Genomic DNA, 57,671 nt, shown 5'->3' with positions numbered 1-57,671 from the left:
TTGGCCACCGCAGTCGCCACGTTGGCGATGTCCCGCACCTGAGAGGTCAGGTTGCTGGCCATGGTGTTTACATTGTCAGCCAGGTCTTTCCAGATACCCGCTACGCGAGGCACATTTGCCTGGCCTCCTAATATACCTTCGGTTCCCACCTCACGCGCCACACGGGTTACTTCCGCGCCAAACACGTTCAGCTGGTCTACCATTTCATTTAAGATGTCTTTTAGCTGCGCAATCTCGCCTTTCACATCCACAGTGATCTTCTGGCTCAGATCGCCTTTCGCCACCGCAGTTGCTACGTTCGCAATATCGCGCATCTGGAAGGTAAGGTTGCTGGTCATGGTGTTCACGTTGTCCGTCAACTCCTTCCATACCCCGCCGACACGCGGCACGTTGGCCTGACCGCCCAGTTTACCTTCGGTACCTACTTCACGCGTCACGCGGGTTACCTCACCGGCAAACACGTTCAGCGACTCCACCATCTGGTTGATGATGTCCTTCAGGTCGGCTATCTCGCCCTTTACATTCACCGTTACCTTCTGGGTCAAATCGCCTTTGGCCACGGCAGTGGCTACATTGGCAATATCCCGTACCTGCGAGGTCAGGTTGCTGGCCATGGTGTTTACATTGTCGGTCAGGTCTTTCCAGGTTCCGCCTACGTTCGGCACTTTCGCCTGGCCGCCCAGCTTACCTTCGGTACCCACTTCACGGGCCACACGGGTTACCTCGTCAGCAAACACGTTGAGCGAGTCCACCATCTGGTTCACGTTGTCCTTCAGCTGGGCAAACTCCCCGCGCACATCCACCGACACCTTTTGCGTCAGGTTACCTTTTGCAACGGCGGTGGCCACGTTGGCTATATCCCGTACCTGTGCTGTCAGGTTCGAGGCCATTACATTTACATTATCAGTCAGATCTTTCCAGATACCCGCCACGTTCGGCACAGAAGCCTGGCCACCCAGCTTGCCCTCGGTACCCACTTCGAGCGCTACACGGGTTACTTCCCCTGCAAACAGGTTCAGGTTGTCGATGGTGCGGTTGATGGTTTCGGCCATCACCTTAAAGTCACCGGAAACCGGGATTTGGAATGTCTCGTCGAGGTTACCTCTGGAGATGTTTTTCAATACCTTGCCTACCTCCAGTACCGGCACCGCAATGGAATCTACCAGACCGTTGATGTTGTTAATCATGTCTTTCCAGAAACCGGAGGCGTTCTCGGCGGAGGCACGGGCCTTTAGGTTTCCTTCCACACCCGCAACCTTCGAGATACGCGACACTTCACCACCTACCCCACCTATCATCTCCACCATGGAGTTGTAGGCTTCGGCGATTTCGGCGAACAGGTCGTCGTTCTGCTTTGTCAGGCGAACAGAAATATCTCCTTTCTTAAATGCATCGAGGGCATAGAGCACATTGTTCAGCTGCTCGCTGATGTACTCCGGGTTATTCGCCAGTTTTGCCAGCTTAGCCTGCTGAGAACTATCTCCTTTTGCTTTTGCGCCGTTTTTATCGCCTTTGGTTCCATTAGGACTTGCACTGCCCGGCACTGTAGCCGTGGCAGGCTTGCCAGCTGCCTGTGCTTTGGCAGGGGCAGCGGCAGGTTTAGCCGGCGCATCTGGCGCTGGTTTGGCCAGTTTGCCGTTTTCTCCGCTTGCTTTTGGAGCAGGGTTCTTCTCTTCTCTGGCTTCCACATCACTGATGAGCTTTTCTTTGCTCAACTTCAAGTTTTTACCTAAGGCCATATTCGTTTGATTGGAATGGGTATCGTTTCACTCGTTCTGCATTAAGCCGGCCTCAGGCCTGTAGCTTGTGTTCTTCTAACGCAGAGGAATTTTGAATTGAAGTGCAATTTAACGAAAAAAGATGACGAATAAAATCAGGCATTTTTATTGATTCATGCATTATTCTTCCATGAATTCTGCTGCCAGTGCCTGATAGTCTTTTGCCCCGTTAGAGGATGCGTCATAACTCAGCACGCTCTTCCCGAAGGAGGGTGCCTCTGCCAGCTTCACATTTAACCGGATATGATTTTTGAAGATCTTCTCCTTTACATTCTCCTGCAGGTACTCCAGCACCTCCTGGCTTAGCTTGCGGCGCACATCAAACATCACCACTACGATGCCTCTTATGCTTAGTTTGGGGTTCAGCGTTTTTCTCACTTTCTCCACCGTATTCATTATCTGGTCGAGGCCCTGCAGCGTGAGCACCTCCATTTGCAAAGGAATGAGCACCTCCTGAGCCGCTGTGAGTGCGTTCAGTGTCAGCACGGAAAGTGACGGCGGGCAGTCTATCAGCACGTAATCAAAGCCCTTCACTTCTGCCAGTATGTTCTTCAGAAACTTCTCCCGCTCCGGCTGCGTCACAAGTGAGATCTCAATATCCACGAGTTCGTTAGAGCCCGGCACTATCCAGAGACCGTCCTTCTCCACGATAACTTCATTCACACTTTTGTTGCCAAGGAAAACTTCTGCGAGGGTAGCATCGGGGCTGGCAACCGCCAGTGAATAAGACAGGTTACTTTGCGGGTCGAGGTCAAGCAACAGCACTTTTTTGCCTGATTTGCTCAGCGCGCTGCCCAGGTTGATGGTTGTCGTTGTTTTGCCAGTGCCGCCTTTCTGGTTGATAACGGCCACTACCTTTGTTTTTGCCATAGTTATTTTCTTAGGGTATATGCAGCTATCGCAGCACATGCCATGCCCCTAAACTATCAAATTTCTCTATCACTCTGAAATAATAAAGGAAAAGCACAACTACAGCACCTGCTCCATGTTGTGGTTCAGCACTACGCCGGTGTGGAGGTGAACGTCCTCCCATTTCGCAAGAGGCAGGGCGACTGCCACTACATTAGAAGGCTCCAGGTAACTAACCTGCTGATTGGTAAGGTCACGAATCAGTTTTGTGATGCCAGGGTTGTGGCCCACCAGCAACACCTGCTTCACATGACCAGGCAGCTCACCTATACTTTTCAGCAGCTGTGACTCCCGCGCATTGTACAAATCCGGATTATAAGTGATATCTTCCTCGTCGAAGTATAAACGGGCGGCAATAGTACGTGCCGTAAGGCCGGCACGCGGGGCGGGGCTGGACAGCAGGCAGTCAATTTTCACGAAATTTTCGCGCAGCCATTTACCTGTCTGGTTCGCCTGGTGCAGGCCGTGCTGCGTAAGCTCCCGCTCAAAGTCTGGCTGCAGCGGATAAGGGTCATACGCCTCTGCATGGCGGCAAATGAGTAATGTTCGTTGCATATAAAATTGAAGTGACCGTATAGGCTAAAGATAACTGAATATAAATAAAATCGGGCTTTTTAGCTCCTTGTTAAACCTATGTTCTACGGATGAGGTTGTAATTGTTAAAAAAAAAGACTGAACTTTGGGCAAATCTGGATTTGCCCGCCTGTAAATATAAAGCATGACAAAAAACTTAGTTATAGTAGAGTCGCCTGCAAAGGCAAAGACAATCGAAGGATACCTGGGGAAGGATTTCACTGTAAAGTCGAGCTTCGGCCACGTACGGGACCTGCCAAAAGGAAATAATGCCATCGACATCGAGCACGGCTTTAAGCCGACCTATGTCGTATCCAGTGACAAAAAAGAGGTGGTGGCACAGCTGCGTAAGCTGGCAAAAGAAGCGGATATGGTTTGGCTGGCATCGGATGATGACCGCGAGGGGGAGGCTATTTCGTGGCACCTGACCGAGGCGCTGAACCTGAACGACGCCAAAACGCGCCGCATTGTGTTCCGCGAGATCACTAAAAGCGCTATCCTCAACGCTATCAGCACACCGCGTGGCATCGACATGGACCTGGTGAACGCGCAACAGGCACGCCGCATACTGGACCGCCTGGTAGGCTTTGAGCTCTCTCCTGTGCTTTGGAAGAAGATAAAAACAGGTCTTTCTGCTGGACGTGTGCAGTCGGTGGCAGTGCGTTTGGTGGTAGAGCGGGAGCGTGAGATTGAGCGCCACCAGGCGGAGGCATCTTTCCGTATCACCGCGAGCTTTGATGTGCAGGGCAAAACGCTGGAGGCGGAGCTTCCTACTAAGTTTAAAACAGAACAAGAAGCACAGGCCTTTCTGCAGCAATGCGTTGGAGCCGATTATACCATTGAGAACCTGGAGAAAAAGCCACTCAAGCGCAGCCCGGCTCCTCCATTTACCACCTCTACCCTGCAGCAGGAAGCCAGCCGCAAGCTGTACTTTTCGGTAGCGCAAACCATGACGGTGGCGCAGCGCCTCTACGAGGCCGGTAAAATCTCTTACATGCGTACTGACTCGCTGAACCTTTCGGAGGAGGCCATACAAGGCGCAACAAAGGAAATAAACCGTTCCTTCGGAGAGCAGTTTGTGAAAGTACGCCATTTTAAAACAAAATCTGCCGGGGCACAGGAGGCGCACGAAGCCATCCGCCCTACCGATTTCTCGCAGATGATAGCCAGCAGCGACCGCAACGAGCAGCGCCTGTACGAACTGATATGGAAGCGGGCCATTGCCTCTCAGATGGCGGATGCACAGATAGAGAAGACTACGGTAACAATTGGTGTTTCTACGCAGCCAAACCAGAAACTGCAGGCTACTGGCGAGGTGATCAAGTTTGAAGGCTTCCTGAAAGTATATATTGAATCGAAAGACGACGATGAGGAAGGTGCTGACGAGGATGTGAAAGGTATGCTGCCTCCGCTGAACATCGGGCAGGAAATAAGCCTGCGCCAGATGCTGGGCACACAGCGCTTCACCCGCCCTGCCGCACGTTATACAGAAGCCAGCCTTGTGAAGAAGCTGGAGGAAATGGGCATTGGCCGTCCGTCTACCTATGCACCTACCATTTCTACCATACAGAAGCGCGGCTATGTGGAAAAAGATACCCGTGAAGGCAAAGAGCGCAAATACCAGGTACTGACACTGAAAAGCGACAACATTACCACACAGACCAAAACGGAGATTACGGGCGCTGAGAAAGCAAAACTCTTCCCAACGGATACGGCCATGGTGGTGAATGACTTCCTGGTGGAGCACTTCCCGAACGTTATTGATTACTCGTTTACCGCACGTGTGGAGGCTGAGTTTGATGAAATTGCTCAGGGCCAGCAGCAGTGGGAAACCATGCTGGACCAGTTCTACCAGAAGTTCCACCAGCGCATTGAATCGAGTGAGAGCATCAACAGGGCAGATGTGTCCGGGGCAAGAGAACTGGGCACAGACCCTGCGACAGGCAAAACCATCCTGGCGAAGCTTGGTCGCTACGGCCCTTATGTGCAGTTAGGGGAGGAAAACGAAGAGACTGGTGAAAAACCGGTGTATGCCAGCCTGCGCAAAGGCCAGTTTGTAGAAAGCCTGACGCTGGAAGACGCGCTGGACCTATTCAAACTACCGCGCATTGTGGGCACCTTCGAGGACAAGGAAATGACAGCCGCCATTGGCCGCTTCGGACCGTACATTCGCCACGAGGGCAAATTCTACTCCTTGCCAAAAACGCTCGACCCGATGCTTGTGACGGCGGATGAAGCAATTGATCTGATACAGGCCAAACGCAAAGCCGATGCCGAAAAACTCATCAAGTCTTTTGACGAGAACCCGGATATTCAGGTGCTCAATGGCCGTTACGGCCCTTACATTGTAGCGGGCAAGAAGAACGTAAAAATCCCGAAAGGCAAAGAACCGAGCGAGCTGACCCTGCAGGAGTGCCTAGACTTAGCAGAAGCTACACCGGAGAAAAAAGGGCGCGGCGGCTTCAAGAAAAAAGCGGACTCGGAGGCACCAGCCAAAAAACCGGCTGCCAAAGCGAAAGCTGCCACTGCAAAAAAAGCTCCGGCGAAAAAAGCATCTACTAAAACAACGGCAGCCAAAGCAGCGGCAAAAAAGAAGCCAGTTAAGTAAGAGGTAACCACCATACAGAAAGCCACTCCCAGTCAGGAGTGGCTTTTTAGAGCATGTTTAAATTTCGTTTTTGCAAGCGAAAATTGTTCAGAAAGGGTTCTGGCGAAGTGTTTTTTGAGCAGCATAGCAGCGCTATGGTGCGAGAAAAAGGAGAAGCCAGGTTCCTTTATGGGCAATTTGCAGCGCAAAGTATGAATTTTAAACATGCTCTCATGTTTTGATGCGCAGCAAACCTTTCAAGGACGTGGTATATGGGCTGGATAAGAACTTCTTTTGCAGCATCCAGGGAGCTCTTTTCTCTTCCTCTACGTCTTTTTCGTTTTTATTTCCCTGTACCGCATATTTCAGCGCATGATGGCCAAAACGCTGGCGCAGGGTATCCAGGGTGCTCATCAGCTTTTTGTGCTTCTCCCCATCCTGGTTGCTAAACAAATCCAGCTGCACCTCCGATGCCGGCACAAGGTCATTTAAGATGATGCCTACCTTCACATAACGCTTGCCGGGCCGGAACATGTTTTTCAGCAGGTGCATGGCCCGCGACAGCAATTCGAGTTCACTGTTAGTGGGTCTGGGTAGCTGTATGGTGCGGCTGTTGCAGTATACATTTTCCGTAACGGCAAAGCGGTTGGTCATTAGAAATACTGTGACGCCGGTGGCGCAGCTGTTCTGCCTGCGCAGCTTGGTGGCGCACCTCACAGTGTGGGTGGAGAGCGCCTCTGCTATATCCTCCAGTTCGGTGAGCGGCCTTCCGAAAGAGCGCGAGGTGCAGATGTTTTTCCTGTCCGGCGTCTCGGGCTCCAGGTCCTGGCAAGGCTGGCCGCGCAGCTCCAGCAGCGTGCGCAGCCCAGTCACGGCCATGTTTTTCTTCACCCAGCCCTCCGGCATCCGGCTCAGGTCCCAGGCGGTCACCACGTTCAGTTGCTCCAGCCGCTTCGCATGTTGCCGTCCTATTCCCCATACGTCTTTTACAGAGCTTTCGCGTAGCGCCTCCTCTATCTCGGCCGGCGTATGCAGCGCCAGCACCTCCTTTGCCTTCGCACGTTTTTTTGCCAGCCGGTTGGCCAGCTTTGCCAGCGTTTTGGTGCACGCCACGCCCACCGATACTGGTATGCCCGTCCAGCGCTCCACGGTATGTCGTATCCTGTGCCCATATGCCTCCACCTCCTCTGGCCTCAGGTGGCTCAGGTCCAGAAAGCACTCGTCGATAGAGTAAATTTCCAGGTTGGGCGTAAACTGCGACAGCGTACTCACTACGCGCCGCGACATGTCGCCGTAAAGCTCATAGTTGGAGCTGAACACCTCCACCCGCTCCCGCTCCATCATGTCTTTCACCTGAAAATACGGCGTGCCCATTTTAATGCCCAGAGCTTTGGCCTCTTTAGAGCGGGCGATGACGCAGCCGTCGTTGTTGGAGAGCACCACCACGGGCACATCCTCCAGCTCCGGCCGGAAAACCCGCTCGCACGACACGTAAAAGCTGTTGCAGTCCACTAGGGCGAAGCGCGATGTTGTGGCCATATCCTATACTTTTTTAACGATGCCCACCACAACGCCCCAGATGCGGCCCATGTCGGCCTGTGTAATTCTGATGCTTTCGTACTTTGGGTTCTCCGGCTCCAGGTAGGCACCGTCCGGTTTCTGCATCAGGCGCTTAATGGTGAACTCCCCGGCTACAAAAGCCAGTACGATGCGGCCGCTCGTTGCCTGCAGCGAACGGTCAATGACCACCAGGTCGCCGGGCTCTATATGCGCCCCAATCATGGAGTCACCCTCCACACGCGCCAGAAAAGTGGCCGTTGGATTCTGCGTAATGTACGCGTTCAGGTCAATCGGCTCCGCATCATAATCTGCTGCGGGGCTTGGAAAACCCGCCTGCACGGCCGATGAAAATAATTCTAAACGATGCGCTGTCATATCATGTAACTGCATCACATCCGGTCTGTCTATGAGTATAACTTCTGCTTTCATACCGCTATTTTACGAATTAAATTAGTATTAGCTATATTTTATGCTAAATATTTTAGTATTTTGTTTTAAAAATTTGCCTCCCTATCATCGCAATAACCTGGTTATTACCTCTTAATGCCTGCAAAACTCCTAGGTGGAACAGCACTGGCAGGAGGTAACGCAAGCAGAATAGTTAGGGTATAGAGGTATAAGTGTAAATTAAATGTAGTATAAGATGAAAAAACGACTGGTGGTATTAACAGGAGCCGGAATCAGTGCCGAAAGCGGCATTGCCACGTTCCGGGATGCAAACGGGCTGTGGGAAGGGCATGATGTGATGGAGGTGGCCTCTCCGCAGGGCTGGCGCAAAAATCCTGACCTGGTGCTCGACTTTTATAACCAGCGTCGGAAAAATGCCCATAGCGTAGCACCCAACGCCGGCCACTTGGCGCTTGCTGACCTGGAGAAGGATTTTGATGTGCGTATTATCACCCAAAACGTAGATAATTTGCACGAGCGCGCAGGCAGCAGCAACGTTATTCACCTGCACGGCAAACTGTTTGAAAGCCGCAGCACTCTGGACCCCTCGCTTGTATACCCCATGGAAGGCTGGGAACTGAAGAAAGGCGACAAGTGCGAGCGCGGTTCACAACTACGGCCCAACATTGTGTGGTTCGGAGAGCCGGTGCCCCTGATGGAGCAGGCGATGCAGGAGACCATGCAAGCCGATATCTTTTTAGTAGTCGGAACCTCGCTGGTAGTATACCCCGCCGCCGGCCTCGTGGACTTTGTGCCCGACAACGTCCCGATTTTCGTAGTAGACCCAAACCTGCCCGAAATGCGCCGGCGCCCCAACCTGCACCGCTACGAAGAGAAAGCCAGCACCGGCATGGTGAAAGTAGCGCAGTTGCTGCGGGAGAAGTATTTGTAAGGCTGGTGCTAAAGCTTTGCTGTCGCTAAGTAATATTCGATTTAGGAGTTAGACGTTGCTGGTATTTGTGCATTCCATGCATTATTGTAAACTATTAAGTTGCTTCATCTGAATTTGTCTAAGCTGCCGTGGACGCTGTTCATCCAGCGACCCATAAGCAGCCTTTTGCATGGGTGTAACTTAGCGCTCCACTCCCGCGAGGGCGCGTTTTCCCGTTCGGCGCTGTGTACATTTCCTGCCTATCGGCTGCCACTAGCGTGGCACCGGAAATCTACAAGGCGCCTCTCAGAAAAACTGGAAATACTTTTCCTTCGAGCTGGCAAAATGGTCTTGTAAGCAAATTCTTTCTGCGTAACTATGTTCTTCTGCACAATCTCATTTATCCTTCAGCATGAAGTGAGGGTGTTTCCAGTCTTTGGATTGAGCGCCTTTGGAGATTTTTGGTGCCGCTCGCGCGGCAGCGCCTTGGCGCAAAAAACTCCCAGCGCGATGCCCGAAGACGAGGCCTCTCGGCCTTGAGAGCTCAGAGAGAAACAATGCAACTGTAGGTGAGATGCCTCTGGATGAACAGTCACGACAGCAGCTTAGATATATTTCTACACTATAATAAGCAGCAGTATAAATCTAACTTATACTGAAACCTAAAACAATAGCAGAACAAAAGACAACCAAGCTGGCAATATACTGACTGACCTGCAACTCCAGGCAACACTGATTCGATACAATTGATTTATGTATATTTACGTTCTCCCCTTATAGCAGCAAGCATATCAAGTATGGCAGCTTTCCGTAACTTACTCTACCTGGCAATCATTCCGCTTACCTTTGCCTGTTCTCCGGACAAGGAAACGGAGCCTAAGGTAGAGCCTTACACCCCCACGCCTTACCAACTGACCATCCCAAGTCATTTTCCGCAGAACATTACTGTGCCGCCAGACAATGCCTTAACCGAAGAGGGCGTGGAACTAGGTCGTCACCTGTTTTATGAAAAGAAGCTTTCCGGCAACAACACCATGTCGTGCGGCAGCTGCCATCAGCAGGACAAAGCCTTTACCGATGGCAAGGCGCTGGCGGTAGGCATAGACGGTATAGCGCACCGGCGAGGTGCTATGTCGCTGACCAACATGCAGTGGTTTACCCAGTTTAACTGGGATGGCGGCACCTACAGCCTGGAAGAGCAGGCCCGTGGCCCGATAGAAAACCACGATGAGCTGCACCAGGATTTAGAAGAGGCCGTACACGAACTGCAGGCTACCACGCTGTACCCGCCCCTATTCGAAAAGGCCTTTGGCTCCGGTACCATTACCGAAGAAAACATACTAAAGGCGCTGGCACAGTTCCAGCGCACCCTCATCTCCGCCGACTCCCGCTACGACAAGCACCTGCAGGGAGAAGAAGCGCTTACACCGGAAGAAGTGGAAGGCATGCAGCTGTTCATGACGCACCCGGAACCTGGCATTGGCCTGCGCGGGGGCAACTGCGGCGACTGCCACGGAGGCACACTTCTCTCGATGCGCACCTTCCACAACAACGGGTTAGACGATACTTTCACGGATAATGGACTGGGCGAAGTGACCGGCAACGCACGGCATAACGGACTGTTCAAAGCGCCCTCGCTCCGCAACATCGCTTTAACCGCCCCATATATGCACGACGGCCGCTTCCAGACGCTGGAAGAGGTGCTGGATCATTATAACGACCACCTCAAGTACAATAGCCCCAACCTGGATCCGCTCATTATAGAGGCTTCCAACGAAGTAGATGGAAAAACGCTGCTCCTAACGGAGGAGGAAAAACGCAAAATTATCGCTTTCCTGCATGCTCTCACCGACGATAACTTTGTGAAAGACGAACGTTTTTCTGATCCACATAATTAACACCCTATGAAAAATACGCTTATCTGGCTTCTGTTCCTTGTGCTGGCACTGCCGCTCCTGCTAACCGCCTGCTCCGACGAAGACGACACCCCAGCCACAGGCAACTTGCAGGTGAACATCCAGAACATGGTGGGTACAGCGCCGCTGCAGTTGGACGAAGGCACCTATACCAGCCCGGCTGGCGACACCTACTCCGTCAGCAACTTCAAATACTACATCAGCAATGTAAAGCTCATCAGCAGCAATGGGCAGGCTACTTTTGCGGAACCTGAAAGCTACCACCTGATAGCGCAGGGCGGTAAAACAGCCTTTGAATTAAAAGACATTCCGGTGGGCACCTACGACAAAATAGAGTTGGCCATCGGCGTGGATGAGGCGCACAACCACTCCACCGACCAGCCCGGTGACCTCGACCCAAGCAACGAGATGGTATGGGACTGGGATACAGGCTATAAGTTCCTGTCGCTGGTGGGAGCCTATACTGGCGACACAGAAAGCGGTGCGTTGGTCTTTCACGTAGGCGGCGATGCCAACTATAAAATCCTTACGCTGAATCTGCCAAAGGCCATTAACCTGCGCGAGCAGGCAACTTTTGAACTAAGCTTGCAAGCAGATGTCAATGAACTGTTCCAGGGACCTCATACGATTGATTTTGATGAGATGAACTCCGGCGGACACGGAGCAGGCCCGAGTATGGTGGCAGAAAACTACAGTAATGGCTTTCTGAAAGTGGTGGAAGTAAAATAAGAAAGAACAGGATGCTACGCCGCCAGCTATACGCCCTACTCCTTTGCTTTTGCCTGCTGCAAACAGCTGGCTGTAATGCACCAGAGCAGGAGGACGTTAGCCCGGCAACAGAAACGTATCTACCTGCTCTGCCCTCCAACCTGGCTACCGGTATTCCCGGCCCTGAGCGCAACCCGCTCACGCGGGAAGGCGTGGCGCTGGGCCGCATGCTATTTTATGACCCGATGCTCTCCGGAAACGAAAAAATATCCTGTGCCACCTGCCACCAGCAGGAGAAAGCCTTTTCAGACGGCAAAGTACTCACCACGGCTGGCGTAACAGGCAAGCCACTGCTCCGGCACGTGCCTTCGCTTGTAAACCTGGCCTGGATGCCGGGACTTTTCTGGGACGGGGGCTCCAAAAACCTGGAATCGGTGAGCTTCGGCCCGCTTACGCACCCCGACGAGATGGGCCAGAGCCTGAAGGAACTCACAGCCAAATTGCAGCAGCACGAGAAGTATCCACAATTATTCAGGAAAGCGTTTGGTTCAGATTCTGTCACGACGGCGGCAATCGGGCGGGCACTGGCGCAGTTTCAGCGAACACTCATTTCAACGAACTCCCGCTACGACAGGTATTTGCGGAAAGAGGCAGGCGGAGAATTGAGTGAGGTGGAACTGCAGGGGCTGGCACTTTTCCGGCAGCACTGCAGCAACTGCCACGCCACCGACTTCTTCACCGATAACAGCTACCACAACAATGGCCTCGACAACACCTTCTCCCCTGACAACGAGGAACAGGCTTTCGGCCGCGGCCGCATCACGCAAACAGCAGCAGACAGAGGCAAGTATAAAACGCCGACGCTCCGCAACATCGCCCTCACCGCCCCTTATATGCACGACGGTCGTTTTGCCACGTTGGAGGAGGTGCTGGAGCATTACAGAACGGGTATAGTCGTGTCTCCTACCTTAGCTCCGGAGCTACAGCAGCAAGATCAGCCCGGAATACCTATTTCGGAAACAGACAAGCAAAAACTTATTGCTTTCCTCCACACGCTAACAGACAAGAGCTTTATACATGATAAAGCCTTTTCTAGGCCAGAGTAACCTGGATAAAAATCAAATGAGGTAACCAGGGCAAATGCCCGTTGTGAATATGACGTTAGCTTGGCGTTGGCTTTACTTACCCCAGATGAGCGCAATGCTGTAATTCACAAACACATCATCTTTTGACACCAGTGTAAGGCCTTCGGTTTTAGCCTGAGCGATGATTAATCTGTCAAAGGGGTCTCTGTGATGAAAATCTAAAGCTGTGTTCGCTAAGATATGAGCCGTTGTGATAGGCAATAATGTCAATCCACTTTGCTCAATAAGCTCAAATATCTCCTTTAGCTCTGCTTTCAGATCAAGTTTACCTAATGAATGTTTGATGCCCATTTCCCATAATGAGGCGATGCTGACAAAGCATGTATGGGCAGTATCTTCTATTAGTTCTTTTACACTGGCAGGCAAGTGTTCATCTTCTGTAATAAACCAAATGACAGCATGTGTGTCTAGTAGTAGGTTCATTACAGATACTCTTCAAAGTCGTTTAAAGGCTCATCAAAATCTTCCTTCATTTTTATGAGCCCCTTTGCTAAACCGGCTTTCCTCTGTACTTCAACCTTCCTTTTAGCTTTTGCCTTTGACTTGAGAAAATCAACAAAGTCACCTACCTCTTTTTTCATATCATCTGGCAGGGTTGCCAGTTTCATGTAAATATCAATATCAGCCATACTACAAGATAATGATTTATAACCAATTAAGTATACGGCACTTTCAATAACCGAAGTTGTTTTCTATCTGCTGAAAAGTGTATCCCATTGTGAATAAATCCGCTGTTGCCTTTTATCCTCTATACCACAACTGCCCCTGCTCTATCTGCAGCGCCGACGGAATATTGTTGTGGTAAAGCTGACCGGTGCCCAGGCCCTGCGGCATGGTGATGTCGTAGTTGGCAGTGAACTGGCTGATGGCATTGAGACCAATGTTGGACTCCAGCGCCGAAGTCACCCACCAGCCGATGTCACGCGCTTCTGCCAGCTCAATCCACTCAGCGCTGGCGGCGAGGCCGCCCACCAGCGTTGGTTTCAGGATGATGTACTGCGGGTTTATATTCTCCAGCAAAGCAACTTTTTCCTCCGGCTGCTGCACGCCTATCAGTTCTTCGTCGAGGGCAATGGGCACAGGGGTATAGGCGCAGAGTTGGGCCATGGCTTCGTGCTGCCCCTGCCTGATGGGCTGCTCAATGGAATGAAGCTCGTAGCGGGCCAGTCGCTCCAGCTTTTTATAAGCCTCCTGCGGCGAAAAGGCACCGTTGGCATCTACGCGCACCGTCAGTTCCTGTGCGTTGGCCACCTCGCGTATACTTTGAAGTATTTCCAATTCCTGCACAAAATCCAGCCCGCCTATTTTTAATTTCAGGCAACTGTAGCCTTCCTTCAGCTTCTTCTCTATCTGCTCCTGCATAAAGCGGCTGTCGCCCATCCAGATGAGGCCATTGATGGGTATACCGGCTTCCCCCCGGCTGAAAGCGTTGTCATACAAAAGCCGCCGACCGCCGTGCTGTAAGTCAAGCAGCGCTGTTTCTAAAGCGAAACGCAGCGCCGGCCACTCCTGCAGCTGCAGTTCCTCCGGCAGCGGCTTTTCTGCCTGCAGCTGTACCTGCTGCCCGTTTACCAGTTGCACCACCTCCTGTAGTTTCTGCTCCAGGTCAGGGCGGTCATCTATGCTCAGTCCTGCCAGAGGCGCGCACTCTCCCACTCCTATTGTCTCTGGTGCACGCTCCTGCCATAGGTTGACAAAATAGACCTTGTGCTCTGAAATAGCACCGCGCGAGGTGCGGGCATTGAACTTAAACTGCAGAGTGTGGGGGGTATAGCTAATGTTCATACTCATATGTTGCTGCTGTTGTTTTTGTGGCAAGATAAATCATAAACGGCATTTCTGACGTAGATGAAGATTCAAGTACAAGTATATGGCGGTTCATTATCTTAAGTTCTACTCGTATGCTTTAACCGAACACCTGTAGCTGCTGCCGGACAGTACGGCAACTTTCACCATGATACGGTGAAATTTCTAAACCTGCGGCCTTTACACTTGTTCAAACATGAGCCCTTCACATTGAGGGACAAAACCAACCCAACCAGCTGAGACAATATGAGCACCATTTTTACAGCACCTGCCACACAGGAAACAACACAACAATACCAGCATATTCGTGCCCGCACTGAATCTATTTGCCAGCCGCTGGAGCCGGAGGACACCGTAGTACAACCCATTATAGATGTAAGTCCTCCCAAGTGGCACATGGCGCATACCAGTTGGTTCTTCGAAACCTTCCTGTTGCAGCCACACCTGCCGGGCTATAAGCTTTTTCATAAGCAGTACAGCTACCTTTTCAACTCCTACTACAACAGCGTGGGCAGCCGTGTGCAGCGCGACCAGCGCAGCACCCTCACACGCCCGCCACTGCGCGACATCTATGCTTACCGCCAACACGTGGACGAGCATATGCAGCGGCTTTTCAAGCAACTGGATGAAGAGAAGTTAGCTGAACTTTTGCCAGTGTTGCAACTGGGCCTGCAGCACGAGCAGCAGCACCAGGAACTACTCATCACCGACATCAAGTATATTCTCAGCACCAACCCGCTGCTGCCAGTTTATAAGCCACAGCAACAGCAGCCAGGCAACTATCAGGCAACCAAAGCTACTTTTTTAGAAATTCCGGGCGGCACGTACACCATCGGCTTCCAGGGCGAGGGCTTTAGTTTTGATAATGAACTGGGCGTGCATGAGGTGCTTTTGGAGGACTTCCGGATCATGAACAGGCTTGTGACCAATGGAGAGTATTTGGAGTTTATGCAGGATGGCGGGTATAGGGATTTCAGGCATTGGCTGGATGAGGGGTTTGCGCTGGTAAATACCCAGAACCTGGAAGCACCGCTGTACTGGGTAAAACAGGAGGATGCCTGGCACCGCTTCACGATGCACGGGCTGGAAAAGGTGAACCTGAATGACCCGGTGTGCCACCTGAGTTTTTACGAAGCAGACGCCTATGCCAACTGGGCCGGAAAGCGCCTGCTCACAGAGTTTGAGTGGGAGGCGGCCTCGCAGGTATATCAACCTACAGGAGGAAACTTTGTGGAAAGCGGGCTACTGGAGCCTACCGCCGCAGACCCTGCTGCCGAGGGACTGCAACAGCTATTTGGTAATGTTTGGGAATGGACCTACAGCGCCTATCACCCCTACCCGGGTTTCACGAAAGCGCCCGGTGCCATTGGCGAGTACAACGGTAAGTTTATGCTAAACCAGATGGTGCTGCGTGGTGGCTCCTGCGCCACCTCCGAAAGCCACATCCGGACAACCTATCGCAATTTCTTTCACCCCGATAAGCGCTGGCAGTACAACGGCATCCGGCTTGCACAAAAATAAACAGATGGAATTGACCCGAACAGTAGCACCCATGATAGATTTGAGCCGCCAAGAGGACGGCACCAACAGTACAGAGACCTTTGCTAAGGTTGTGGCCGAGGGGCTCAGCCAAGAGCCAAAATCCCTGCCTTCGCGCTACTTCTATGATGCCGCTGGCAGCAAGCTTTTCCAGGACATTATGGCGCTGCCAGAATACTACCTGACCCGCTGCGAGTTTAAAGTGCTAACGGAAAACCGGCAGGAAATGGCAAAGCAGTTTGCTGAAAACAGCTTTTTCCATTTGATTGACTTAGGTGCCGGCGACGCCATGAAAACTAAAATTCTGCTGCGGGAGCTGAATGAGCAAAAAAGCGCTTTTGATTATGTGCCCGTGGATATATCCGGAGACGCCATGCGCCAGCTCAACGATAGCCTGCAACAGGAAATGCCTTCCGTGGACGTACAGGCTGTAGTGGGCGAGTACTTTCCGGCGCTGGAATGGCTGCAGGAGAATAAATCAGAGCGCAAGGTCGTGCTGTTTCTGGGCTCCAACATCGGCAACTTTAAGGCAGACGAAAGCAAACACTTCCTGCAGCGCATCTGCAGCAACCTTAGCCCCGGGGATAAACTCCTGATGGGCATCGACCTGCGCAAAGACCCGGACACTATCTTAAGCGCTTACAACGATGCGTCCGGTGTAACAGCCGAGTTTAACCTGAACCTGCTGCGCCGCATTAACAGCGAACTGGGCGGTAATTTTGACATAGACCAGTTCCGCCACTACCCTATCTACAACCCGCACGAAGGGGTGATGCGCAGCTTCCTTGTCAGCAAAAAGGACCAGGACGTGTATATCCGGGACACCGGCCAAACCTTTCATTTTGATGCCTGGGAGGCCATTCATACAGAGAACTCGCACAAATACTCGCTGCAGCAGGTGTCGGAGTTGGGAAAAGCCTGCGGCTTCAGCGTTGAAACTGTTTTCCAGGATGATGCCTGCGGCTTCGCAGACGTACTTTTCACTGTGGGTTAAGCTGTATAGCCTTTGTAGCTCCAAAGCTTGTTTCTATTTCATCCGTGCTTAAGCACGGATGAAAAGAGATAAATACATAGTTCGCTAATATTATGAAAACTCATGTACGAGCTAATTCCAGTCCCAGCGGGACGACCTGTTGATAGATATAATTTCTAATGCTCTTTAGCTCCAGAGGAGCGATCTGTAGCTTTGTTAAACAGGTCGCTCCTCTGGAGCTAAAGGTTTATGTAGGCTATCAGGCTATCAACAGGTCGTCCCGCTGAGACTCTTTACATGATGCGAGTGAATAAAACGTAAGCTTATTTCTTTTGAAAAACTGAAATTCTATCATCCTGCCATGGAATACATCTCCCTTGCCTCCGGCTCCAGCTATTTCCGTAGCCCGGGAGCGGCCACTGCAGCCGCTATTTCCGCTTTGCAAGCCGGTAAAACATTTTATGGCCCCACAGAAGGCACGCTGGAACTGCGACAGGCGATTTGCAACACATATAATAAGGACGGACTTAACGTAAGGCCGGAGCAGGTACTCATCACGCCAGGCAGTAAGCAGGCGCTGTTCAATTTGTTCACTATACTGCTGTGCCAGGGAGACGAGGTGGTAGTGCCGACACCGGCCTGGTTCGGGTTTCATGAGCTGATGAAATACAGTAAAGGTATGCTGGTGCCCCTCCCGACGCAGCTATCCGAAGGCTATGCCCTAACTCCTGAAGCGCTCCGCAAGACCCTGAACAGCCGTAGCCGTATACTTTTATTAACGAACCCCGGCAACCCTACCGGCCGCATTTATACAAAATCCGAGCTGGAGGCATTGCTGGAGGTGACAAATGAATTTCCGAACTTATATATCCTGTCAGATGAAATATATGACCGTGTTACTTACAGCAGGCCTTTTACTTCTCTCCTTTCCTGCAAGGGGGCGAAAGAAGAAAGAATCTTCCTCATAAACGGCTTCTCCAAGTCTTTTGCCATGTCTGGTTGGCGCTTGGGTTACATGCTAGGCCCGGAAGAGGTAATCAAGAAGTGTATTGATTTCCAGGGAAGTACTTTAGCAGGTGTGAGTGTGTTTCTACAGGACGCCGCACTGGCTACCCTCGAAAAGCAAGACCAGGCGCTACCTCCTATGCTGGAGGTGCTGGCGCAAAACAGGCAGTTGATGCAGGAAGGGCTGGACGCGATACCGGAAGTGAAGTACTATACACCCGACGGCGCCTACTACTTCTTCCCTGATTTTAGCCATTACCTCAACAGGGAAACACCGTCCGGTGAAACTATAACCACCTCCGTCGACCTCTGCCGATACCTTCGCGAAAGCCACAGCTTAGAACTCGTACCCGGAGACTACTTCGGTGCCCCCGGCCACGCCCGTATGTCCTTTGCGATAGAAATGCCAAAGCTTCAGGAGGCTATGCAGCGGCTGAAGCAGGGGCTGCTTGTTATTCGTTGTTCGTTTTAATTTTTTAATGTGCATTGTGCGAAAGTATAACAATCAAGCTCTTTTAGCGAGAAGAAGCACAGGGGAATCAGGACCTTTTAATGTCATTCATCATAAGCATGGGTTAATTCAAAAAGTCCCAGCGGAGCGACCTGTTGATAGCATATGGACTACAAAAACCTTTAGCTCCAGCGGAGCGACCTGTCTGACACAAAGTTACAGGTCGCTCCGCTGGAGCTAAAAACATTAGAATTTATATCTATCAACAGGTCGTCCAGCTGAGACTTAAAAACAATGAACGTAGTATCTTCCCCATCATCGAAAAACGAATAACTAACAACGAAAATCAAGCTGCAGACTTCTTAAGCTTGCAACACTTCTTATATTTCTCGCCGCTGCCGCAGGGGCAGGGTTCGTTGCGGCCCACGCGTTTGCCATAGGGATTCAGTAGTTCCTTAAAGTTGATCCGGAATCGGCGCTTGATGTTCTTCTGATGAAAAATCTCTGTCAGCAACTTGTATAGCTCGGGGTGCTTCTCGGCCAATTGGTCTGGCTTCTCGAAAAAATATTCTGTAACGACGGCAAAGAACTCCGCCTCGCTGGTAGCGCCATAATTGTTGATATCGGATTCACCCTGCTTGATTTTCTTTATTTTCCGGTACATCAGCTCCTGCCAGGGCCTTATTAGATCATCTGGCAAATAGGCTTCCGGTGTACCGTCTATCTCGCCGTCTGCCTGGTCCAGCATGTGGGCGAACTCATGGATGCCCACATTCTTCCGGTCGGCCATATCATTGAAGCCGCGCTCCAGGGCAGGCTTGGAAAGGGTTACGTAGTGGTCGTTCTGGAAAGGATTCACACGCCCCAGCACTTCTGAAACCGCCTCATTGTTTTCGTTCTTGTAGCGCTTGATACTTCCCGGAAACACCAGTACCTCTCCCAGGTTCTGGTACTCCCAGTCCCGGAAACCGAAGATAGGGATGATGGCACTCGCGCCAACCAATATCTTCGTCAGGTCGTCCACCACCACATCTATGCCAGTAATTCGCTTCTCTGACAGGAAGAGCTGCAGCATCTTCTCAAAGCGCCGCTTGTCTTCGTCGGTTTTCAGGGTATGGTAAAAGCCAACCCGATCCATCAGAATTTTGCGCCACTCTGCCGGAAACTCCTGCGCCAGCACTTTTTTGCGCCTGCGCGTTTTGCGGGTGGCCCATCTATAAAAAAGCAGGCATACGCCTGCTACCAATGCAAAAAAAACAATGTAACCCATGCCTCTCTTAAACGCGCCCTAAGCAGGAAAGATGCTCAGACAACAAGTAAATTACATCCTCTTATATCTGAGTTGTCGAAACGCCCAAGTACTTCAAAGCTGCCATCCGCGTGAACCCGTCCAATATCTTTGGTCTCAATAAAAGCACAGGAGTCAACATTAGCCAGATCTATCACGTTGATGCCGCCGGAGCGATGGTCAGGACTAATATCGAAAGGGTCGTTAAGGTCGCGGAGGAGAATGCGCATGGTATAGCCGGGCCAGAAAATGCCTTCGCCTTTGGAATATCCCTGCGAGAGCAGCTCCGTCATGCCGTACTCCGAGTGAATGGTGTCTACGCCAAAGCCCCTTTTTAGCTGTGCGTGTAACTCTTCCCGAATCATCTCGCGGCGGCGGCCTTTCATCCCTCCTGTCTCCATTACAATGACGCCGCTAAAGTCCTCCTTCCCTTTCAATTTGTCTGCCAGGTCCAGCAGGGCGTATGAAACTCCTATCAGCAAGACCTTCTTTCCACGTTGTCTTGCCTGCCGTAGGGCCTGCAACAGTTTGTCGTGCTCGCGCAGGTAAAAACCTTCCTCCTGCTGCCCCGTCTTTCTGATAAAATGGTCAACCATGGCTACCAGCGAAGAACCTCCCTGCTCAAGGTAAGACGGAAGCAGAGCCAGCACGACATAACTTTGCAGGGGCCCGTAGAACTTCTCAAAGGTATGCTCTGTTATGTGGTCATACAACGCAAGGTCAGATACAAAATGGCGGCTTCGGGTTTGTTGGGTCGTGCCGCTGCTGTAAAAAATAGCCTCAGCCTCGAAAGCATCTGTTTTTACTTCATGTTCCTTGAAGAACTCTATCGGCAAAAACGGAATCTGCTCCGGCACCTGTACTCCGCCTGGTTCTATACCCAGATACTGGATGTATGACCTGTAAACAGCATTGTGCTGCGCCTGGTAACGGAACAGATCCAAGGCAGCAGTCTTAAAGTCTGCAAGCTCCTGTTGCTGCAGCAGGCTGATATGATGTTTTTTATAGTCCATTGAATACAACAAATCCTATATTTCCTGCGTTAGTTTTAGTAAATTTAGCTTCATTTTCTGATATCCTATATGAAATACCTCCTAAAGTATAGCGCAGCCTTGCTGCTGCTGGCCTTGTTGGTTAGTGGTTGCCGCGAGGAACCGAACTACCCCAATGAACCTACTATCGCGTTCGATCGCGTAGACCAGTACACCTATACTAAGAACAGAATTACGTTTGACTCCCTGGTAGTGGTTGTGGATTTTACGGATGGTGACGGTAATTTAGGGCTCCGAAGGACTCCTACAGGCAATTCAGATCCTGATTTCCAGCCACCCTTCGATCAAAGCTCTCCTTATTTCAACAACTTTTTTGCAAATCTACAGATCAAAAGGGGAAGTATTTATGTCCCTTACCCTTTTCCGGTAGCAAGCCTGAACCTGAACGGCCGTTTTCCACGCCTCTCTACCGATGATCAGGATGAAACCCTTGAAGGGGAGATAAGATACACACTCACCAACTTCTCTAATGACATTTTTGACCCAAGGGATACTGTTCGCTTTGAAATATACATTTATGACAGAGCACTGAACAAGAGCAATGTTGTTTATTCAGATGACGTTGTGCTTTTCCAGGGAGAATAAAGAAAATTAACCATAAAAAAACCCGGCAGTTAAACTGCCGGGTTTTTTTATGGTTAATTTTCTTTAAAGGCTCTTTAATAGATGGCAGGATAGGCCTCTGGGTCAGCTTCGTGCATCATATCATATACTGTTTCGAATACATCCTCCACGTTTGGCTTTGAAAAGTAGTCACCATCAGAAGAGTATGGAGGACGGTGCGCGTGTGCTGACAGACACTGAGGCTTGGAATCCAGCCAACGGTATGCACCCTGCTCATCCACTACCTGTTGCATCATATAGCCGGTGGCTCCACCAGGCACGTCCTCATCAGTAAACAGCACCCGGTTTGTTTTCCGGATTGAATCTGTAATCATATGGTCAGTATCGAACGGTAACAGCGTCTGCACGTCTATTACTTCAGCCGAGATACCGTATTCTTCCAGTTGTTTGGCTGCCTCTACCACAATGCGGCACATAGAGCCATAGGTTACAATGGTAATATCGGTACCAACCTTCAGAATTTCAGGCTTGCCAAGCGGCAAGGTAAACTCCGCGATATTATTCGGTATACGTTCCTTCAGGCGGTAGCCATTCAGGCACTCGATTATTAATGCAGGCTCATCTGACTTTAACAGCGTGTTGTAGAATCCTGCTGCCTGTGTCATACTGCGTGGCACGAGCACGTGCATTCCGCGAAGGCTGTTGAGTACCATGCCGATTGGTGAACCGGAGTGCCAGATGCCCTCCAGGCGGTGACCCCGCGTACGCACAATGAGCGGTGCCTTCTGCCCTCCTTTGGTGCGGTACTGTAAAGTAGCCAGGTCATCAGACAGTATCTGGATAGCATATAGCAGATAGTCGAGGTACTGTATTTCAGCAATAGGGCGCAGGCCGCGAAGCGCAGCACCTATCCCCTGCCCAATGATGGTACACTCCCGGATGCCGGTATCTGTAACGCGTAATTCGCCATACTTCTCCTGCAGACCGGCAAAGGCCTGGTTCACATCTCCTATATAGCCTACGTCTTCTCCAATGGCGAACACACGCGGGTCACGGGCCAGCATAGCATCAAAGCACGCCTGCAGTACCTCCCGGCCATCCACCGAAGGAGAGTTCTCATCAAACTCCGGTTTTACCTCCTCTACCAGCAGCGCTGATTTTTCTGACTGGCTGAAAAGGTAGGAGTTATAGCGATCTGCGTTTTCGCCCATGGCTTGCTCTAACCAGCCAACCAATTCACGCTTGGCCTGGCTGCGCTCATCACGCACAAAGCGCAGCGCTTTACGCACGGCCTTCACAGCGTCGCTTCTGATGGGAGGAGCTATTTTACGCAACTCTTTGGTGATAGTGGCAATCTGTGTCGTATGGTCGCTGACAGCAGCAAGGTTATCCAGCAGTTTCAGCGCTTCGTCGTGGTCTTCTTTTATAGCGCCGGCAAAGTCACTCCAGGCCTTGCCACGGGCAGCACGAACGGCATCTTTTGCCTCTGCTTCAATTTTATCTACCTGCTCTGTAGTGGCAATACCATTCTCCAGCATCCACTCACGCATTTTTTTCAGGCAATCATACTCCTCTTCCCACTTCAGGCGCTCCACAGGCTTGTAACGCTCATGCGAGCCGGAAGTAGAATGGCCCTGCGGCTGTGTCATCTCCTCTACGTGCACCAGTACCGGCACGTGCTGCTCGCGGCAAACACGTACAGCAGCCTCATACGTTTCGCAAAGGGCCATGTAATCCCAGCCTTTTACTTTAAAGATTTCGTATCCCTGCTCCTCCTCGCTGTTGCGCTGGAAGCCGGCCAGAATCTCAGAAATGCTGCCTTTTGTGGTCTGGTATTCGGCTGGCACCGAAATGCCGTAGCCATCGTCCCAGACAGAGACCAGCATCGGAATCTGCAATACACCCGCCGCATTGATAGCCTCAAAGAAGGGTCCCTCGGAGGTAGACGCGTTGCCAATTGTGCCGAAGGCTACTTCATTTCCGTTCGCGGAGAACTGCTTCAGGTGCTTCAGATGCGGATTTTGGCGGTATAATTTCGAGGCATAAGCCAACCCGACGAGGCGCGGCATCTGCCCTGCTGTCGGGGATATATCTGCGCTGGAGTTCTTTATCTCCATCAGGTTCTTCCAGTTTCCCTCATCATCCAGAGACCGTGTGCCGAAGTGGCCATTCATGGCACGGCCTGCCGTGGAGGGGTCTGCCTCTATATCTGTGTGGGCATATAGTTGCGCAAAGTACTGCTGTAGCGTCAACTCACCTATTGCAAACATCAGGGTCTGGTCGCGGTAGTAACCGGAGCGGAAATCGCCGGGCATAAAAAACTTGGCCATCGCCAACTGTGCCAGTTCCTTTCCATCGCCGAAGATGCCGAACTTCGCTTTGCCCATGAACACCTCCTTGCGTCCGGCAAGGCTGGCCTGCCGGCTCTCCCACCCAATACGGTAGTCGTTCAGGATCTCTTCAGCTGTTAGTTTTTGAGTGATAGACGCTTCAGCAGTTTGCATGTTTTATCAGTTAGACTACAGTTAGACTAATAGTGTGTTTTAACTCATCAAAAGTACGGAAGAATCCCCTAAATTCAAATTCAGGGACATTTGGCACAGGCAGCCACTTTGGGGAATTTCCAGTTTTTGAAAAAGAATTTTGTATATTTGTTTTGCTCTGAACATTACAAAACTTTATTTGCTTAAAATTTGCTCTTCAGCTTATGACCAGAAAGCTTTACTTCTTAACTCTGCTCTGTTTTGTGTTTGCTGCCTGTGCAGCAAGGGCACAAGGCAAGCTGAGCTTTGAGAAAGAAACCCACGACTTCGGTACTATTGCAGAGGGCACACAAGCTACTTACGAGTTTAGAGTGAAAAATGTGGGGGATCAGCCGGTAATAATCTCCACTGTTCAGCCCGCCTGCGGTTGCACCACGCCTACCTGGACAAAAGAACCTTTATTACCGGGAAAAGTTGGCGTGATTACTGCAGTATACAATAGCACGGGCCGACCGGGCCCGTTCCATAAAGCCATTACAGTTACCTCTACGGCTGAAGAGCCGACACAGGTATTGTACATAAAAGGTGACGTTGGGCCGAAAGATTTAAAATCTGTACCTACACAGGAACAAAAAATAATGTCTCCGCGTTTGGCAGTTGGCAGCACAAATTATAACTTCGGGAAACTTGAAAAAGGCCAAAAAGCCATTGCCAGGTTTCAAATAAAAAATACGGGCCGCCAGCCACTTGTTGTACAGGGAATAAAGGCTGCCTGCAACTGTGTTCAGTACCGTGTTTCAGAGTCTTCTTTAAAACCAGGACAAACAGCACTTTTGGAACTAAGGTACAGTGCCAATGTGTTAGAAGAGCAAAACGAGGTAGTAACAGTTCTTTCAAATGATATAATAGTGCCCACGCTCAGGCTAACGCTTAAAGCGACAGTAATAGAGCCGCAGGCACGTCAAGATATGTTAAGGGAAGGCAAATAAGCCGGCACCTTAGAGATAGTTTTTTTCATAGTTTTATTTTGTACTAATGGCAGTGATTTTATCGCTGCCTTTTTTCATTTAAGGGGCTTCGGCTTTTCCTTCGCTGCCTTTTTATTTTATACCGATCCCCGGCATCTTTTCTCCCGTTATACCCTTCTAAAATGTAGTAGACTGCGGGTATTTTATTTCAGGATACTTATGGTATCTTTGCGCAGCTTTTCAAAACCACTTTAAATAGAACCACATGATTATTGGTGTTCCGAAGGAAATCAAGAATAACGAAAACCGTGTAGGGGTTACACCTGCCGGCGTGATTGAACTGGTGCGCAATGGCCACACTGTTTACGTACAATCTACTGCCGGCGACGGCAGTGGTTTTGCTGATGACGATTATATAAGAGCGGGTGCTTCTATGCTTCCTGGGATTGAGGAGGTATATGGCATAGCCGAGATGATTATCAAAGTAAAAGAGCCGATTGAGTCTGAGTATTCCCTGATCAAGGAAGACCAGTTGCTGTTTACTTATTTCCATTTCGCCTCTTACGAGCCTCTTACGCACGCCATGATAGAGCGCAAGGCGGTGTGTCTTGCTTATGAAACAGTAGAAAAAGCTGACAGAACCCTTCCTTTGCTGATTCCAATGTCTGAGGTGGCAGGCCGTATGGCCATTCAGGAAGGCGCTAAATACCTGGAGAAGCCAATGCAGGGCCGTGGTATTCTGTTAGGCGGCGTACCGGGTGTGCGTCCGGCTAAAGTAATGATTCTGGGTGGTGGTGTGGTAGGCACAAACGCTGCTAAAATGGCGGCTGGTATGGGTGCCGATGTAACCATTATGGACAACAACCTGCAGCGCCTGCGCTACCTGGATGATATCATGCCTGCGAACGTGAACACCTTCATGTCCAACGAATATAACATCCGTGAGCTGCTGACAACCCACGACCTTATCATTGGTGCAGTATTGATACCGGGTGCCAAGGCACCTCACCTGATAACACGCGACATGCTGAAGCAGATGCGTCCGGGAACGGTGGTAGTAGACGTAGCAGTAGACCAGGGTGGTTGCATTGAAACATGCAAGCCTACTACGCACGAGAACCCAACTTATATTATTGATGATGTAGTACATTACTGCGTAGCGAATATGCCGGGTGCCGTGCCTTATACATCTACACTGGCACTTACCAACGCCACGCTGCCATACGCGCTCCAACTGGCTAATAAAGGCTGGAAGAAAGCCTGCGCCGACAACGTAGAACTGTTGAAAGGCCTGAACGTGGTACAAGGCAATGTTGTTTATGAGGGTGTTGCACAAGCCTTTGGCTTGGAATTTGTACCGGCTGAGAACGTGCTGTAACAAAGACAATCAGATAAACGGGGCGCCTTTTTGACATTGTCAGAAAGGCGTTCTTATTTTTGCACAGAGTTTGTAAAGCAAGAGCCAGGGTAGCGGCTATAAAAGCACCTCGTGCTCCCTACAGCACCTTTACAGATAACAGCTTCATGTTCGACACCTCTTTTAAACTACTGCTGCGCCGCCTCGGCCTTATATTAGGGCTTTATATGCTGTTGCGCGTAGTTTTCTTCTGCTTTCATTACAGCACATTTGCGGAGGCTGATGCAATGGAAACGCTGCTGGCTTTCCTGCACGGCCTGCGATTTGATGTGGCAGCCATCATCATCACGAACAGCCTGTTTATTGTGCTCTCCCTTTTGCCAGCCGGCAACACGCTGCACCCACGGTACCAGCGCCTGCTCAAGTGGGTGTTTGTGCTGTCTAATGCGCCTTTTATCGCCCTGGCTTTGGTGGATGTGGAGTTCTTCAGTTTCATTGGAAGGCGCTCCAGCAACGAGCTTTTCACCATCACAAATGATATTACAAATCAACTCGGGCAGCTGCTGAGTAACTACTGGTATCTCGGCCTTGCTTTCCTGTTGCTGGTGCTGTGCCTCGTAAAGCTGTACCCCAAAGCACCTGCTGCACCTGCTGTTACGGCTTCCGTCTGGAAACGCAGCCTGTGCCTGTTATTGGTAGCGGCCTTCGCCGTGTTTGGCATCCGGGGTGGTTGGCAACTGAAACCGCTGCGCCCAAGCCACGCCTTTGTGCTGGAGCCTCCTTCCCTTGGTCACCTCACACTGAATACTCCCTTTACTTTTATTAAAAGTGTAGGAAAGGCACAGCTAGAAGAGAAACATTATTACAGTACTGAGGAGGAATTGCTGGCAGCACTGCCTTTTAATCCTGACCAATATAAGCAGCAGGATGTGGAGCAGAAGCGGGAAAACATAGTCATTATCATTTTAGAGGGCTTTGCTGCGGAGTATGTAGGAGCCTTAAACAATGGAAAAGGCTACACCCCTTTTCTCGACTCGCTGGCTACGCAGGGTGTGCTGTTCGAAAATGCTTTTGCCAATGGCCGGAAATCCATAGAGGCATTGCCATCTATTCTGGCGAGTATTCCCTCTCTGATGCAGGAGCCATTCATTACCTCTCCTTATCAGGCAAATGAATTATATGGATTAGGTCATGCCCTGCAACAGGAAGGCTATCGAACCGCCATGTTTCATGGGGCAGCCAACGGCACAATGGGCTTTAACGATTTCGCACGGGCAGCCGGCATACAGGAATACTACGGCTTAGACGAGTACCCGTCAACCCTTCGTGCCAGCGACTTCGACGGGCAGTGGGGTATATTCGATGAACCTTACCTCCGGTATGTATCCAAAGAGCTCACCACTTTTCAGGAGCCTTTTATGGCTACTCTTTTTACATTGAGTTCTCATCAGCCCTACACGATACCATACAAGTATAAAGGCCGTTTCCCGAAGGGAAAGCTGAACATACACGAGTCTATTGGGTACGCTGACTTTGCGCTGCGGGAGTTTTTTGCCGCCGCCTCCAGGGAGCCATGGTATAAGAATACACTATTTATACTTACTGCTGATCATACGCAGGAAAGCATCTCCCCGGCTTACCAAAACGAGTTAGGCCACTACCGGGTGCCCTTGCTCCTGTTTCATCCTTCCAAGGATTTGGGCGACGTAAATGAAACGCAGGTCATCCAGCATACCGATATAATGCCGACAGTAACAGACTACCTGAACATTTCTGTAGATAAGGTACTGCCATTCGGGCGTTCTGTCTTTGATGACAATAGCTCCGGCCGCGCCTTGTTATATAATGGGAATGCCTGGTTTATGGTGCAGCAGGATGAGGTGACCGAACTGACACAGGATAACCAGGTGCGGTTTTACACACTCGCGGACATGGCTCCTGCCCCCTCAGCCGAACAGCAGTTAAAGGCGTATGTGCAGTATTTCATAAACGGGATGATCGGGAACAAGCTGTACTTTTACAATGAATGAATTTTGAATAACTGAATTTTGAATAATTGAATATGCAAGGTGTCAGTATCGTTCAACCATTCAGTTATTCAAAATTCAGTTATTCAGAATTGAAGACAGGTATCTCCTGCAGGGGCTTAAATTGCCTTGTATCGAAATCCACCTGCCAGCAAAAATGCTCCAGCCCGTTGGTAATCGCCACAAACTGCGCCTGCAGCGTTTGGTTGTATACCGAGACCTGCTTCACGACTTCCTGCGTAATGGGTACATGCGTTGCTTTGCACTCTACCAGCAGATGGGGCTTCCCCTCCTGGTTATACACACATAAATCTGAGCGCTTCTGCAACTTGTTATAGTTGGTGCCCCGCTCAATGCTAATCAGACTTTTAGGGTAAGAAAGCGTATTGATAAGGTAATGTACAAAATGCTGCCGCACCCACTCTTCAGGTGTTAGCACTACGTATTTTCGGCGTATTGCATCAAAAATCAGGTAATTTGCGCCGGATTTTGTAATTTTGTGTTCAAATGGTGGCAAATTCAAAGCATCCATGCCTGCAATTTAGCCATTTTCTGATGCTCCGCCTCAGTAGTCACGGCTGCCAGGGCGGATTTTTTATATCACCTTAAGTTGTAAAAGAAGATTATGAAGACGAAAGAAGAAATTGTAATGGACTGGCTACCCCGATACACCGGTGTGCCCTTGGATGAGTTTGGGGAGTATATCCTGCTGACGAACTTTATCAATTACGTCCGCATGTTTGCCGACCGCTTCGGAGTAGAACTGAAGGGCCTGGACAAGCCCATGCAATCGGCTACCGCCAATAACATCACCATCATTAACTTTGGTATGGGCAGTGCCATGGCTGCCACTGTGATGGATCTGCTGTCTGCCATAAAACCGAAGGCGGCCCTGTTTTTAGGAAAGTGCGGCGGCCTGAAGAGGAAAACACAGATAGGCGACCTCATCCTGCCCATCGCAGCTATCCGCGGTGAGGGTACGTCTGATGACTATCTTCCCTCTGAGATTCCTGCCCTGCCATCGTTCCGCCTGCAGCGTTCTGTATCATCCATGATCAAAAAGCATGAGCTTGACTACTGGACCGGTACGGTATATACCACCAACCGCCGCGTGTGGGAGCACGATGAAGATTTCAAGGAATACCTGCGTCAGATTCGGGCCATAGGTATTGATATGGAAACAGCCACCATTTTTACGGTTGGTTTTGTGAACGAGATACCACACGGCGCCCTGCTGCTAGTATCAGACAACCCGATGATTCCAGAGGGTGTGAAGACATCTGAAAGTGACCAGCACGTAACGGTAAACTATGCAGAAAAGCACCTGAGTATCGGCATCGATTCTCTTTTAGAACTTATAAATACAGGTGATTCTGTAAAACACATGCGCTTCGAATAAAACCCATTACATGAACAAAACCCTACGCACCCTTGCCGCTGCCCTGCTTCTGGGCAGCTCCTTCCTCAGCAGTTGCGCCAGCACCAACGAAAGCATGGAGCAAGCTGACCTGATCGTGTTTAATGGCACGGTCTATACCGTGAACGACAACTTTGACAAAGCAGAGGCCTTTGCTGTAAAAGACGGTAAAATCATAGCGGTGGGCACCACTGCCGCTATACGAGAGCAATATACTGCCGCAGAAGAGCTGGATGCAGAAGGCAAAACCATCTATCCAGGTCTCATAGATGCCCATACCCATTTCTATCGTTATGGCCTTGGCCTTCAGTCTGCGGAACTGGTGGGTACAGAGTCATTTGAAGAAGTAGTGCAGCAGTTAGTGGCGCAGCGCGAAAAATATCCGGAAGCCGATTGGATAACGGGCCGCGGCTGGGACCAGAATGATTGGCCTGAGAAGGAATTTCCTACGAAAGACACGCTGGATCTGCTTTTCCCGGAGACTCCTGTTATCATTACCCGCATAGACGGGCATGCTGCGCTGGCCAACCAGAAAGCGTTAGAGCTAGCAGGCGTAAAGCCGCAAACTAAAATGGTGGGCGGCCTGGTAGAAGTAAAAGATGGTCGCATGACGGGAATCCTGATCGATAACGCTGTGGACATGGTGACCGATAAAATACCGGAGGCGGATGAGGACGAAAAGCGACAGGCACTGAAGAACGCCGAGGCGAATGTTTTTGCCGTAGGACTTACTTCCGTGGATGATGCCGGACTGGACAAGTCGACTGTAGACCTGATAGACGCCATGCAGCAGCAGGGGGAACTACAGATACGGGTTTACGCCATGCTGAATCCTAACAAAGAGAACCAGGACTATTACTTCAAGAACGGCCCTTACAAAACTGACAGGCTGAACGTCCGCTCGTTTAAGGTATATGCTGACGGTGCGCTTGGCTCCAGGGGTGCAAACCTGTTAAAGCCCTACGCGGACCAAGACAACCACTATGGTTTCCTGCTGGCTTCTGAGCAGGAGTTCAGGGACATTGCCAAACTTTTAAACGAGCACGGCTTCCAGATGAACTCACATGCCATCGGTGACTCCGCTAACCGCCTGCTCCTCGACATTTATGGAAACGTGCTGGGTGGCAAGAATGATAAGCGCTGGCGCATTGAGCATTCCCAGATTGTAAACCCGGAGGACATGAATAAGTTCGGCCAGTACAGCATCATTCCATCTGTGCAGCCGACGCATGCCACCTCCGACTTGTACTGGGCCGGTGACAGACTGGGCAGTGAGCGCATCAGACACGCCTATCCATTCAAAGAATTGATGCAGCAGAACGGTTATATTCCCCTCGGAAGTGATTTCCCGGTAGAAGATATTAATCCTTTTTATACCTTTCATGCCGCTGTAGCCCGTCAGGATGCAAAGAACTACCCTGAAGGAGGCTTCCAGATGGAGAACGCCCTCAGCAGGGAGGATGCCTTACGCGGAATGACGGTATGGGCTGCCAGATCTAATTTCGAGGAAGGTGAAAAAGGCAGTATCGAAGCTGGCAAATTCGCTGATTTCATCCTCGTAGACAAGGACCTGATGACCATTGCCCCTGCCGAAATGCGCGGTGTGCAAGTGCTTAGCACCTATGTGAACGGAAAGCAGGTGTACAAGAAGTAATTGATTTTGACTCACTAACATAAGAAAGGCCGCTGCATAAGTTTCTGCAGCGGCCTTTCTTATGTTAGTGAGTCCGGAGGTGTGAAGCAGCCTAAAATTTTACGTGCTCGCTACCTGCACATTCTCAGCCTGCGGCTCCAGCGACTTTTTGCCCCGAACCAAAAACAGGAAGAGCAGCCCTAGGACAAAGAATGTGATAAGCGCCAGGATACTGTTTCGCATAGAGCCTGTATAATAAGCAATCATACCGTACGCCAGTGTGCCCAGCACAATAGATACTTTTTCTGTTACATCATAAAAGCTGAAGAAAGCGGCATGGTCTATTGTGGCAGTAGGTATCAGTTTAGAGTATGTGGAGCGTGAGAGCGATTGTATTCCTCCCATAACCGAACCCACCACGGCCGCAAGGGCATAAAACTGGAATTCACTGTAAGTGAAATAAGCCCCTATACAGATGCCGATCCAGATGACTACAGCAATGATAAGCGCCTGTATATTGCCGTACTTTGCAGATAGCTTCGAGAAAGTATAGGCACCGGCAACAGCCAGTAATTGTATAATTAGTATCGTCAGAATCAGCACCTCGCTTGGCAACCTTAACTCCACCTCCCCGAAAATAGCGGCAAGGTACATCACCGTCTGCACGCCCATGTTATAGAAAAAGTAAGCGAGCAGGAAGCGCTTCAGCATTGGCAACCCTTTCACCTGGTCCAGCACATGCTTCAGCTCCTTAAAGCCATTCAGTATCCAACTACCTTTCGGCTTGCGTTCATACACGTTGCCCGGCAGATGGTAAAAGGAGTATTGGGCAAAGCCAAACCACCAGATGCCTGTGGTCAGAAAGGCAATGCGGGGCGGAAGTGAGGTGTTATCCGCAGCAATCCCAAACCACTGCGGCATCATAATCATAGCCAGGTTAAACACCAGCAACAGCACACTGCCCACATACCCCATGGAAAAGCCGCGTGCACTTAACCTGTCGTACTGATCTTCGGTGGCAATTTCTGGTAGATAGGCGTTATAGAACACGATACTACCGCTAAACCCTATGGTAGCCAGCACAAAAAGTATAACCGAAAAAGTAAATGTTTCGCGGGTAAAAAAGTACAGACCGGCGCAGGAAGCAGCACCAAGGTAGCAGAACAACTGCATAAACAGCTTCTTTTTGCCACTGTAGTCGGCGATAGCAGTCAAGAAAGGGCTGAGTGCCGCAATAATGAGAAAGGCAGCTGAAATGGCATAAGTAAACAACACTGAACTGCCCAGCTCAAACCCGAGAAAGCTGATTACATCTGTTCCGTCCGGATTCCTGGCCACAGCGCTAAAGTAAATAGGAAAGATGGTGGACGTAATGACCAACGAGTAAACGGAGTTGGCCCAGTCGTAAAAGCACCAGGCTCTTGTAACGGTTGGGTTGTTCTTTTGCATCCGGTAAAATAGTAAAAATTACTATTTATTAAGCTTATCACCGGTTAAGAAAAGATAGGCCTTGCTCTTTCATGCATACATTCCCAATGTATTACACCAGGGTAAAGAAAAGGAACCGCTTACCATTATTATGAAACCCGCTTCTCCAGAACCTTTAGCACTAACTCCCACAGGTGCTCGTACGGTATAATTTCTACCTCTGCGAATGCGTCACCCGGAGGTGCCATCTGGCTTAATTTATCGTATAGCTTTTGCCCCTTTTCTTTTGACCTTATGGGATGCAAACCTTCTTTAATCACTAACAGTAGCAGCCTTAACAACAATCGTGGCCGTTCTGATTTCTCCCCACGCAGATACTTAGATATATACTTCCTCATCCTTTCTGCCTGTGATTCATAATCGTCAATACTCTGAATCGAAAAGCTTTTGATCGTATCCAAAACGAGCAGCGATAAGTTGAAACCAGCCTTGTCCTTGGGCAGCATTACAAGTTCAGTCAGCACTCCCTGAGGCAAATTTTTTACATTAATAGAGGGCATGATAGTATGCATCATTAGCAAATACTTCCTATATAACTCCCACCTTTCCTTTGCGGCATTCTGGATTGTGTGGATATGCTGGTTCCCCAAACTCTGCTGCATCAATTCACTGGCCAACTCATAGTTCTTTGAATGCAGCGCCAAGAGCAGGTAGTTCTCCATATATGCGAACCAGTTTACTGTATGGGGTTCGAATAGCAGAAGATACTCTTGTGCAAGCGAAATTCCTGTTTCATATTGCCTTGTTCTGAGCAAAGCATAAATGCGAATAAAAGCGTTGTACCTGTGGTTAAACCAATTAGAGTGTATACGTCCCTCATTTAACAGTTTCTCAGCTTTCTCAACAGCGTCAGAAATAGCCTTGTAATTACCACACAACTCCAGATACTGAATACTTAAAATGTGATAAAGATCAAAAATACGGGAGGATTGTGATTTCTCCCACAGAACATTTAATTCGCTGATAACCTCTAGTAACTCAGGCAAAAATTTGTTTCTGTTGCTTACACCTGACTTCAATTCAAGAGAAGTAAGTTGGAACAACTTTGTTGCTTCGCGTTCACATGCCAATAGTTCGTAGTACTTCAGAAGTTCATTCTCCGCTTCCTTATATGCTCTTTTGCTATATATAGCTGAGTTTACAACTTGCTTTTGCTCTAATGCTCTGACCATGACAGAAGTTAGCCCGTCAGCCTTTGCCATAGCTATAACCTGGTTGATTAGCTTATCTGCAATCTGAAATTCATCTGCAATAAGTAGGCATTGCACCTCTAGCATTGATACATTACACTGGTAGTTTTCTACACTGTGGGCTTTAAATTTGCTCGTTGGAAAATCTAAAAAATGTAATTGATTGAAAAGCTTTTTCCGCAACCTTGATTTCAGCATGCGGTATGTAGCAGATAAACTTTCCTTTCCATAAAGAGCTAAAGCAGCATCCTCATCACGTTCAACTTCACCCTGCTTAATCAACTTAAATAACTTAGTCTCTAAGCTGCTTTCATCTTGTTGATTAATGAGAGGTGATGATTTATTGCTTCGTTCTACAACTAGCCTTACCAGTCTTTTTAATTCATCCATTTATTCAGGTGCTTCCGGATTAAGATTTGCTTTCTAATATAGAAAGGATGTGTTCCCAAAGATGCTCATAGGGTACTATTTCAATTTCAGCGTAAGCATCACCGGGAGGAGGCGTTTCGATGAGCCTTTGATACAGCTTCTGCCCTTTCTTCTTACAGGCATCCGCTTCGAAGTCCTCTGTGACTGTTAAAATGAGAAGCTTTAGAAATGTTTTACTCCTTAAACTAAAGGTATCTTTCAGGTGAGTTAAAATATACTTTTTTAAGCTTTCAATGCGATACAAGAGTGCCTCTGAATCTTCTTTTTGCAAGAAGTATATGAACTGAAGAATCAGAATAGCCACATTGAATCCTAACTTGTCTTTGCTGTATTCTGGCAAAGATAAGCCATACGGATTCTTTTGAAGAGATATTTCTGCAGTGGTAATCGGAGCTATAAATCCGTAGTATGCTTGATAAAGGCTCCACCTTTCTTTGGCAGATTTAGCAATTATTTTGTAGGAGGGGTTTTCAAATACTCTTCGAAGAAGAATCCAAGCCAGTTCGTATTGACGGCAGTGCAAAGCAAGCAGAAAGTAATTTTCCATGAATGAAAACCAATTCACAGAAGAATACCTGAAATCATTACAGTACAATTCAGCATATTTTAATCCATCCTCATACTTCTTACTCCGTAAATGTGCATAGACCAAAATAAACTTGTTGTAATTTGTATTAAAAAGCAACTTGTTTACTAAGCCTTCTTCAACCCATTTAAAGGAGGCTACAGTCATTTCAACTATTTTGTCAAAATCGCCTTCTAATTCGTAATAAGAAATAGATGTCTTATAGTATGCTTCAAAGGCATTGAAAGATCTTGTCTGCTGCCAAATTAATTCCAATTTTGCCACTATTGAAGGGACTTTAGGAATGAGGTTTTTACGTGTAGTAATAGACTTCTTAAGGTAAAGCTTAACTGTTTGATACATTCTTACAGCTTCCATTTCCTTGTTAAGCTTTTCTGTTTTTGCTTCAAGTTCTTTTATAGTTTTATCAAACATCTTAACGTTACCATTTTCTGTGTAACAAAAAGACTTTAATTCAAGAGCAGAGACTAAGTGATTAGTAAAGTCAAATTCTTCAGCAATAGCTATAACTTTGTTAGAAAGATTGATTACAAGATCAAGTTCATACTCTCTCTTCAATATATGTGCCTGATGAAGTAGTGTTATACATTCATGTTCCTTTTGATAATGATTATTGAAACCTAGCTTATTGAAATCAATGAGTATTAGCTTGTTATAAAGCTTCTTCTTCATTCGGTGTTTTAGCATTTTATACCGAACATCGTTTGGAGTTGTGCCATAAATATCTAGAGCAGCAGCTTCATCTGAGTTATAATTTTTACTTTTTAAATTTTCAATGAACTTCTTTTCTTTACTATTGCGCCCATTTTCTAAAGGTAAAGATTGGTTTAAGTTTGCACCATTTGTTACTATATCTGTTAACTTCAATAATTCATTCATAACAAATAGGTCATAAAGTAATAAAATTTTGACAATAGTTAATATAGCTTAATATAGTATAATAAAAGTCCTTGTTACTAAATTGTTAACATTTGGCTTTATTTTAAACCATAAATTTGAGATTTTTGATCACGTCATCACTATCAACGTTGTTACTTTCGTCTAATTTCCATGTATAAAATTTGCTTATTTTATTGGATTAACCAACTCTCCTGTAAAATATATAAAAAAGATTATACTTAAAATTATTTTTGCATAAATTACTTATCAAACAAAACATTCCTTTTTACTCGTGCTTCAAAACTTAACCTTTGTTAGGTAAATCATTAACAACTTTAACTCTTATAGAAATGGTAGAATTACTAATCTCACTACTTATAACACTCACTACTCCAATTAGTGATGCAACTACTACCTCAAAGAAAGATGGTGGTAAGACTAGCCCAACTATTACGACTACTGTACCAGGTCCAACTACACATGGTGGAACAGGAACTTGGGCAGATGGCACACATTAAGCCCTAACATTTCCTAAATTTAATATTCTTTTTCCCTAACTTGCCCTTAACAATATCTTTAGCCAAAGGGTAGTTAAATGAGAAATTTCAGGTTATTTTTAGTAAGCCTTTTAGTAGTTCTTTCATGCTGTAATCAGCCCGCACGTGCCCCTGAGGAGGTGCGGGTGCGACTGGCGGTGGATCCGGAAACATTGAACCCGGTAAACTATAGTGATGCGGGAGCGCTACAAATAGTAAACCTGCTGTTTCAGAGCATGCTGAGTGCAGACCTCGCGGATGACAAGATCAAGCCTTTCCTGGCGGCAGAAATGCCACAGGTAGAGCGCCAGGATTCCGTGACGCTGTTCACCTACCAAATCAGGGAGGAGGCAACCTGGACGGATGGCTCGCCTGTAACAGCAGCAGATGTTGCCTTTACCCTGAAAGTGCTGAAAGCTCCGTTGCTCAACAACGAGTTTTTAAAACCACAGGTACAGTTCATTCGGGATATCAGGATAGATGCCTCCAACTCAAAGCGCTTTGCGCTTGTGTGTGCAGGGTACAGCCCTGAGATGGAGTTGCTGACAGGAGATTTTTTCATACTCCCGGCATATCTGTTTGATCCGGAAGCACTGCTGCAACCGATTGAGGTGGCAGCACTAAGCGGAGGCCTTTCCGAGCTAGAAAACAACGAGAATCTAAAGGCATTTGCAGCGAAATTCAACTCTCAGGAGTATGGGCACAGCACTGCCATGCTGCAAGGCAGCGGTGGCTACCTGCTTGAAGAGTGGGCAAACGGGCAATACCTTGCATTGAAGCGCAAAAGCGACTGGTGGGGAAATGACATACCCGATGCACCACACCTGACCGCAAATCCGGAGCGAATCAGCTTCCAGGTAATTCCTGACAACACCACTGCTTTACTGGCTCTTAAGAACAGGCAGCTTGATGTTTTAGAAAATATTGAGGCCGCTGAGTTCGACAAAATCAGGAACGACGAGAGTTTCAAGGAAGACTATTCGCTTTACTCCCCAGATGCCTACGAATTTGTTTATGCCGGTCTTAATACGCGCTCCCCTAAGCTTTCCGACAAACGTACCCGACAGGCCATTGCCCATCTGCTGGATGTAACCAGTATTATACAGGTCTCTCAGCGAAATTATGCCACTCCTACTGTTGGCCCTATCCCTCCCTCTGTACAAGAGTACTACAACAGCAGTCTGGAACTCCGCAGCTATAACGCAGACAAAGTAACCAGCTTACTCAGCGCCTCAGGATGGCAAAAAGAACAGGATGGGTGGTATAAAACTATTAATGGCCAAAGAGAGCAGCTGACTATTGAAGTCAACTATAAAGCTGGCAGCACCGCGTTTGAGACAGCCGCTATAATTTTCCAGCAAAGGGCCGCAGAGGTGGGTATACCGGTACAGGTGCAGGGTATGGAGAATAGTTTATTGAGCACCAACCTAAGGCGGCATGAATATGAGATGTTTTTCCGGTCACTGTCTGGCAATCCGTTTGTGTACGATTTTCAGCCCTTGCTCCATACTACTTTCGCTTCTGAAGGTGGTATGAACGTTACCGGGTTCGGTACGCCTGAAAGCGACAGCGTGTTAGATGCCATCAATAGGACCGAATCACCACAGGAAAAAGCGAAGCTCTTAAAGCGCCTCCAGGAAATCCTGCATGAGGAGGCGGCTTTCATCTCTATGTATTACCGTCAAGATCGCCTTGCTGTGCACCGCCGGTTCGACAATATAAAAGTATCCGGACTGAAGCCAAACTATGATGTGAGCGCGTTCACGTTACAGGAATAAGTAGCGCTCAATGTTACCCTACCTTCTCAAGCGATTACTCCTGGCTATACCTGCCTTGTGGTTAATGGCGACTGTTGTATTCCTGCTCAGCAGGCTATTGCCAGGTTCTTTTGCCTCGGAACGAATCCTGGAGAGCAGCGCCGGGTATTATAGCAAAGGCACTGAAAGCGACAGGCAGGCCGCTTATCAGAGTTACGTCCGGAGAACCGGACTAGATCTGCCTTTGTTCTATTTCTCGGTGGCCCCGGCAACTCAGCCACCAGACTCCCTGAACCAGATTTATAATGAACCCAGGCAGGAGCAACTCAGGAAGCTTGCCTGGCACTATGGCAGCAAGCATCATGCAGTGGCATATCTATCAAGCACAGAGCTACTAGAAAGGCAACTGCAAACTTATCCTGATGCTTCCCTCAAGCACCACCTTCAGATACTGCGAGCGGAAGTAAAGTATGAACATTTGCAGAAAACTGCTAAAAGCGCTGTAGCGGTCGCCAGCAATCCGCAGGTAAAGCAGGCGGCGGAGCAGGTGCTTGAAAGGCTACAGATTATGCAGCAAGAGCGGGCATCTTTCGCTTTTCTGGTTCCGCAACTAAGCTGGAACGGCCGCCAGAATCAATACCACCAATGGCTCATACGACTCCTCCAAGGCGATCTGGGCACATCCTACAGAAGCAGCCGCCCTGTGCTGGCACTCCTAATAGAGGCGATTGGCAATACGTGGTGGCTCCTGATCTGCAGCATGGCAATTACACTGGCGCTGGCACTGGAGTTGAGCATCCTGATGGTGAAGAAAAAAAGCCGGTTCCTTCATAAGCTGCTGCTGCCTTTTCTATTCATCACCGACAGTATTCCCGTTTTTGTGCTGGCGCTGCTGCTGCTGGTGCTGCTGGCAAACCCGGACTTTATACAGCTCTTTCCGGTTTATGGCATGGGCTATTATTCTCCCCAGCAACTAAGCTTTTGGCAACAGTTAAGCCAATGGTGGCAATATATGACACTGCCCATGCTTTGCCTCGTGCTTTCCAGCCTGCCCTACATCACAAACCAGGTCTACGCCTCCATCCATTCGGCAATGCGGGCAGACTATACCCGTACTGCCAGGGCGAAGGGGCTGGCAGAAGGCGCTATCATAAGGCGGCACGTTCTCCGGAATTCGCTGTTGCCCATTATCACCATTGCTTCTGATATACTTCCTGCCCTGGTGGCTGGCACCCTGATCATCGAAACGATATTTGCAGTACCGGGCATTGGGCGTCTGTTGATAGATTCGGTGATGGCCCGGGACTACCCGGTGCTCATCGGCATTGTGCTGGTTATAGCAGCTTTCAGAATTATAGCTTTCCTGCTGGCCGATTTGGGCTATGCCTGGACTGATCCGCGCATCAAGCAGCAATTGGCATGAAGCAGGTCTGGCAAAATATCGTTGACCTCTGGCGCCGCAAAACAGCTTTTCAAATGGCGGCCGGTTATCTCATACTGCTCCTTCTGCTGGTGCTGGTGTTGCCCTGGCTCCCCCTCCCTTATGGTCCGGACAAACTTGATTATGCCCATACATTTCAGCCACCGTTTGAGCCTGCCACTGCACCTGATGAGGCGCGGCACCTGCTGGGTACAGACGGTTTGGGAAGAGACGTATTTTCCAACATGCTGTATGGTGCCCGCACTGCGCTTCTCATCAGCGTACCTGTGATGCTGCTCGCTACGCTCTTAGGTCTGATTTTAGGCGCAGGAGCAGGATTTTACGCAGACCGTGGCTTCACCATGCACAGGAGCAGCTTGCTGGTGCTAGTGCTGGGAATCATCTGTTTTTGTTACTACGGCCTCTATCTCCCTATTCAAATTACGCGTCTAGGTCTGGGGGCAACTGCACTTGCTGCAAGCCTTATAACCGGTATCCTGCTACTCATGTTACTTTCTGGCTTTTTCGTGTTGCTACATAAAAGAGTAACTTTTTTTCGGAAACGGTTAGCCGTTCCCGTGGACCAAATAGTGCTGCGATTGATTGAAGGCCTTTCCACCATACCACGTTTTGTGCTGATACTGGTACTGGCCTCTTTCCTGCCTCCCTCTGTTGTTTTACTTTCATTGATTCTTGTACTCACCATCTGGACAAACGTGGCACGCCTGGCGCGCGCAGAAATGCTTCGGATAAAGCAGCTGCCATACTTTGAGGCGGCAAAAAGCATCGGTCTGCGTGCCAACCAACTCCTTCTGCGGCATGCGCTGCCCAACCTTGCAGGGCCTGTATTGGTAGCCTTTACCTTTGGACTTGGGGGATTACTCGCTCTCGAATCAACATTATCTTTTCTTAGTATTGGTGTGCCGACCACACTGGTTAGCTGGGGAAGAATGATAGCAAATATTCGTTCAAATACTTCTGCCTGGTGGCTGGTAGTCTTTCCCGGAGGCTTTCTTTCGTTAACAGTACTGGCATTTTACACCTGTAGCCATTACTTAACACAAAGTTTTTCTAAAAATAGCAAGGGTTAAAATGTTACTTTTTGCGATTTTAAACCTCATTCTCACACTACTCTCATCACCACTAGCGGCAAAAAGCATCCTTCATACTAAAACAATAAAGCGTTTCAAGGCTCAAAGTATAGTGCTGATTGCCTGAACATTCATGTTACCTGCAGTGCTTAATATTCCTGTTTCCTGAAGGCTGGTATGCGTAAAATTGTAACGTATTAAAACCCCAAGCTCCCGATTAACATGAATACCACCGTTCACCAATCATCTCAGAAACAGGCAGAAAGCTGCTACAAAAGTACATGTTTGTCTGCCATTGCTTTATTAAAAGCAGGCACCCATGAAGAAGAACATGTAGGATACGCCACCATAGATGGCAACATGATCCACCATGTAGAAGTAGCAAGCGCTGTAAATAATGGTGCCGGAATATTTATAGGAGATTACTTTGTGGGCTTCGCTGATAACTATCATTCCATCAGCCTTTCTGCTCCCTTTATTCGCTATTGATACGTTGGCTCTCCCCGGAGCCAAAGCATTAAATATATTTTTGGTTAGTAATAAATTTGTTGGTTGTTTGTGTTTAGATTAGCATTAGCCCTGTAGTCCCCCCTACAGGGCTTTTGTTTTGCCAAGCTGTTGCGTTTGCCACTGTTAGGTAAGCTCAAATAACTGAATATTATCACTTAGCACCCCCTTTTTAGCATCCTATTTTATCACCAGGTATTGGCGTTTATGCGTACAAGTACTAAAGGAGTTGTGCTTAAAAACGTGATATAAACACTCCTATAGCGCATACACTGCCAAACCAAGCCCACTATTGGCTATATTAACAAAAAGTTAAGTATTTACAACAAAAGAGATTACGTATTTCCGCTGCCTGTGAGAAAAATTTGTAGCCGTACCTTTATCAAAAGTAAACCCCTCCTTTTAAAGAGGGATTTGTAAACATAACCTAAACAAACAAACGGAGAAAATAATGGCAGTTTTTGTACAGCATATGAAGTACTGCAGCCTGGTGATGGCAAAGGGATGTGTAAATACAGAAGATTGTACTATGTTGGAGCAGGTAATGCGGTGCGCTGCCTTATCAAAAAATAAAACTGTATGGGTGGACTGCGAGTCCATTTCTTCACTCCCAACACAGTCGCTGCGCATGCTCCTGTCTCTATGTAGTAAAGCGGAATCCAGTGGCGTTGAACTGCTCTTCTACCAGTTTAATCCTAAAATCCACAGGGTAATAGAAAAGGCAGGCCTAAACAGCGTACTGAACATTCTACCAACCATGGCTGATGCTTATGCTTACTGCAGAAAGAAAGGACCTTCTAAAACAAAATAGCTGTTAATCAAAAACAAAAGCCTCCTGTACTGCCAGATGAATTACTTCTGCCAGTACAGGAGGTTTTCTGTTTCCCATACATATACTGTTTCTAATGAGCCGTACTTTTCCGGCTTCCAATTAACTTTTCGCCTCCGTATGCTTCACAAAGGAAGATGAAACTGAGCAGCACGGCTGCAATAGAACAGAAAAGCGGTGCAGAGAGACCTCCACACCGCTTTAATTTGTTACTATGAATTACATTTTATTTAACTTGCGAAGCAAAATGCAGCGCCTCATCAACAATAGCTCCTGCTTCTATTGGTTTGGCTGTTCAGCTTCTTTCTCCCAACCTTCCGGACGGTGCCATCTGTTCGGGGCGGCAGGCTCTGGCTTTAATATCACCTCCTGCGTTTTAAGAAGCTCCATTGCTTCTGCCACAGCACGCTCTAACTGCGGGTCTCTGCCAGCAATCACATCTGCGGGTTTGTTCATTACTTCAATGTCCGGCGCAACACCTTCGCCTTCCACAGCCCACTCGCCATTGGCATCTACAAAACCGCCACGGGGAGCTACCATGCGGCCACCATCAATGAAAGGAGGCGTGTCCCAGGTACCTACCAGGCCACCCCAGGTGCGGGTTCCCACAATAGGACCAATCTCCATCTTACGGAACAGGTAAGGCAGTAAATCGCCGCCGGAGCCAGCCATTTCGTTTACAATCATCACTTTTGGCCCCCAGATACCAGACATCGGCGTGGTGAACGGACGATGCTCCCCAACTTTGCTGTTGAAGTAACCATGCAGTTCCCTACCCATAATGTCGACCATGTAATCGGCTGCAGAACCTCCTCCGTTGTTACGCTCATCAATAACAGCTCCTTTTTTGTCCTGCTGGCCAAAGTAATACCTGTTAAAGTAGGTATAGCCGCCCTGCCCGGTGTTTGGAACATACACATAGGCCAGTTTGCCACCGGATAACTCGTCTACCTTTCTGCGGTTACCTTCAATCCAGGCCATGCGCCGCAGACCGTTCTCATTCGCGATGGGCACAACTGTTACTAAGCGGGAGCCTTCCCTGGTTGGCTTGCTGTTGATGCGAAGCACGGTCTGCCGATCTGCGGTGGCCTCGAAAAACTTATATATGTTCTCCGGTGCCTTTACTTCCACACCATTCACCTCCAGGATATAATCTCCTTTGTTTATATTCAATCCGGGGGCACGCAGCGGAGCACGCAGATCCGGGTTCCAGGCTTCGCCGTTATAGATGTTGCTGATGCGGTAGTAGCCTTTGTCTACCTCATAATCTGCACCCAGTAAACCGATCGGCACGCGTTTCACATCCGGGAAATCACCCCCCGAGGTATAGGAATGGCCTACAGACACTTCACCACCCAGGATATCGATCATGTAGTGCAACTCTGAACGGTGGCGCACGTGCTCCAGCCATGGGCTGTACCACTCGTAGAGTTTATCCCAAGGTGCCCCGTGCACATTGTCCACGTAGAGGAAGTCGCGTTGATACCGCCAGCCCTCCCGGAAAATCTGCTTCCATTCGGCCTCTGGCTCCACTTTCACTTTTATATCTGCCACCTTCAGTTTCCCGTCACCCGCCTTTGGCGCACTACCCGTGGCGCTCACAATACTCCAGTTACTTCCGCTGCGGTACAGCAGGCTTTTGCGGTCGAAGGATACAGCAGCATCATTCACCTTGGTCAGGTACTCTGTAGATTTGGCATCCTTCAGGCTGTAACGGTGCAGGTTGTCTCCCTGCTGGTTCTGGATGGCTTCAAGGTAAAACACCTGTTCTTCCGGCCCTGGCAGGAGCCCGGTGTAGTTGCGTTCGGGTATATCTACCGGGATAATGCGCTGGCTCAGCCCTTCCATATCAATCTTCACCTGCACGGCAGGTTTCACCACCTTTTCTTCGCCCTTTTGGCCGCTCTTGGTTCTGACTTCTTTTTCCTTTTTCTTAGAATTTCCATCCTGCAACTCCTGGTCCTCCTCGTCTTCTTCGTTATTTTGAGCCAGTTCTTCATCGCTGCGCGGCAGCAAAGGAGACGGCGTGTCTTTGGAAAGCACGATCATGTAGAGGCTTCTTGTTACCGGATGGTCATAGCTGCTCATGTCCAGCCAGCCGGTATTCAGACCAAAGTTGGTGCTGGCCAGAAAGTACAGGTATTTGCCACTTTCATCCCAGACCGGGGAAAGGGCATCGGCCATTTTATCCGTTAGCTGCAGCGTCTGGTTTGTCTCTACGTTGTGCACCTTTACCGCCTTAAACTGGTTTTCCAGCAGGCGCGTGTAAGCAATCCATTTGCTGTCCGGAGACCAGACCGGGTTTAGGGTTCTGTCGGGGTGGGCGTAGCCTTCGGTGTCGGCTTTATTTATTTTGCCATTGGCTACTTCCACATACCAGAGGTTATAGTCTGTGTCTGTGAAGGCTATGTATTTGTTGTTAGGAGACCACTCCGGGCGGAAGAAAAAGGTAGGATTCGGAATGGCGATGCTGCGCGGCTTGGTCAGCCCTTCCTGGTCCCCTATCATCAGTTGATATTCGCCGGTGGCATCGGAGAACCAGGCAATCTTTTTACCATCCGGTGACCAGGTCGGGTAACGGTCGGCGGCGCCCGGTGTTCGGGTGATGTTACGCCAATCTCCCTCCTCCTTCGGCACAGTAAACACTTCTCCGCGCGACTCAAACAATGCCCGCTTGCCACCAGGGCTCAGGGAAGCATGCGTCAACTGCGTAGGAGACACATCGGCCCAGCGCGGGCGTGCCCAGTCAAAGTCGCCTCTTACCTCTATCGTTAGCTGCTTTGTCTCGTTTGTTTTTGGGTTCAGCAGGTGCAGGTAGCCACCCTGCTCATACACCAACATGCCGGCACCAGCATCCAGGTTCTTCGTATCGAACTGCTTGTGAAACGTGTGCTGCTTCACCTCTTCCGTTTGCGGGTTATAAGACCAGATGTTGTTGGCATAGTCTCTTTCAGATAGGAAGTACACGATGCCGTCCATCCAGACCGGGCTTGTGTGCCGCTCCTTATTTGCCTGCGGTGTTTGCTTTAGGGAATAGTCTTTCAGGTCAACAATCCAGATAGGCTGAGCCTGCCCTCCCCTGTAGTTGCGCCATTCGGGGTCCCAGAAAGAGATAGGCTGATAAGCGGCAAACAGACCATCTTCTGACAACTCTCCATTAGCTGCCTGAGGGATTTTCAGCGCCTGCGGCATCCCCTGATCGACCGAAACCTGGTAAAATCTGGCGTTTGCCGTAGGATGACCATGCCTTGCCGAAATAAAAAGCACGGATTTGCCATCGGGTGTCCAGCCGGTTACATCGTCGCTGCCCGGGTGCCAGGTAAGTCTTTTGGGCTGGCCGCCCTCTACCGGAATCAGGTATACATCTGTGTTACCATCATATTGGCCGGTAAAGGCAATCCATTTACCATCGGGTGAGAAATGAGGATTGGTTTCAGCTCCCTCGTTGGAAGTAAGCCTGCGGGCGTAGCCAAGGTCGGCACTGCCCCCTTTGCGGTCAGCTATCCATAAGTCATTGGCATATACAAAGGCAACATGGCCTTCGCTGACAGTAGGCTGCCGCAGCAGGCGGGTACCCTGTGCCTGTACCGTTGCTGGCAGCGAAAACAAGGCGCTTCCCAGCAGGGTAACCTGTAAAAGCTTTTTAAGTATCATGTGTTATAATTTAGAACAGAATCTAAATATATAACAAGATAGCTTAAAAAGCATGTTTCAGCGGCAGTCCCTGTTGTTTAGGTGTTTGGGGTTAACAGCCTTAAGCCAGCTGCTCATCCACATCATCCACAATCAAGGTCAGGAAGCCACCCAGTATCATAGAACACCCTCCCAGCACCAGCGCAAAGATTGCCTCTCCTCCAAACAGCTCATCGGTCATAAATCCAAGAATAGCTCCGGCTATAATCTGAGGAATCACAATAAAGAAGTTGAACACTCCCATGAAGTATCCCATCCGGTTGGCTGGCAAGGCCCCCGCCAGTATAGCGTAGGGCATAGACAGGATGCTGGCCCAGGCTATGCCCACGCCCACCATAGATACCAGCAGCATCATCGGGTTCTCTATAAAGTAGATGGATATCAGGCCCAGCCCTCCCAGCACAAGGCAAATCAGGTGAGTGAGCTTACGGCTTGTAGCTTTGGCAAGGTAAGGCAGCAGCAGGGCGAATATGGCAGATACGCCATTGTAAACGGCAAAACAAACACCTACCCAATCGGCTCCTTCGTTATAAAGGAAGGAAGTTGTATCAGAAGTCCCATACACGTGGCTGGTCAGGGCTTTGGTGGTGTAAATCCACATAGAGAACAGGGCAAACCAGGTAAAGAACTGCACAACCGCCAGCTGCAGCATCGTTTTTGGCATGTTAAAAATACCCATTACTGTTTCCCTGACACCATCGCTGAAGCTGGTGTTCTTTTTCTCAGCCTCAAACGCCTCCATATCTTCAGGCGGATACTCTTTGGTTTTGAACACCGTCCACAGCACAGCAGACAGGAAAACAACGCCTCCTACGTAGAAAGACCACTTCACGGAAGAAGGAATCATGCCCTCAGGGGCAGTATTGGGAACACCAATCCAGTTAGTGAATATGTAGGGAAGCAATGAGGCCACTACGGCACCAATACCTATGAAAAAGGTTTGCATGGCAAAGCCCATGGTTCGCTGGCTCGAAGGCAGCAAATCGCCTACAAGCGCACGAAAAGGCTCCATCGAAACATTGATGGACGTATCCAGAATCCAGAGCATGCCCACCGCCATCCAGAGCACAGAAGCATTCGGCATCACAAACAAAGCGGCTGAAGCCAGAATGGCACCAATCAGGAAGAACGGCCGGCGCCGGCCTAGCACCGGATGCCAGGTGCGGTCACTGAGATAACCTATGATTGGCTGCACCACTAATCCGGTAACAGGTGCCGCCAGCCAGTAAAGGGCGATTTCGGTTCCACCAAGTGTTTCAAAAATCCGGCTGACGTTGGCGTTCTGGAGCGCAAAGCCAAACTGAATCCCTAAAAACCCGAAACTCATGTTCCAGATTTGCCAGAAGCTGAGCCTCTTTTTCTCCGCGGCCTGAACCGTTTGTGTCATATATGTTTTCCTATGAAGTGAAGGTGGTTTATATAGGCCTTTTACTTTAATTAAGCTATCATCCGTTACAGGCAATGCGTTGCCTAAGCAGGTGCTCACTCGAAATCAGACATTTAAAATTGCAAAAAGTTTCCATCAGCACATAATTTAGTTTAGGAGCCTTGCAGGTAAGAAATGTATACATGTGGTGCTATGTTCGTGCCTTCTTTTTCCATCATAAAACAGGTACTCTATAATTCTTACACCCCTATCATTTCCCATGTCCATCTCTTACCTTAGCAGGTATGGAAATACAGGGAAAATGGACAAGAGACGAAGAGGGCTTCATGGAGTTTGAAACCCCGGAACTGCAGCGCCACTATGAGGCCATAACAGACAAATACCACCAGGTGTACAACCGCTATGCAGCAGAACTTGATGATGATGAAGCTTATTATAAAGCGCTGGAAGATGGATACGAAATGGTGACAGACTACAAGACCATTGATGGGAACCAGGAATTTGCTACTACTTACATCACGCCAGCTTATGTGGCAGATGTCTGGTACGAGACAGATGAATTCACCCAGAAAAGAGTCTATGACAGGGGCTTTATCAGAATCAGCAGCAAGTAGAGCTTATACCTCCCCTGAATGCTTCCATACATGCTCTCCACTTGACTCACTGTTGACGGGAACATCAGCCGCTACGCGCAAGGCATGGCGTGAAGCAATTTAGCACATCAAGTATTTACTAGTTCAATTTATATTTGTACCTGTCTAACAAATTGAAAGTCATACCAAAGGAATCAGAACACTCTTGCTGCATCAGTCTCTCATGCAGGTAACATTCTGCTATATAGAAAGGCCTTTTGGTGAGATTATGATAAAAATTTCTTTACTTTAGGCTGAGAAAGACAATTTCACCTACAAATACAGGGCATGTAACAGTCTCAGACTGCTACATGCCCTGCCGAAAAAACCACATGGAGAACATCATTAACTCAATCAACGACATTGTCTGGAGCAATGCCCTTATCATACTTTGCCTTGGTGCGGGAATCTACTTTTCAATAGTCACCCGCTTTTTGCAGGTCCGTTACCTGCGGGAAATGCTTCGACTGCTTTTTAATGGGCAATCGTCTGAAAAAGGCGTAAGTTCCTTCCAGGCTTTCTCTATCGCTATTGCCGGCCGGGTTGGAACAGGTAACATAGCCGGTGTGGCAACAGCCATTGCCATGGGCGGTCCGGGAGCCGTGTTCTGGATGTGGGTGATTGCCTTTCTGGGAAGCTCTTCTGCTTTTATTGAGGCAACACTGGGGCAGATATACAAGCAGGTAAAAGACGGACAATACCGTGGTGGTCCCGCTTACTATATTGAAAAAGGCCTGGGTGTGAAATGGTATGCCGTTGTTTTTGCCGTAGCCACCATCATCAGTATGGCTATGTTTTTACCGGGCGTGCAAAGCAACAGCATCGCTTCCAGTATAAAAACGGCCTTCGATATACCTGTGGCTGTAACCGGGGCTGCTGTCACAGCCTTGCTAGCGCTTATTATTTTCGGCGGAGTAAAGCGTATCGGAAAGGTAGCAGAAATTGCTGTTCCGTTTATGGCGGGCGCTTATATCCTGATGACCGTGATTATCATCGCCATGAATATCACAGAGGTGCCTGCAGTCATCAGCCTTATTTTCCGGTCTGCTTTCGACATTGAACCTGCCTTTGCCGGTGTGTTTGGTATGGCTATTTCCTGGGGAGTTAAAAGAGGCATTTATTCAAACGAGGCTGGACAGGGAACAGCACCGCACGCTGCAGCTGCAGCCGAGGTAAGCCACCCGGCAAAGCAAGGGCTGGTGCAGGCGTTTTCGGTTTACGTGGATACGCTGTTTGTCTGTACTGCCACCGCCTTTATGATACTTTTCACAGGACAGTATAATGTCGTCAATCCGGAGGGAGGCTTTATAGTAGAAAACCTGCCAGGAGTGGCTTTTGGGCCGGAGTATACGCAGCAGGCGGTGAACACCTACTTCCCTTCGCTCGGCAGTGGCTTTGTGGCGATTTCCCTGTTACTTTTTGCCTTCACTACCATCATGGCTTATTATTACATAGCAGAAACTAACCTGACGTACCTGAATGCCAAGGGTAGCAAATGGCTGCTGTGGATGTTGCGGGCCCTTATTCTGGCGGCCACCTTCTACGGCTCTATCAAAACAGCTGAATCGGCCTGGGTATTAGGCGACATTGGCGTGGGCATTATGGCATGGCTGAACGTGGTGGCCATTATTTTATTAAGAAAACCAGCGCTTCGTGCACTCAAAGATTACCAGGCCCAGCGCAAAGCTGGCCTTGATCCTGTTTTCAGTGCAAAGAAGCTCGATATCAAAAATGCAGAAGAATGGGATAAGCCGGAACAGGTACAAAAGGAAGCTGTTGCGAGTTAGGTAAAGAGAACGCATTTTAAGCCTGGCCTGCCATACCGCATAGCCAGATTCTTAGGAGGTCGTTGAAAAGGAGATAGCTAAGGCTGTCTCCTTTTCAACGACCTCTTTTTATGTTACCCCTTTTCTCAGCCTGGTAGGTATAAGCTGGTGTTTTCTAACTATATGGGTAAAAGTTAAATGAATGTTAAAATTTTTCAAGTAAAGCAACCATTTATTAAATTCCTGCATCTTTCATTCTAATAAGCTGTTACTGGTCCCTTATATATCAACAGGCACATGCAATGAACTAGTTATGAAACAAACAAAGCCCTGCATTTGCTTCACTTTTCGACATCTTCCTTTTACGCCGCCAACACAACAACCCTCAGTGACTACCCTTCTATAAAAAGTCAAAGCACGATCATAACCATTCTAATCACTATCAATCCTAAACTATGAAAAATGTCTTTACCTTATTACTGCTACTACTATGCGCTGGCAGTGCAATGGCCCAGTCCGCTAATCCAGGAAAACTGAGTGGCACCATGACGGATTCTCTGACCTCACAACCGGTTCCGTACGCGAACGCAGTACTCAAAAGCGGGGAAAAACTAATCAGCGGTGCCGCCGCAGATGATAAGGGAACATTTGAACTTTCTAACCTGCCACTGGGAGATTTTACACTGGTACTGACATACATCGGGTACAAAACCAAAACCATACCCGTGAAGCTTACCGCCGCTCAACCCACTTTAACTTTAGGTACCATACAGTTGGGCACTGACAGTAAAATGCTCGCAGCAGTGGAAGTAACCGGCATGAAAGCTTTAGTAGAAGACAAAGGCGACCGCCTGGTATACAATGCCGAAAAAGATGCCTCCAACGCAGGTGGTACCGCTGCAGATGTGCTGCGCAAAGTTCCGACATTGAACGTAGACCTGGACGGTAATGTGCAGATGCGGGGAAACAGCAATATCAGGGTGCTGATAAATGGCAAACCATCGGCTATGATGGCACGCAACTTGGCCGACGCCTTGCGGCAAATGCCCGCCAACGTGATCAAATCCATTGAAGTGATTACGAGCCCCGGAGCGAAGTATGATGCGGAAGGTTCGGCCGGCGTGATCAACATCATCACCAAGAAAGGACTGCAGGGACTAAACGGTTCTACGAACGCTACCCTGGGCAACTTTAACCGGGGACTTGGTACCAGCCTGAACTACAGGAAAAACAAAATCGGCATATCACTATCGGCCAATGGGTACCAGTACCGGAATGTATGGGAGAACAACCTGGTGCGAACTACACTTGTAGACAGGGTACCGGTTAGCATCTTAACACAACAAGACAACGGTGATAATACCGGTACAGGCGGTTATGGCGAGATGAGTATTGACTATGATCCCGACTCTACAAGCCGCATCAACTTTTCAGCCAATGTGTGGGGAGGTAACTTCCCGAACAACAGCACCGTGAGGAATCGGCTGACGGATGCAGGAGGAAATGAATTGCTGGCCTTCCGGAACGAACGTGACTTCCGGAACCCTTATGGCAATGGCCAGCTTGACTTAGGCTATACCAAGACCTTTAAGAAACCGGAGCAGGAGTTTTCGCTGCTCACGCAGTTCAGCCGGATGCCGGACAATTATTTCTATGATACTGAAACCTACTCTGGTGCCGATGAAATCACTTTCAGGCAGCACAGCGCCAATTATAGCCGAAACAAAGAATATACTGTGCAAACCGACTATGTTCACCCTTTGGAAATACTCAGCCGCCGCGATACCACCAGCATAAAGCTGGAAGTTGGTGTGAAGGCTATTCTGCGCGATATTGGCAGCGAGTTCCGCGTAGAGCAGTCCCTGGACGGCAACAGCCCCCTGGTTCCTGACCCGGCCCAGTCAAATGATTTTGATTACATGCAGCGGGTTTACTCGGGCTATGCCTCTATGCGCCTGAACAATAAGCGCAAATGGGGCCTGAACGCAGGCGTGCGGCTCGAACAAACAGACATTGAGGGAGATTTCATCACAACCAAAACCAAACTATCGAACCAGTATACGAACCTGATTCCGAGCATCACTCTTTCGAAAGGCTTTAAAAACCAGACCTATAAGCTGAGCTATACACAGCGGATCCAGCGCCCGCTCATCTGGTACCTGAACCCCTGGGTAAATGCCAGCGACACGCTAAATCTTAGTACAGGTAATCCTTACCTGGACCCTGAGCTGAACCATGCGGTTGAACTGGCCCATAACCTGAATACTGACAAAGGCCTTTCAGTAAACACAGCGCTGTACTGGCGCTATACCGACAATGCGATTGAATACCTCTCCACAGTGAATGCATATGGCGTATCGCTCAGTATGCCACAGAACATTGCAAAGCGAAAGAACTATGGTGTAAATGTAAACGTGTCTGGCCAACTGTTAAAAAACTGGAACCTGAACAGCGGTGCAGACCTGCGTTATGTGGACCTGAGCAGCCCCGGCCTGAATATGCAAAATGATGGATTTGTCCTGAATTTTAATATGAACAGCACCTATAAGTTGCCTAAGAACTATTCGCTGCAAGCCTTCGGCAGTGTTGGTACCGGCTGGATTAGTTTGCAAGGTACCAGCACCGGCTACTACTGGCATGGTGTTTCTGCCAAGAAAGAGTTCTGGGATAACAAAGCCAGCGTAACTTTGGCCGTAAACAATCCTTTAACCCGTGGTATTACCCAAACATCAGAACGTTCCGGTCCTAATTTTGAGTCAGAAGCGCGCTCCTTCTACGTGAACCGCTCTGCAAGACTATCATTTGAGTGGCGATTTGGGCAAATGAGCGAAGGTGGCGGCAGGAGAAGCAAAAAGATAAGCAACGACGATAAGGCCGGGCGATAAGAACTTTTCTTTCAGGTACGATTCAGAGAGTTAGACCACCCACTTGGTTTCAGTATGAAAACTATTCCTGCGCTCCCACGTTTTGTAGAAAATTCAGCAATAACGCATCATGCTACGATGGATAGACGTCATAAAATTTGCCAAATACAGCAATCCTGAGCCCAATAGAAGAGTAGAGAAAACAGAGGAAGAATGGCAGCAGCAGCTTACGCCGGAGCAGTATCAGGTAGCAAGGCAAAAGGGAACGGAACGGCCTTACAAAAATGCCTATTGCCGCAACTACGAACCAGGAGTTTACGCCTGTATTGGCTGTGGAAGCCTCTTATTCGATTCAAATGAAAAGTACCATGCCATTTCCGGGTGGCCCAGCTTTACACAGCCCATAACCAAAGGCGCCATAAAGTACGCATTTGACAACAGCCATGGGATGAATAGAATGGAGGTGATGTGCAATGTATGTGACTGTCATCTGGGCCATGTCTTTCATGACGGTCCGGAGCCAACGGGATTGAGGTATTGCATCAATTCGGTGAGTTTGCAGAAGCTGGATAAGACATCATGAGCAGGTTCACAAAAATTTAATAATAACAGAGGCTTCTAGCATTAGCAAGCTCAGCTACACTTAGTCATTCATTTACAATTTACCATTACAAGTAAGGGAAGTACTGATTTATAGACAATTGACTTTTTATCATTTATTGGGTTACCTATTTTTATTATTCGCATTAAAGCATATATTTGGTTTCCCATATAAAATTTAAAAGATGATACAGAAGACATACCTTAAAACAAAAGGCCTTTGCAAGGTCAAATTCACGGTAACCCCTGAGAATGCCGAAATGGTAGAAATCTTAGGTTTGAATAATGACTGGGAAAACCCGGCGGTCATGAGCAAGAAAAAAGGAGGCACTTTCACCTATGATGCTTCCCTTCCAAAAAATACCCAGCATGAATTCAGATATCGGGTGAACCAGAGTGAGTGGATGAATGAGCCTGAGGCAGACGAACAGAAGCCCAACGAATTCGGTAGCAGTAACAGCGTCATTGTTCTTTAAGAAGCTTTTTGTTTTAGAAATAACTGGATAAAAACTTCTACTTCTGAACAGCTGCCTAAGTAATTTTCAGGATTTAAGTAGCTTTTAATATTTTTCAAACCAATGGAGGCTCTCCGTCTTGAGGTTCCTCCATTGGTTTATCTCTTTGTGCAAATACAAAGGCATGTATTCTTTTGCTCTAAAAAACCAGCAGCCTCAACTAAAATGTTGCTAAGGGGCACACCTAGGTAGTACGCAAATGAATATGTAACTATCTAAAAGATGAGTATGTCCTGCGTATAAGTACCATCCTCCCGTGTCAGCATTAATAAGGCTGGTAATGCAGCTTGCAGCAATAGTAGCCATCTATACTGAGATTCCTCCCCTACCTGCATGCGCGCCGTTAGCGAATACAGTCTTGTCGCAGAACGTGATAGTTAGTTCTATTTTCACTTTTCAACAGTAAAAGCATACCCGCTGCACCATTGATGTTTAGCCAATACTGAAGCAATTTACACTTCAGATTGGGAAGAGTATGTCAGCGTCTGTTGCGGTTCAGCCTCTTTACAATCCTCCCCTTCATAACCCCTCCTCACCTACTTGCCATCAGCGTTGGTAGAATAAAAACAGCTATTCGTCTAAAAGTCACAAAACAAAACTAACAGTACCTTGCTATACAAAGTACTATGTACCATCTTTGTGACATCAATACAACAACGCGAAACAAAATAAACCTATGAAAAATCTCTTCACATTACTCTCCATGCTACTACTCTTCTGTAGTAGCCCTCTTCTTGCCCAGTCAGATGGCACTTTGTCCGGCACCGTATTAGACGAAAAAGAGCAGCCTGTTGGTTTTGTAAATGTAGCTGTACTGGATGCCTCCACCGCCAAAGTAGTAACAGGCGCCATTGCCGACATGGAAGGCCGTTTCCAGATTAATACTCCGGCTGCCGGTAAATACCAGCTCAAAATAAGTGCACTGGGTTATGCAGAGACACAAACGGAACCTTTTGAAGTGACGGGCACAGGATTTTCCAAAGACTTTGGTAAACTTCAGGTAAAAAGTGATGCTCAGACGCTGACCGAAGTGCAGGTGCAAACTATGCGCCCTACCGTAACAACACATCCGGATAAAATGGTGGTGAGCGTGGAAGGCACCGCTATGGCAAGCGGCAGCACCGCCTACGAAGTGCTGGCCCAGTCTCCGGGGGTATGGATAGACCAGGACGGTAACCTGCAGCTGAACGGCAAGGCAGGTGTGCAGGTGATGCTGAACGGCAAGCGCTCCTTTTTATCAGGAAAAGAACTCCAGAACCTGCTGCAAGGCATGAGCGCCGAGAACATCAAAGACCTGGAGCTTATTACAAATCCTTCTTCTAAATATGATGCAGAAGGTGCATCAGGCATTATTAACATTAACCTGAAAAAACCCCAGCAGGCAGCTATGAACGGCAGTGTTTACGGCGGCTACCAGTACAACAACCTGAGCTCTTATACTGCCGGTACTGAACTGAGCCATAAAAGCGGTAAGTGGAATTCATTCGGAAGCCTGGATTTTGCCAAAAGCATGCGCTACCGCGACGCGAAAATGGACCGTGTATTCATGAGCGAGGATGGCAGCAAAAGCACTTTCGACCAGACAGGCTATGAAGAGGTAGCGCGTCTGCAGCCTTCCCTGCGTATAGGCACTGATTATGACCTAAACGCGCAGCACAGTATCGGGGCTATGGCAAACCTAAACTTTAACAGTACCGAAAATCTCTTCCGGACAGACTCTTACCTACGGAACGCCAATGCAGCAGACGACCTGTTCATTCATTCTCTCAACAGCTCCGATGAGACCTACGGAAACGGAACATTAAACCTGCACTACCTCGGCAAACTAGACACCCTTGGCACTACCCTCTCCGCCGACCTGGATTATGTACACATCACCAGCCGGGACGATGCTTCGTTCCGAAACAACTACATGCCCCTGAGCACTCCAACAGAGCAAACGCTGGAGCTGTTATTGAGCGAGAACCCTACCAGCTACGACATCTACTCCGCCAAAGTGGACTTTGCAAAATTGTTAGGCAAAACGACAAAGCTGGAGTTAGGTGCAAAGGCCAGCCACGTAACCTCCAACAATGAATTGCGCTTCTACGAAACATCAGACGGAAGGCAGGTTCCGGACCCTAACCGCAGCAACCACTTTATCTATAAAGAAGACATCTACGCGGCTTATGCTAATGTGTCGGCCTCGTTGGGCAAGAAATGGACGGTACAGGGTGGTCTGCGGGCAGAGCAAACGGAGTCAAGCGGCAACTCACTCACAAAAAACCAGAAAACAGACCGCAGTTATTTAGACCTGTTCCCGAGCCTGTTTGTGCAGCAAAAAGTAAGCGACAACTACCAGATTGGCTATAAGTACAGCCGCCGCATTAATAGACCTAATTATCAGCACCTGAACCCGTTCATCTTTTTCCTGGACCCTTTCACCTCGGCACAAGGCAACCCTGAACTGAAGCCGCAGTACGTGAATTCTTATGAGGTAACACAGACCCTGAAGCAGACTTATAACCTTGTTCTGGGATATGCTGAAACGCAGAACTTTATAGCAGAAGTGCCAACCCAGAACCCGGAAGACAATACGACCGTGTTTAAGCAGCAAAATGTAAAGAACCTGAAGAGCGCAACAGCTACACTGGTGGTTCCGGTGCGTGTCTCAAACAAATGGGAATTCAGCAACAACCTTATGACCATGTACCGGGAGTTCACAAACTTAAATGGTGACCAGATCATTGTGAATGACAAGGTAACGGTGATTGCACAGACAAACCACAACGTGATGCTACCCTACGGCCTGCGCCTCGAAATAAATGGCGGCTACCAAAGCCCGGCAGTATACGGCCTCTACAGCATAGAAGACCAGATGTGGGTAGATGCCGGCCTGAAGCGCGACTTCCTGAACGACAAACTAACCATGACCCTGAACGTGACAGACATTTTCAAAGGCCGGGTAATGAACGTGGAAGCAAACCTGAATGGCAACATCAACGCCATAGAGCAATACCATGGCGCGCGTAGCGTACGCCTTAACCTGCGCTACCGCTTCAACAAAGGCACTGCTTTCCAGTCTAAGAAGCGTAATGTAAACCTGGATGAACTGAACAGAACAGGCGGGAATTAACAAGCGCTATTTACAAATAAAGCTAGCTCCTAAAGGATTTCGCCAGTCAGATTTTAAAATTTGCCTGGCGAAAGCCTTTAATTTAAAAAACCAACTCAATTGATTCTGTGTATCAAATACTATAGTAAAGAATTAAAACAGAATAAGATATGGATTTTAAAAACAAAATAGCAATAGTAACAGGTGGTGCAACGGGCATAGGCGAGGCCGTTGCTAAAAAACTTGCTTCCCAGGGGGCTACAGTAGTAGTGGTAGGCTTAGCAGATGACCCGGTAGCCGAAGTGGTGAAAGAAATACAGGAAGATTACGGCACTGAGGCTTTTGGACTGACCAAAAATATAGGGCACAAGAATGAAGCGGAAGAAACTATAAAGGCTACTATTGAAAAATATGGCAAGCTTGATATTCTTATTTCCAATGCGGGCATTATGCCGGAGTTTAATCCGGTAGCTGATTTTTCAGATGAAAAGTTTGATTTCCTTCTGGAAGCCAACATCCGTAGTATGTTTTATATTACGCGGGCTGCTATTCCTGAACTCAGAAAGACACAAGGTTGTATTGTTGCATCAGGTTCAGTAGCCGGTCTGAAGGGCTTGCCGGAATCAGCTTCCTATGCTGGCTCCAAAGCCTGGATTCACGGGTTTATGAAATCACTGGCAGTAGAGGAAGGCCCTAATGGTGTTCGGGTAAATGTGGTATGCCCAGGGCCTATCAACACGGAGATGACACAAGCGGAGGTAGGTGCTGTTCCTGAAGACGCAGAAACCATGATGCGCACGACGACTGTCTTTGGCCGCCGTGGTACAACAGAGGAAGCGGCAAACTTCTATGCTTTCCTGGCATCTGATGAAGCCTCTTTTATAACAGGAGGTTTACATGTTGTAGACGGGGCAAACCTGTTGCTAAGTGGTCCGACAGGAAAACAAGCCAAAGAAAACCTAAAGCAGTATCCTAAAGTTAAACTGAATCTGAAACACGAAGTGGAACCAGAAAGAACCTATGGTGTTTCTTGATCCTATACCTTTCAATGTACAGAGGTAATACCAAATAGTCTAAAGAACCTTCCATAGCTGTTTTCTGTTTTTTTTTTGTATGGGAAGAGCAGTTAAGACATACATCAGAGAAAGCGCAGGGGATTTGCTGAGGCGTGGCAGAAAAGAGTCTCACCCGCTGGCGCAGGCAAGGCTGCGGGCCTTCTACCTTTACAGGAGCGGGCAGGCAGTGGAGTACGGGCAGATAGCCAGAGAAGTGGGCTACGAGCGGCACGCGGTCGGGCAGTGGTTCCGGTGCTACAGGGAAAAGGGGCTGGAGGCCTGCCTGCGCGTGGACC

Annotated in this window: 44 protein-coding genes (1 of these 44 running past the window's edge); 27 read left to right on the top strand and 17 right to left on the bottom strand. The window is 48.7% G+C overall.

Translation table 11 applies throughout. The features are described 5' to 3' along the window. The 3 genes from DXT99_RS15350 to DXT99_RS15340 all read right to left on the bottom strand — a co-directional run. Positions 1-1,721, bottom strand: the 5' portion of a protein-coding gene (locus DXT99_RS15350; protein ID WP_246000755.1) for a HAMP domain-containing protein. It extends 2,557 nt beyond the left edge of the window; 1,721 of the gene's 4,278 nt are visible here — the first part of the coding sequence; the start codon lies at positions 1,719-1,721; the stop codon falls past the left edge of the window. Between the two features lie 177 nt (positions 1,722-1,898). Beyond that, positions 1,899-2,648, bottom strand: a complete 750-nt coding sequence (locus tag DXT99_RS15345) for a ParA family protein (protein ID WP_181885145.1) — start codon at positions 2,646-2,648, stop codon at positions 1,899-1,901. A 99-nt stretch (positions 2,649-2,747) separates the two neighbouring features. Continuing rightward, positions 2,748-3,242: a SixA phosphatase family protein gene (locus DXT99_RS15340; protein ID WP_115566458.1), complete on the bottom strand. Its 495-nt coding sequence runs from the start codon at positions 3,240-3,242 to the stop codon at positions 2,748-2,750. A 163-nt stretch (positions 3,243-3,405) separates the two neighbouring features. Here DXT99_RS15340 and topA point away from each other — a divergent pair, with 163 nt between their 5' ends. After that, a complete protein-coding gene (topA, locus tag DXT99_RS15335; RefSeq protein ID WP_115566457.1) occupies positions 3,406-5,868 on the top strand; it encodes a type I DNA topoisomerase in 2,463 nt (820 codons plus the stop codon). A gap of 210 nt (positions 5,869-6,078) precedes the next feature. Here topA and DXT99_RS15330 read toward each other — a convergent pair whose 3' ends face one another. Both DXT99_RS15330 and DXT99_RS15325 read right to left on the bottom strand, forming a co-directional pair. Continuing rightward, positions 6,079-7,386 (bottom strand): Y-family DNA polymerase, encoded by a 1,308-nt coding sequence (locus tag DXT99_RS15330; RefSeq protein ID WP_115566456.1) that lies wholly within the window; start codon positions 7,384-7,386, stop codon positions 6,079-6,081. 3 nt (positions 7,387-7,389) lie between these two features. Beyond that, on the bottom strand, positions 7,390-7,836 hold the full coding sequence (locus DXT99_RS15325) for a LexA family protein (RefSeq protein WP_246000753.1): 447 nt from the start codon (positions 7,834-7,836) through the stop codon (positions 7,390-7,392). A 214-nt stretch (positions 7,837-8,050) separates the two neighbouring features. Between DXT99_RS15325 and DXT99_RS15320 the strand changes: the two genes are divergently transcribed. The 4 genes from DXT99_RS15320 to DXT99_RS15305 all read left to right on the top strand — a co-directional run bounded on the left by DXT99_RS15320 (position 8,051) and on the right by DXT99_RS15305 (position 12,455). Beyond that, complete coding sequence (locus tag DXT99_RS15320) at positions 8,051-8,746, top strand: SIR2 family NAD-dependent protein deacylase (protein WP_115566455.1); 696 nt, start codon at positions 8,051-8,053, stop codon at positions 8,744-8,746. 776 nt (positions 8,747-9,522) lie between these two features. Beyond that, on the top strand, positions 9,523-10,623 hold the full coding sequence (locus DXT99_RS15315) for a cytochrome-c peroxidase (RefSeq protein ID WP_115566454.1): 1,101 nt from the start codon (positions 9,523-9,525) through the stop codon (positions 10,621-10,623). A gap of 6 nt (positions 10,624-10,629) precedes the next feature. Next, positions 10,630-11,370, top strand: a complete 741-nt coding sequence (locus tag DXT99_RS15310; RefSeq protein ID WP_115566453.1) for an MbnP family protein — start codon at positions 10,630-10,632, stop codon at positions 11,368-11,370. Positions 11,371-11,381: 11 nt separating this feature from the next. Then, positions 11,382-12,455, top strand: a complete 1,074-nt coding sequence (locus DXT99_RS15305) for a cytochrome-c peroxidase (protein WP_115566452.1) — start codon at positions 11,382-11,384, stop codon at positions 12,453-12,455. A gap of 72 nt (positions 12,456-12,527) precedes the next feature. Here DXT99_RS15305 and DXT99_RS15300 read toward each other — a convergent pair whose 3' ends face one another. The 3 genes from DXT99_RS15300 to DXT99_RS15290 form a co-directional block, all read right to left on the bottom strand. After that, entirely contained in the window at positions 12,528-12,917 is a 390-nt protein-coding gene (locus DXT99_RS15300) for a type II toxin-antitoxin system VapC family toxin (protein WP_115566451.1), read from the bottom strand. Continuing rightward, positions 12,917-13,123, bottom strand: a complete 207-nt coding sequence (gene vapB / locus DXT99_RS15295; protein WP_115566450.1) for a type II toxin-antitoxin system VapB family antitoxin — start codon at positions 13,121-13,123, stop codon at positions 12,917-12,919. Before vapB ends, DXT99_RS15300 begins: the two co-directional genes overlap by 1 nt. Before the next feature lie 112 nt (positions 13,124-13,235). Next, positions 13,236-14,285: an o-succinylbenzoate synthase gene (locus DXT99_RS15290; protein ID WP_115566449.1), complete on the bottom strand. Its 1,050-nt coding sequence runs from the start codon at positions 14,283-14,285 to the stop codon at positions 13,236-13,238. Positions 14,286-14,546: 261 nt separating this feature from the next. Between DXT99_RS15290 and egtB the strand changes: the two genes are divergently transcribed. The 3 genes from egtB (at position 14,547) to DXT99_RS15275 (ending at position 18,289) form a co-directional block, all read left to right on the top strand. Continuing rightward, positions 14,547-15,821, top strand: a complete 1,275-nt coding sequence (gene egtB / locus DXT99_RS15285) for an ergothioneine biosynthesis protein EgtB (RefSeq protein ID WP_115566448.1) — start codon at positions 14,547-14,549, stop codon at positions 15,819-15,821. 4 nt (positions 15,822-15,825) lie between these two features. Beyond that, on the top strand, positions 15,826-16,833 hold the full coding sequence (gene egtD, locus DXT99_RS15280) for an L-histidine N(alpha)-methyltransferase (protein ID WP_115566470.1): 1,008 nt from the start codon (positions 15,826-15,828) through the stop codon (positions 16,831-16,833). A gap of 340 nt (positions 16,834-17,173) precedes the next feature. Beyond that, positions 17,174-18,289: a pyridoxal phosphate-dependent aminotransferase gene (locus tag DXT99_RS15275; RefSeq protein WP_115566447.1), complete on the top strand. Its 1,116-nt coding sequence runs from the start codon at positions 17,174-17,176 to the stop codon at positions 18,287-18,289. Positions 18,290-18,614: 325 nt separating this feature from the next. On the opposite strand, the gene DXT99_RS15270 is transcribed toward DXT99_RS15275, so the two are convergent. Continuing rightward, positions 18,615-19,538 carry a M90 family metallopeptidase gene (locus tag DXT99_RS15270; RefSeq protein ID WP_115566446.1) on the bottom strand — a complete coding sequence of 308 codons (924 nt, stop codon included), beginning with the start codon at positions 19,536-19,538 and terminating at the stop codon, positions 18,615-18,617. Between the two features lie 35 nt (positions 19,539-19,573). After that, the gene (locus DXT99_RS15265; protein WP_115566445.1) at positions 19,574-20,569 is read right to left on the bottom strand and encodes an acyl-CoA synthetase family protein; all 996 of its coding nucleotides are present in this window, start codon (positions 20,567-20,569) and stop codon (positions 19,574-19,576) included. A gap of 69 nt (positions 20,570-20,638) precedes the next feature. On the opposite strand from DXT99_RS15265, the gene DXT99_RS15260 reads away from it, so the two are divergent. Then, positions 20,639-21,193 (top strand): hypothetical protein, encoded by a 555-nt coding sequence (locus tag DXT99_RS15260; protein ID WP_115566444.1) that lies wholly within the window; start codon positions 20,639-20,641, stop codon positions 21,191-21,193. Positions 21,194-21,267: 74 nt separating this feature from the next. On the opposite strand, the gene DXT99_RS15255 is transcribed toward DXT99_RS15260, so the two are convergent. After that, the gene (locus DXT99_RS15255) at positions 21,268-23,676 is read right to left on the bottom strand and encodes an alpha-ketoacid dehydrogenase subunit alpha/beta (RefSeq protein ID WP_115566443.1); all 2,409 of its coding nucleotides are present in this window, start codon (positions 23,674-23,676) and stop codon (positions 21,268-21,270) included. Positions 23,677-23,879: 203 nt separating this feature from the next. On the opposite strand from DXT99_RS15255, the gene DXT99_RS15250 reads away from it, so the two are divergent. From DXT99_RS15250 to DXT99_RS15240, 3 genes are all read left to right on the top strand, one after another. Next, positions 23,880-24,644, top strand: a complete 765-nt coding sequence (locus DXT99_RS15250; protein WP_246000750.1) for a DUF1573 domain-containing protein — start codon at positions 23,880-23,882, stop codon at positions 24,642-24,644. Positions 24,645-24,888: 244 nt separating this feature from the next. Then, positions 24,889-26,001: an alanine dehydrogenase gene (gene ald, locus DXT99_RS15245; RefSeq protein WP_115566442.1), complete on the top strand. Its 1,113-nt coding sequence runs from the start codon at positions 24,889-24,891 to the stop codon at positions 25,999-26,001. Positions 26,002-26,060: 59 nt separating this feature from the next. Beyond that, positions 26,061-28,010 (top strand): LTA synthase family protein, encoded by a 1,950-nt coding sequence (locus tag DXT99_RS15240; RefSeq protein ID WP_147294235.1) that lies wholly within the window; start codon positions 26,061-26,063, stop codon positions 28,008-28,010. A 79-nt stretch (positions 28,011-28,089) separates the two neighbouring features. Here the strand turns inward: DXT99_RS15240 and DXT99_RS15235 are convergent, their stop codons facing one another. Beyond that, positions 28,090-28,539, bottom strand: a complete 450-nt coding sequence (locus DXT99_RS15235) for a type I restriction enzyme HsdR N-terminal domain-containing protein (protein ID WP_115566440.1) — start codon at positions 28,537-28,539, stop codon at positions 28,090-28,092. Positions 28,540-28,632: 93 nt separating this feature from the next. Here DXT99_RS15235 and DXT99_RS15230 point away from each other — a divergent pair, with 93 nt between their 5' ends. Next, entirely contained in the window at positions 28,633-29,406 is a 774-nt protein-coding gene (locus DXT99_RS15230) for an AMP nucleosidase (protein ID WP_115566439.1), read from the top strand. Between the two features lie 10 nt (positions 29,407-29,416). Further along, a complete protein-coding gene (locus DXT99_RS15225; protein ID WP_115566438.1) occupies positions 29,417-31,078 on the top strand; it encodes an amidohydrolase in 1,662 nt (553 codons plus the stop codon). Between the two features lie 99 nt (positions 31,079-31,177). Here DXT99_RS15225 and DXT99_RS15220 read toward each other — a convergent pair whose 3' ends face one another. The 3 genes from DXT99_RS15220 to DXT99_RS15210 all read right to left on the bottom strand — a co-directional run bounded on the left by DXT99_RS15220 (position 31,178) and on the right by DXT99_RS15210 (position 35,629). Next, positions 31,178-32,506, bottom strand: coding sequence for an MFS transporter (locus tag DXT99_RS15220; protein WP_115566437.1), 1,329 nt, complete (start codon positions 32,504-32,506; stop codon positions 31,178-31,180). A 128-nt stretch (positions 32,507-32,634) separates the two neighbouring features. Continuing rightward, a complete protein-coding gene (locus DXT99_RS15215) occupies positions 32,635-34,125 on the bottom strand; it encodes a hypothetical protein (protein ID WP_115566436.1) in 1,491 nt (496 codons plus the stop codon). A 19-nt stretch (positions 34,126-34,144) separates the two neighbouring features. Continuing rightward, positions 34,145-35,629 (bottom strand): hypothetical protein, encoded by a 1,485-nt coding sequence (locus DXT99_RS15210; RefSeq protein ID WP_115566435.1) that lies wholly within the window; start codon positions 35,627-35,629, stop codon positions 34,145-34,147. Positions 35,630-36,224: 595 nt separating this feature from the next. Between DXT99_RS15210 and DXT99_RS15205 the strand changes: the two genes are divergently transcribed. The 5 genes from DXT99_RS15205 (at position 36,225) to DXT99_RS15185 (ending at position 41,751) form a co-directional block, all read left to right on the top strand. Further along, a complete protein-coding gene (locus DXT99_RS15205) occupies positions 36,225-37,943 on the top strand; it encodes an ABC transporter substrate-binding protein (protein WP_246000749.1) in 1,719 nt (572 codons plus the stop codon). 10 nt (positions 37,944-37,953) lie between these two features. Continuing rightward, entirely contained in the window at positions 37,954-39,345 is a 1,392-nt protein-coding gene (locus DXT99_RS15200; RefSeq protein WP_115566434.1) for an ABC transporter permease, read from the top strand. After that, positions 39,342-40,433 (top strand): ABC transporter permease, encoded by a 1,092-nt coding sequence (locus DXT99_RS15195; RefSeq protein ID WP_115566433.1) that lies wholly within the window; start codon positions 39,342-39,344, stop codon positions 40,431-40,433. The genes DXT99_RS15200 and DXT99_RS15195 overlap by 4 nt, the downstream gene beginning before the upstream one ends. Positions 40,434-40,655: 222 nt before the next feature. Next, positions 40,656-40,922, top strand: coding sequence for a hypothetical protein (locus DXT99_RS15190; protein WP_115566432.1), 267 nt, complete (start codon positions 40,656-40,658; stop codon positions 40,920-40,922). A gap of 490 nt (positions 40,923-41,412) precedes the next feature. Further along, complete coding sequence (locus DXT99_RS15185; RefSeq protein WP_181885144.1) at positions 41,413-41,751, top strand: STAS domain-containing protein; 339 nt, start codon at positions 41,413-41,415, stop codon at positions 41,749-41,751. A gap of 297 nt (positions 41,752-42,048) precedes the next feature. Here the strand turns inward: DXT99_RS15185 and DXT99_RS15180 are convergent, their stop codons facing one another. Next, entirely contained in the window at positions 42,049-45,423 is a 3,375-nt protein-coding gene (locus DXT99_RS15180) for a S41 family peptidase (protein WP_115566430.1), read from the bottom strand. Positions 45,424-45,523: 100 nt separating this feature from the next. Continuing rightward, complete coding sequence (locus DXT99_RS15175) at positions 45,524-46,849, bottom strand: MFS transporter (RefSeq protein WP_246000747.1); 1,326 nt, start codon at positions 46,847-46,849, stop codon at positions 45,524-45,526. Between the two features lie 284 nt (positions 46,850-47,133). Between DXT99_RS15175 and DXT99_RS15170 the strand changes: the two genes are divergently transcribed. The 8 genes from DXT99_RS15170 to DXT99_RS15135 form a co-directional block, all read left to right on the top strand. After that, positions 47,134-47,463: a hypothetical protein gene (locus tag DXT99_RS15170; RefSeq protein WP_115566429.1), complete on the top strand. Its 330-nt coding sequence runs from the start codon at positions 47,134-47,136 to the stop codon at positions 47,461-47,463. Between the two features lie 350 nt (positions 47,464-47,813). Then, the gene (locus tag DXT99_RS15165; RefSeq protein WP_115566428.1) at positions 47,814-49,268 is read left to right on the top strand and encodes an alanine/glycine:cation symporter family protein; all 1,455 of its coding nucleotides are present in this window, start codon (positions 47,814-47,816) and stop codon (positions 49,266-49,268) included. A 434-nt stretch (positions 49,269-49,702) separates the two neighbouring features. Next, a complete protein-coding gene (locus DXT99_RS15160) occupies positions 49,703-52,132 on the top strand; it encodes a TonB-dependent receptor domain-containing protein (RefSeq protein ID WP_115566427.1) in 2,430 nt (809 codons plus the stop codon). Between the two features lie 109 nt (positions 52,133-52,241). Continuing rightward, complete coding sequence (msrB, locus tag DXT99_RS15155) at positions 52,242-52,694, top strand: peptide-methionine (R)-S-oxide reductase MsrB (protein ID WP_115566426.1); 453 nt, start codon at positions 52,242-52,244, stop codon at positions 52,692-52,694. 202 nt (positions 52,695-52,896) lie between these two features. Then, a complete protein-coding gene (locus DXT99_RS15150) occupies positions 52,897-53,187 on the top strand; it encodes an isoamylase early set domain-containing protein (protein ID WP_115566425.1) in 291 nt (96 codons plus the stop codon). A 715-nt stretch (positions 53,188-53,902) separates the two neighbouring features. Next, positions 53,903-56,341 carry a TonB-dependent receptor domain-containing protein gene (locus DXT99_RS15145; protein ID WP_115566424.1) on the top strand — a complete coding sequence of 813 codons (2,439 nt, stop codon included), beginning with the start codon at positions 53,903-53,905 and terminating at the stop codon, positions 56,339-56,341. Positions 56,342-56,490: 149 nt separating this feature from the next. After that, positions 56,491-57,354, top strand: coding sequence for an SDR family NAD(P)-dependent oxidoreductase (locus tag DXT99_RS15140; protein WP_115566423.1), 864 nt, complete (start codon positions 56,491-56,493; stop codon positions 57,352-57,354). A 79-nt stretch (positions 57,355-57,433) separates the two neighbouring features. Beyond that, positions 57,434-57,671, top strand: a 238-nt coding sequence (locus DXT99_RS15135) for a helix-turn-helix domain-containing protein (RefSeq protein ID WP_147294234.1), incomplete at its 3' end; no start/stop codon positions are given.

Source organism: Pontibacter diazotrophicus (assembly GCF_003367245.1).
GTDB lineage: Bacteria > Bacteroidota > Bacteroidia > Cytophagales > Hymenobacteraceae > Pontibacter > Pontibacter diazotrophicus.
The sequence above is the reverse complement of the archived record's forward strand: the minus strand, read 5'-3'. Positions and strand labels throughout refer to the sequence as shown.

Coding starts and splice junctions, on each gene's coding strand:
- DXT99_RS15345 (WP_181885145.1), bottom strand. CDS start 2,648: ATGGCAAAAACAAAGGTAGTGGCCGTTATCAACCAGAAAGGCGGCACT.
- DXT99_RS15340 (WP_115566458.1), bottom strand. CDS start 3,242: ATGCAACGAACATTACTCATTTGCCGCCATGCAGAGGCGTATGACCCT.
- topA (WP_115566457.1), top strand. CDS start 3,406: ATGACAAAAAACTTAGTTATAGTAGAGTCGCCTGCAAAGGCAAAGACA.
- DXT99_RS15330 (WP_115566456.1), bottom strand. CDS start 7,386: ATGGCCACAACATCGCGCTTCGCCCTAGTGGACTGCAACAGCTTTTAC.
- DXT99_RS15325 (WP_246000753.1), bottom strand. CDS start 7,836: ATGAAAGCAGAAGTTATACTCATAGACAGACCGGATGTGATGCAGTTA.
- DXT99_RS15320 (WP_115566455.1), top strand. CDS start 8,051: ATGAAAAAACGACTGGTGGTATTAACAGGAGCCGGAATCAGTGCCGAA.
- DXT99_RS15315 (WP_115566454.1), top strand. CDS start 9,523: ATGGCAGCTTTCCGTAACTTACTCTACCTGGCAATCATTCCGCTTACC.
- DXT99_RS15310 (WP_115566453.1), top strand. CDS start 10,630: ATGAAAAATACGCTTATCTGGCTTCTGTTCCTTGTGCTGGCACTGCCG.
- DXT99_RS15305 (WP_115566452.1), top strand. CDS start 11,382: ATGCTACGCCGCCAGCTATACGCCCTACTCCTTTGCTTTTGCCTGCTG.
- DXT99_RS15300 (WP_115566451.1), bottom strand. CDS start 12,917: ATGAACCTACTACTAGACACACATGCTGTCATTTGGTTTATTACAGAA.
- vapB (WP_115566450.1), bottom strand. CDS start 13,123: ATGGCTGATATTGATATTTACATGAAACTGGCAACCCTGCCAGATGAT.
- DXT99_RS15290 (WP_115566449.1), bottom strand. CDS start 14,285: ATGAGTATGAACATTAGCTATACCCCCCACACTCTGCAGTTTAAGTTC.
- egtB (WP_115566448.1), top strand. CDS start 14,547: ATGAGCACCATTTTTACAGCACCTGCCACACAGGAAACAACACAACAA.
- egtD (WP_115566470.1), top strand. CDS start 15,826: ATGGAATTGACCCGAACAGTAGCACCCATGATAGATTTGAGCCGCCAA.
- DXT99_RS15275 (WP_115566447.1), top strand. CDS start 17,174: ATGGAATACATCTCCCTTGCCTCCGGCTCCAGCTATTTCCGTAGCCCG.
- DXT99_RS15270 (WP_115566446.1), bottom strand. CDS start 19,538: ATGGGTTACATTGTTTTTTTTGCATTGGTAGCAGGCGTATGCCTGCTT.
- DXT99_RS15265 (WP_115566445.1), bottom strand. CDS start 20,569: ATGGACTATAAAAAACATCATATCAGCCTGCTGCAGCAACAGGAGCTT.
- DXT99_RS15260 (WP_115566444.1), top strand. CDS start 20,639: ATGAAATACCTCCTAAAGTATAGCGCAGCCTTGCTGCTGCTGGCCTTG.
- DXT99_RS15255 (WP_115566443.1), bottom strand. CDS start 23,676: ATGCAAACTGCTGAAGCGTCTATCACTCAAAAACTAACAGCTGAAGAG.
- DXT99_RS15250 (WP_246000750.1), top strand. CDS start 23,880: ATGACCAGAAAGCTTTACTTCTTAACTCTGCTCTGTTTTGTGTTTGCT.
- ald (WP_115566442.1), top strand. CDS start 24,889: ATGATTATTGGTGTTCCGAAGGAAATCAAGAATAACGAAAACCGTGTA.
- DXT99_RS15235 (WP_115566440.1), bottom strand. CDS start 28,539: ATGGATGCTTTGAATTTGCCACCATTTGAACACAAAATTACAAAATCC.
- DXT99_RS15230 (WP_115566439.1), top strand. CDS start 28,633: ATGAAGACGAAAGAAGAAATTGTAATGGACTGGCTACCCCGATACACC.
- DXT99_RS15225 (WP_115566438.1), top strand. CDS start 29,417: ATGAACAAAACCCTACGCACCCTTGCCGCTGCCCTGCTTCTGGGCAGC.
- DXT99_RS15220 (WP_115566437.1), bottom strand. CDS start 32,506: ATGCAAAAGAACAACCCAACCGTTACAAGAGCCTGGTGCTTTTACGAC.
- DXT99_RS15215 (WP_115566436.1), bottom strand. CDS start 34,125: ATGGATGAATTAAAAAGACTGGTAAGGCTAGTTGTAGAACGAAGCAAT.
- DXT99_RS15210 (WP_115566435.1), bottom strand. CDS start 35,629: ATGAATGAATTATTGAAGTTAACAGATATAGTAACAAATGGTGCAAAC.
- DXT99_RS15205 (WP_246000749.1), top strand. CDS start 36,225: ATGAGAAATTTCAGGTTATTTTTAGTAAGCCTTTTAGTAGTTCTTTCA.
- DXT99_RS15200 (WP_115566434.1), top strand. CDS start 37,954: ATGTTACCCTACCTTCTCAAGCGATTACTCCTGGCTATACCTGCCTTG.
- DXT99_RS15195 (WP_115566433.1), top strand. CDS start 39,342: ATGAAGCAGGTCTGGCAAAATATCGTTGACCTCTGGCGCCGCAAAACA.
- DXT99_RS15190 (WP_115566432.1), top strand. CDS start 40,656: ATGAATACCACCGTTCACCAATCATCTCAGAAACAGGCAGAAAGCTGC.
- DXT99_RS15185 (WP_181885144.1), top strand. CDS start 41,413: ATGAAGTACTGCAGCCTGGTGATGGCAAAGGGATGTGTAAATACAGAA.
- DXT99_RS15180 (WP_115566430.1), bottom strand. CDS start 45,423: ATGATACTTAAAAAGCTTTTACAGGTTACCCTGCTGGGAAGCGCCTTG.
- DXT99_RS15175 (WP_246000747.1), bottom strand. CDS start 46,849: ATGACACAAACGGTTCAGGCCGCGGAGAAAAAGAGGCTCAGCTTCTGG.
- DXT99_RS15170 (WP_115566429.1), top strand. CDS start 47,134: ATGGAAATACAGGGAAAATGGACAAGAGACGAAGAGGGCTTCATGGAG.
- DXT99_RS15165 (WP_115566428.1), top strand. CDS start 47,814: ATGGAGAACATCATTAACTCAATCAACGACATTGTCTGGAGCAATGCC.
- DXT99_RS15160 (WP_115566427.1), top strand. CDS start 49,703: ATGAAAAATGTCTTTACCTTATTACTGCTACTACTATGCGCTGGCAGT.
- msrB (WP_115566426.1), top strand. CDS start 52,242: ATGCTACGATGGATAGACGTCATAAAATTTGCCAAATACAGCAATCCT.
- DXT99_RS15150 (WP_115566425.1), top strand. CDS start 52,897: ATGATACAGAAGACATACCTTAAAACAAAAGGCCTTTGCAAGGTCAAA.
- DXT99_RS15145 (WP_115566424.1), top strand. CDS start 53,903: ATGAAAAATCTCTTCACATTACTCTCCATGCTACTACTCTTCTGTAGT.
- DXT99_RS15140 (WP_115566423.1), top strand. CDS start 56,491: ATGGATTTTAAAAACAAAATAGCAATAGTAACAGGTGGTGCAACGGGC.